The 57,166-nt window shown below is 66.7% G+C and carries 50 protein-coding genes (2 of these 50 running past the window's edge); 30 read left to right on the top strand and 20 right to left on the bottom strand.

Annotated elements, in window-relative coordinates; genetic code table 11:
* Positions 1-255 carry the 5' portion of an outer membrane protein gene (locus EV560_RS08535; RefSeq protein WP_131855305.1) on the bottom strand. The gene continues 456 nt to the left of window position 1, outside the view, so 255 of the gene's 711 nt are visible here — the first part of the coding sequence; it begins with the start codon at positions 253-255; its stop codon lies beyond the left edge, outside the window.
* Between the two features lie 238 nt (positions 256-493).
* Here EV560_RS08535 and EV560_RS08530 point away from each other — a divergent pair, with 238 nt between their 5' ends.
* The 3 genes from EV560_RS08530 to EV560_RS08520 all read left to right on the top strand — a co-directional run bounded on the left by EV560_RS08530 (position 494) and on the right by EV560_RS08520 (position 3,764).
* Positions 494-1,546, top strand: a complete 1,053-nt coding sequence (locus tag EV560_RS08530) for a YihY/virulence factor BrkB family protein (protein WP_131855304.1) — start codon at positions 494-496, stop codon at positions 1,544-1,546.
* Positions 1,547-1,548: 2 nt separating this feature from the next.
* Positions 1,549-2,790 (top strand): NAD(P)/FAD-dependent oxidoreductase, encoded by a 1,242-nt coding sequence (locus EV560_RS08525; protein WP_131855303.1) that lies wholly within the window; start codon positions 1,549-1,551, stop codon positions 2,788-2,790.
* 110 nt (positions 2,791-2,900) lie between these two features.
* Positions 2,901-3,764, top strand: coding sequence for a VOC family protein (locus EV560_RS08520; protein WP_248311943.1), 864 nt, complete (start codon positions 2,901-2,903; stop codon positions 3,762-3,764).
* A 30-nt stretch (positions 3,765-3,794) separates the two neighbouring features.
* Here EV560_RS08520 and EV560_RS08515 read toward each other — a convergent pair whose 3' ends face one another.
* The 6 genes from EV560_RS08515 to EV560_RS08490 all read right to left on the bottom strand — a co-directional run bounded on the left by EV560_RS08515 (position 3,795) and on the right by EV560_RS08490 (position 9,142).
* A complete protein-coding gene (locus EV560_RS08515; RefSeq protein ID WP_131855301.1) occupies positions 3,795-4,247 on the bottom strand; it encodes a GNAT family N-acetyltransferase in 453 nt (150 codons plus the stop codon).
* Positions 4,244-5,230 (bottom strand): cysteine synthase A, encoded by a 987-nt coding sequence (gene cysK, locus EV560_RS08510; RefSeq protein ID WP_131855300.1) that lies wholly within the window; start codon positions 5,228-5,230, stop codon positions 4,244-4,246. The genes EV560_RS08515 and cysK overlap by 4 nt, the downstream gene beginning before the upstream one ends.
* A gap of 79 nt (positions 5,231-5,309) precedes the next feature.
* Entirely contained in the window at positions 5,310-5,759 is a 450-nt protein-coding gene (locus tag EV560_RS08505) for an RrF2 family transcriptional regulator (protein WP_131855299.1), read from the bottom strand.
* The gene (gene dut, locus EV560_RS08500) at positions 5,756-6,241 is read right to left on the bottom strand and encodes a dUTP diphosphatase (RefSeq protein ID WP_131855298.1); all 486 of its coding nucleotides are present in this window, start codon (positions 6,239-6,241) and stop codon (positions 5,756-5,758) included. Before dut ends, EV560_RS08505 begins: the two co-directional genes overlap by 4 nt.
* Positions 6,242-6,244: 3 nt before the next feature.
* Positions 6,245-7,519 carry a phosphopantothenoylcysteine decarboxylase domain-containing protein gene (locus EV560_RS08495; protein WP_131855297.1) on the bottom strand — a complete coding sequence of 425 codons (1,275 nt, stop codon included), beginning with the start codon at positions 7,517-7,519 and terminating at the stop codon, positions 6,245-6,247.
* Positions 7,520-7,684: 165 nt separating this feature from the next.
* Positions 7,685-9,142 carry an AMP nucleosidase gene (locus EV560_RS08490; protein WP_131855296.1) on the bottom strand — a complete coding sequence of 486 codons (1,458 nt, stop codon included), beginning with the start codon at positions 9,140-9,142 and terminating at the stop codon, positions 7,685-7,687.
* Positions 9,143-9,300: 158 nt separating this feature from the next.
* Here EV560_RS08490 and EV560_RS08485 point away from each other — a divergent pair, with 158 nt between their 5' ends.
* The 5 genes from EV560_RS08485 (at position 9,301) to EV560_RS08465 (ending at position 12,609) form a co-directional block, all read left to right on the top strand.
* Positions 9,301-9,645, top strand: a complete 345-nt coding sequence (locus tag EV560_RS08485; RefSeq protein ID WP_131855295.1) for an ArsR/SmtB family transcription factor — start codon at positions 9,301-9,303, stop codon at positions 9,643-9,645.
* A 40-nt stretch (positions 9,646-9,685) separates the two neighbouring features.
* Positions 9,686-10,225: an SRPBCC family protein gene (locus EV560_RS08480; protein WP_131855294.1), complete on the top strand. Its 540-nt coding sequence runs from the start codon at positions 9,686-9,688 to the stop codon at positions 10,223-10,225.
* Between the two features lie 154 nt (positions 10,226-10,379).
* A complete protein-coding gene (locus EV560_RS08475) occupies positions 10,380-10,862 on the top strand; it encodes a DUF1579 domain-containing protein (RefSeq protein ID WP_131855293.1) in 483 nt (160 codons plus the stop codon).
* Between the two features lie 107 nt (positions 10,863-10,969).
* Positions 10,970-11,422 (top strand): VOC family protein, encoded by a 453-nt coding sequence (locus tag EV560_RS08470; RefSeq protein WP_131855292.1) that lies wholly within the window; start codon positions 10,970-10,972, stop codon positions 11,420-11,422.
* Entirely contained in the window at positions 11,419-12,609 is a 1,191-nt protein-coding gene (locus tag EV560_RS08465; RefSeq protein WP_131855291.1) for a serine hydrolase domain-containing protein, read from the top strand. The genes EV560_RS08470 and EV560_RS08465 overlap by 4 nt, the downstream gene beginning before the upstream one ends.
* Before the next feature lie 105 nt (positions 12,610-12,714).
* Here EV560_RS08465 and ubiB read toward each other — a convergent pair whose 3' ends face one another.
* On the bottom strand, positions 12,715-14,271 hold the full coding sequence (gene ubiB / locus EV560_RS08460; protein ID WP_131855290.1) for a 2-polyprenylphenol 6-hydroxylase: 1,557 nt from the start codon (positions 14,269-14,271) through the stop codon (positions 12,715-12,717).
* Between the two features lie 10 nt (positions 14,272-14,281).
* A complete protein-coding gene (gene ubiE, locus EV560_RS08455) occupies positions 14,282-15,043 on the bottom strand; it encodes a bifunctional demethylmenaquinone methyltransferase/2-methoxy-6-polyprenyl-1,4-benzoquinol methylase UbiE (protein ID WP_131855289.1) in 762 nt (253 codons plus the stop codon).
* A gap of 110 nt (positions 15,044-15,153) precedes the next feature.
* Here ubiE and mutM point away from each other — a divergent pair, with 110 nt between their 5' ends.
* A complete protein-coding gene (gene mutM / locus EV560_RS08450; RefSeq protein WP_131855288.1) occupies positions 15,154-16,044 on the top strand; it encodes a bifunctional DNA-formamidopyrimidine glycosylase/DNA-(apurinic or apyrimidinic site) lyase in 891 nt (296 codons plus the stop codon).
* 60 nt (positions 16,045-16,104) lie between these two features.
* Here the strand turns inward: mutM and EV560_RS08445 are convergent, their stop codons facing one another.
* On the bottom strand, positions 16,105-16,572 hold the full coding sequence (locus EV560_RS08445; protein ID WP_131855287.1) for an SRPBCC family protein: 468 nt from the start codon (positions 16,570-16,572) through the stop codon (positions 16,105-16,107).
* A 222-nt stretch (positions 16,573-16,794) separates the two neighbouring features.
* On the opposite strand from EV560_RS08445, the gene EV560_RS08440 reads away from it, so the two are divergent.
* The 11 genes from EV560_RS08440 (at position 16,795) to gyrB (ending at position 31,124) form a co-directional block, all read left to right on the top strand.
* The gene (locus EV560_RS08440; RefSeq protein ID WP_131855286.1) at positions 16,795-17,568 is read left to right on the top strand and encodes an enoyl-CoA hydratase; all 774 of its coding nucleotides are present in this window, start codon (positions 16,795-16,797) and stop codon (positions 17,566-17,568) included.
* Positions 17,569-17,760: 192 nt separating this feature from the next.
* Positions 17,761-18,759, top strand: coding sequence for a threo-3-hydroxy-L-aspartate ammonia-lyase (locus tag EV560_RS08435; RefSeq protein ID WP_131855285.1), 999 nt, complete (start codon positions 17,761-17,763; stop codon positions 18,757-18,759).
* Positions 18,756-19,148, top strand: a complete 393-nt coding sequence (locus EV560_RS08430) for a RidA family protein (RefSeq protein ID WP_131855284.1) — start codon at positions 18,756-18,758, stop codon at positions 19,146-19,148. The genes EV560_RS08435 and EV560_RS08430 overlap by 4 nt, the downstream gene beginning before the upstream one ends.
* Positions 19,149-19,331: 183 nt before the next feature.
* Positions 19,332-19,598 carry a 30S ribosomal protein S20 gene (gene rpsT, locus EV560_RS08425; protein WP_131855283.1) on the top strand — a complete coding sequence of 89 codons (267 nt, stop codon included), beginning with the start codon at positions 19,332-19,334 and terminating at the stop codon, positions 19,596-19,598.
* 850 nt (positions 19,599-20,448) lie between these two features.
* Positions 20,449-21,888, top strand: coding sequence for a chromosomal replication initiator protein DnaA (gene dnaA, locus EV560_RS08420; RefSeq protein WP_131855507.1), 1,440 nt, complete (start codon positions 20,449-20,451; stop codon positions 21,886-21,888).
* Between the two features lie 261 nt (positions 21,889-22,149).
* On the top strand, positions 22,150-23,265 hold the full coding sequence (gene dnaN / locus EV560_RS08415; protein ID WP_131855282.1) for a DNA polymerase III subunit beta: 1,116 nt from the start codon (positions 22,150-22,152) through the stop codon (positions 23,263-23,265).
* Between the two features lie 120 nt (positions 23,266-23,385).
* On the top strand, positions 23,386-24,519 hold the full coding sequence (gene recF, locus EV560_RS08410; RefSeq protein ID WP_131855281.1) for a DNA replication/repair protein RecF: 1,134 nt from the start codon (positions 23,386-23,388) through the stop codon (positions 24,517-24,519).
* Positions 24,520-24,587: 68 nt separating this feature from the next.
* Positions 24,588-25,910 carry a methyl-accepting chemotaxis protein gene (locus tag EV560_RS36670; RefSeq protein WP_131855280.1) on the top strand — a complete coding sequence of 441 codons (1,323 nt, stop codon included), beginning with the start codon at positions 24,588-24,590 and terminating at the stop codon, positions 25,908-25,910.
* 94 nt (positions 25,911-26,004) lie between these two features.
* The gene (locus EV560_RS08400) at positions 26,005-26,619 is read left to right on the top strand and encodes a LysE family translocator (RefSeq protein WP_131855279.1); all 615 of its coding nucleotides are present in this window, start codon (positions 26,005-26,007) and stop codon (positions 26,617-26,619) included.
* 135 nt (positions 26,620-26,754) lie between these two features.
* Positions 26,755-28,590 (top strand): DNA helicase RecQ, encoded by a 1,836-nt coding sequence (gene recQ / locus EV560_RS08395; RefSeq protein ID WP_131855278.1) that lies wholly within the window; start codon positions 26,755-26,757, stop codon positions 28,588-28,590.
* Positions 28,591-28,706: 116 nt separating this feature from the next.
* Complete coding sequence (gyrB, locus tag EV560_RS08390) at positions 28,707-31,124, top strand: DNA topoisomerase (ATP-hydrolyzing) subunit B (RefSeq protein ID WP_131855277.1); 2,418 nt, start codon at positions 28,707-28,709, stop codon at positions 31,122-31,124.
* Positions 31,125-31,162: 38 nt separating this feature from the next.
* On the opposite strand, the gene EV560_RS08385 is transcribed toward gyrB, so the two are convergent.
* From EV560_RS08385 to EV560_RS08370, 4 genes are all read right to left on the bottom strand, one after another.
* Complete coding sequence (locus EV560_RS08385) at positions 31,163-34,036, bottom strand: ATP-binding protein (RefSeq protein WP_131855276.1); 2,874 nt, start codon at positions 34,034-34,036, stop codon at positions 31,163-31,165.
* Between the two features lie 259 nt (positions 34,037-34,295).
* The gene (locus EV560_RS08380) at positions 34,296-34,967 is read right to left on the bottom strand and encodes an Isoquinoline 1-oxidoreductase subunit (RefSeq protein WP_165923383.1); all 672 of its coding nucleotides are present in this window, start codon (positions 34,965-34,967) and stop codon (positions 34,296-34,298) included.
* The gene (locus tag EV560_RS08375; protein ID WP_131855275.1) at positions 34,964-37,129 is read right to left on the bottom strand and encodes a xanthine dehydrogenase family protein molybdopterin-binding subunit; all 2,166 of its coding nucleotides are present in this window, start codon (positions 37,127-37,129) and stop codon (positions 34,964-34,966) included. The genes EV560_RS08380 and EV560_RS08375 overlap by 4 nt, the downstream gene beginning before the upstream one ends.
* 1 nt (position 37,130) lies before the next feature.
* Positions 37,131-37,601: a (2Fe-2S)-binding protein gene (locus EV560_RS08370; protein ID WP_131855274.1), complete on the bottom strand. Its 471-nt coding sequence runs from the start codon at positions 37,599-37,601 to the stop codon at positions 37,131-37,133.
* 278 nt (positions 37,602-37,879) lie between these two features.
* Here EV560_RS08370 and chvE point away from each other — a divergent pair, with 278 nt between their 5' ends.
* From chvE to EV560_RS08350, 4 genes are all read left to right on the top strand, one after another.
* A complete protein-coding gene (gene chvE, locus EV560_RS08365; protein ID WP_131855273.1) occupies positions 37,880-38,941 on the top strand; it encodes a multiple monosaccharide ABC transporter substrate-binding protein in 1,062 nt (353 codons plus the stop codon).
* A 103-nt stretch (positions 38,942-39,044) separates the two neighbouring features.
* The gene (mmsA, locus tag EV560_RS08360) at positions 39,045-40,574 is read left to right on the top strand and encodes a multiple monosaccharide ABC transporter ATP-binding protein (RefSeq protein WP_131855272.1); all 1,530 of its coding nucleotides are present in this window, start codon (positions 39,045-39,047) and stop codon (positions 40,572-40,574) included.
* A gap of 11 nt (positions 40,575-40,585) precedes the next feature.
* A complete protein-coding gene (gene mmsB / locus EV560_RS08355) occupies positions 40,586-41,770 on the top strand; it encodes a multiple monosaccharide ABC transporter permease (protein ID WP_282568846.1) in 1,185 nt (394 codons plus the stop codon).
* Positions 41,771-41,858: 88 nt separating this feature from the next.
* Entirely contained in the window at positions 41,859-42,632 is a 774-nt protein-coding gene (locus tag EV560_RS08350) for a FadR/GntR family transcriptional regulator (protein ID WP_131855270.1), read from the top strand.
* A gap of 38 nt (positions 42,633-42,670) precedes the next feature.
* Here the strand turns inward: EV560_RS08350 and EV560_RS08345 are convergent, their stop codons facing one another.
* The 4 genes from EV560_RS08345 to EV560_RS08330 form a co-directional block, all read right to left on the bottom strand.
* Positions 42,671-43,033 (bottom strand): response regulator transcription factor, encoded by a 363-nt coding sequence (locus EV560_RS08345; protein ID WP_131855269.1) that lies wholly within the window; start codon positions 43,031-43,033, stop codon positions 42,671-42,673.
* 107 nt (positions 43,034-43,140) lie between these two features.
* Positions 43,141-43,764, bottom strand: coding sequence for a response regulator transcription factor (locus EV560_RS08340; protein WP_131855268.1), 624 nt, complete (start codon positions 43,762-43,764; stop codon positions 43,141-43,143).
* Positions 43,764-45,275, bottom strand: coding sequence for a sensor histidine kinase (locus tag EV560_RS08335; protein ID WP_131855267.1), 1,512 nt, complete (start codon positions 45,273-45,275; stop codon positions 43,764-43,766). The genes EV560_RS08340 and EV560_RS08335 overlap by 1 nt, the downstream gene beginning before the upstream one ends.
* A gap of 65 nt (positions 45,276-45,340) precedes the next feature.
* The gene (locus tag EV560_RS08330; protein ID WP_131855266.1) at positions 45,341-46,069 is read right to left on the bottom strand and encodes a YoaK family protein; all 729 of its coding nucleotides are present in this window, start codon (positions 46,067-46,069) and stop codon (positions 45,341-45,343) included.
* Between the two features lie 180 nt (positions 46,070-46,249).
* Between EV560_RS08330 and EV560_RS08325 the strand changes: the two genes are divergently transcribed.
* From EV560_RS08325 to EV560_RS08315, 3 genes are all read left to right on the top strand, one after another.
* Positions 46,250-47,302, top strand: a complete 1,053-nt coding sequence (locus EV560_RS08325; protein ID WP_131855265.1) for a cupin domain-containing protein — start codon at positions 46,250-46,252, stop codon at positions 47,300-47,302.
* A gap of 26 nt (positions 47,303-47,328) precedes the next feature.
* Positions 47,329-47,847: a Dps family protein gene (locus EV560_RS08320; protein ID WP_131855264.1), complete on the top strand. Its 519-nt coding sequence runs from the start codon at positions 47,329-47,331 to the stop codon at positions 47,845-47,847.
* Positions 47,848-47,966: 119 nt separating this feature from the next.
* On the top strand, positions 47,967-48,749 hold the full coding sequence (locus EV560_RS08315) for an alpha/beta fold hydrolase (RefSeq protein WP_248311941.1): 783 nt from the start codon (positions 47,967-47,969) through the stop codon (positions 48,747-48,749).
* A gap of 113 nt (positions 48,750-48,862) precedes the next feature.
* Here the strand turns inward: EV560_RS08315 and EV560_RS08310 are convergent, their stop codons facing one another.
* Entirely contained in the window at positions 48,863-49,510 is a 648-nt protein-coding gene (locus EV560_RS08310; protein ID WP_131855263.1) for a TetR/AcrR family transcriptional regulator, read from the bottom strand.
* 110 nt (positions 49,511-49,620) lie between these two features.
* Between EV560_RS08310 and EV560_RS08305 the strand changes: the two genes are divergently transcribed.
* Complete coding sequence (locus EV560_RS08305) at positions 49,621-50,805, top strand: HlyD family secretion protein (protein WP_131855262.1); 1,185 nt, start codon at positions 49,621-49,623, stop codon at positions 50,803-50,805.
* Positions 50,806-50,836: 31 nt separating this feature from the next.
* Entirely contained in the window at positions 50,837-52,429 is a 1,593-nt protein-coding gene (locus EV560_RS08300) for an MDR family MFS transporter (RefSeq protein ID WP_131855261.1), read from the top strand.
* Between the two features lie 55 nt (positions 52,430-52,484).
* Here EV560_RS08300 and EV560_RS08295 read toward each other — a convergent pair whose 3' ends face one another.
* A complete protein-coding gene (locus EV560_RS08295) occupies positions 52,485-53,393 on the bottom strand; it encodes a LysR family transcriptional regulator (protein WP_131855260.1) in 909 nt (302 codons plus the stop codon).
* A gap of 411 nt (positions 53,394-53,804) precedes the next feature.
* Here EV560_RS08295 and EV560_RS08290 point away from each other — a divergent pair, with 411 nt between their 5' ends.
* Positions 53,805-57,166: the 5' portion of a 3-keto-alpha-glucoside-1,2-lyase-like domain-containing protein gene (locus tag EV560_RS08290; protein WP_131855259.1), read on the top strand. It continues 2,869 nt past the right edge of the window; the window shows 3,362 of its 6,231 coding nt (coding positions 1-3,362); its start codon is at positions 53,805-53,807; its stop codon lies off the right edge, out of view.

The following is a 57,166-nucleotide window of genomic DNA, read 5'->3' as shown; positions in this document are numbered from 1 at the left end:
GCCAACGACACCATCGGTATTGTAATCGAAGGCGACACCGGCGAGCGCGCCGTTGAGCGCGACGAAGCTCGTCTTGTCGGACGCCCAGGAATAGCCGATCTGGCCGCCGACATAGAAACCCGTCCAGGAGTAGAGTTCGGGCAGCACCGGTGCCGGCGGCAGCGCACCCTTGCGCATCGGCAGGTCGCCGGCCATGGCCGCCCCGCTCGCCAGCAGGACAAGGCTTGCAATACCGGCGTTCAGGAACTTGCTCATCGCTCTCGCTCGCTGCCCGAAGAACAGGCTGCGCCGCGATGCGTCGCCTTGCCTGGCTCGGCTGGGCGCCCTCCCGGCGCCGATCCATCGCGTAGTTAGAAAGCGTTAAGGTTAACAAACGGATAAGCCGGCCGCTCTCGCGCGGCGGGCACGGAACAAAGTCCGCCTCGTCGCGGTTAGCGAGACGCCGTGCTTGGCGCGACTCCGGCCTCGCGATCGCGGCGGCGGAGACGAGTTCATGGCCCTGCTCAAACGCATCGCGGGCATGGCCGGCGCGGGATTGGCGCTGGGCTATATGTGGGATGCCGCTTCGCGCCGGCTGCTGCGCCCGCTCAGGGAGGCCGCCCGCGGCCGGCTCGCCTGTTCGCCGTTCGACATGACTTGGCTCGGCTGGAAGGACGTGCTGCTGCGCTTTGCCGCCAATGTCGCCGATAACCGGCTGAGCTCGCTGGCCGGCGCCGTCGCCTTCTTCACCTTGCTCTCGCTGGTGCCGGCGCTCTCGCTCTTCGTCACGCTCTACCGCTACTTCACCGACCCGCTGACGATCGCCAACCAGCTCGACGACTTCACCACGATGTTTCCGCTCGCCGCTCGCGACCTGATCCATGAACAGGCGATGCGGCTGGCGACGCAGAATACGACCACGTTGTCCGTGACCTTCCTGATCAGCTTTGCCGTCGCCGCCTGGAGCGCCAATGCCGCGGTGAAGGCGGTCTTCGATGCGCTGAACATCATCTATCACGAGCGCGAGAAGCGCAGTTTCCTCAGGCTGAACCTGATCTCGCTGCTGACCACGCTGAGCGGCGTCGTGCTGCTGACCCTGGCCCTGATCGTGATCGCCATCGTGCCGCTGGTCGCGGCGCTCTTCCCGTTCCAGCAGGAACTGCAGCGCCTTCTGCAGGCGATCCGCTGGCCGGCCTTTTTCCTCGTCGCGGTCCTCTCGATCGCCTGCCTCTACTGGATCGGCCCGAGTCGTCGCCCGGCGCGCTTCTCCTGGGTCCTGCCGGGCGCGCTGGCCGCCGCGCTGCTCTGGGCCGCGGCCTCCTTCGCCTTCTCTTGGTATGTCGGCACGCTCGGCAATTACACCGCGACCTATGGCTCGCTCGCGACGATCGTCGTCTTCATGACTTGGCTTTGGCTGTCGGCCTGGATCGTGCTCGCCGGCGCCGAGCTCAACGCCGAGCTCGAGCATCAGACGGCCCGCGACAGCACGATCGGCAGGCCGAAGCCGCTGGGCCGGCGCGGTGCCACCATGGCCGATACGGTCGGCCCGGCCATGGCGGAAGAATAGCGATGCTGGATGCGCTGGAGACGGAACAGGCCGATCTGCGCAGCGGCGTGACGCCCTGGAAGGCGGGGTTGGCGAGGCCGTCGGGCGAGAGTCTCGGCGCCGACCTGCGCTGCGAGGTCGCGATCATCGGCGCCGGCATCACCGGCGCGATGCTCGCCGAGCATCTCGCTGCGCGCGGCCATGGCGTCGTGCTGGTCGATCGCGAGCGGCCGGGCTTCGGCAGCACGCTCGCCAGCACCGCGATGCTGCTCTGGGAGATCGACAAGCCGCTGCGCGAACTCGCCTTCCATTACGGCTTCGAGCGCGCGGCCGATATCTACCGCCGCAGCTTCAAGGCTGTCGAAGGTCTGCGGGACCTGATCATAGGGCTTGCGCTCCCTTGCGCCTTCTACACGCGCGACAGCCTCTACCTGGCGGCTGCGGAGGTCGGTCCGGCCGAGCTGGGTGAAGAGCATGAGCTGCGCCGGCGGGCCGGCCTGCCCGGCGCCTATCTTGGCCATGACCTGCTGCTGAAAACGTTCGGCTTCGATCGTGCGGCGGCGCTCGTCTCGACCGGGGCGGCCGAGGCCGATCCCCTGAGCCTCTGCCACGCCCTCCTTGCCCGGGCGGCGCAGCAGGGCGTGCGGCTCGTTCGCGACGAGGCCGTCGCCTTCGACGGCACGAGCAACAGCGCGATGGTCCAGCTCGCCGGCGGGCGCGTCATCGAGGCTGGTCATGTCGTGCTCGCGACCGGCTATGTCATGCCCGATCTCGTGAAGAGCGACCTGCACAGCGTCTTTTCCAGCTGGGCCCTCGCGACCTTGCCGCAGCGGCCGCAAGCACTCTGGCCCGGCCGGGCGCTGGTCTGGGAAGCTTCCGAAACCTATGCCTATTGCCGCACGACGAGCGACGGCTGCATCGTGCTTGGCGGCGAGGACGAGGCGATCGCCGACCCCGACCAGCGGGAGGGCCTCGAAGCGCAGAAGACGGAGGCGCTCCGGCGCAAGCTCGCGGCGCTGCTGCCGGCGGCGGTGGCCGATGTCGGCCATGCCTGGTCCGGCGCCTTCGGCCAGACCGTCGACGGCCTGCCCTTGATCGGCCGGGTGCCGGGCCAGCCACGCATGCTGGCGGCCTATGGCTATGGCGGCAACGGCATCACCTTCAGCTACCTGGCCTCGCGGGTCATCGGTTCGCTGATCGGCGGCCAGGAAATGCCTTGGTTCGCCCATTTCGCCATCGACCGGCCGAACCCGCAACGGCCCTGAGATTGCAGCGCTGCAATCGCAGACTTGCCGGCGACCCGGGCGACAAATGCCGCGATTAGGCTCATCTATTCATGAAAGCGGCCGGTCGCCGCGACATCTCGGAGGTCGCCATGCTCGCGACGGACAACGCCCCTTCACAGGTTCACCTCGAGGCGCATGACGCGCCCTATCACATCGGTGCGGTCTCGCTGCGGGTTCGCGACGTCGCCAGGCTGACCGCCTTCTATCGCGACGCGATCGGCCTCAAAGTGCTCTCGCTGCGACCGGACAAGGCTGTGCTCGGCATCGATCGCGAGCCGCTGGTCACGCTCGAAGCCGGCGCGCAGCCGCCGAGCTCGAAGGCCGGGCTTTTCCACATCGCCATCCTGCTGCCCTCGCGCCATGACCTCGCCAACTGGCTCGCCCATGCGGCACAGAGCGGCGTGCGGCTGGAGGGCGCCTCCGACCATCTCGTCAGCGAGGCGATCTATCTCTCCGATCCGGAAGGCAACGGCATCGAGATCTATCGTGATCGCAGGCGCCCGGAATGGCCGCGCCGCGACGGCGCCGTCGCCATGGCGACCGAGCGGCTCGATCTCGACGCGCTGCTTTCCGAGGCGGACGGCAAGCCCTATCCGGGCATGCCCGCCGGCACGCGTATGGGCCATATCCACCTGCGCGTCGGCGATACCGATCAGGCAGACGCCTTCTATCGCGACGTCCTCGGCTTCGACCTCATGGTGCGTTATCCCGGCGCGAGCTTCCTCGCCAGCGGCGGCTACCACCACCATATCGGCGCGAATATCTGGCAGAGCCGCGGCGCAGCGCGGCGCCAGGACGGCGAGGCGGGGCTCGCCTCGTTCGAGCTCGTCGCCCGTGACGACGAGGCCTTCGCGGCGATGCGCCAGCGCTTCCTGGCCGCGGGGGGCAGCAATGACGGCGAGACGGCGGAGGTCGCCGACCCGTGGAATAACCGGCTGGTCCTGAGGCGCTGATTCCTCCTCCCTGCGGAAGCGAGAAACCTCTCAACGCTTCAGCAGATGGCTCCGCCGCGTGCCGCCGCTATCGGGCTGGAAGCCAAAACCTTCCCAGAAGGCGGCCGCGCCTGAATCGGCGGCGTTCAGCGACAGCCGCGGCACGATGGCCAGCCCCTGCTGGACCAAGGCCGCGCCGAGTTGCCGCCCGACGCCGTCGCGCCGGCAGAGCGGGCGGACATAGACATGGCGGATGCGCAAGAGATCATCCGCGGGATCGTAGGGGTCCGGCGTCACCGCGCCGACCGCGGCCAGTTCGCCGTCGCGATAGGCGGCGAAGAGCGCAAAGCGCTCATCCCCGTCATGGTAGCGGCCGGTTCGCCATTCCTCTCGCAGGGTCTCGACGAAGCGGTAGCCTTCTGCGGCCGCCTCGTTCTGCAGGTCGTCGAACTCGTCCGGCAGCGTCTCGCTGATCCGGACGAGCTGGACGGTGCCTGCCGTCACAAACCCTCGAACAGGGCGCTCGAAATATAGCGCTCGGCGAAGGAGGGGATGATCACGACGATCGTCTTGCCGGCATTCTCCGGCCGCGCGCCGACTTCCAGCGCCGCCGCGATCGCCGCGCCCGAGGAGATGCCGGCCGGGATACCCTCGAATTTCGCCAGTGCGCGGGCCGTGTCGAAGGCGGTCTGGTTGCCGACGGTGACGACCTCGTCGATCACCGAGCGGTCGAGCACGCCCGGCACGAAGCCGGCGCCAATGCCCTGGATCTTGTGCGGGCCGGGCTGGCCGCCGGAGAGCACCGGCGAATCCTCGGGCTCGACAGCGACGATCTTGAGATCGGGCTTGCGCGGCTTAAGCACCTGGCCGACGCCGGTGATGGTGCCGCCGGTGCCGACGCCGGAGACGAAGATGTCGACCTTGCCGTCGGTGTCGTTCCAGATCTCCTCGGCGGTGGTCGCGCGGTGGATCGCCGGGTTGGCCGGATTCTCGAATTGCTGCGGGATGATCGAGCCCGGAATCTCGCTCTTGAGCTCCTCGGCCTTGGCGACGGCACCGCGCATGCCGCCGGGGCCGGGGGTCAGCACCAGTTCGGCGCCGAGCAGCGCCAGCATCTTGCGCCGCTCCAGCGACATCGTCTCGGGCATGACCAGGATCAGGCGATAGCCGCGTGCGGCCGCTACGAAGGCGAGCGCGATGCCGGTATTGCCCGAAGTCGGCTCGATCAGCGTTCCGCCCGGCTTCAGCGCGCCGGAGGCTTCGAGCGCGTCGATCATGCTGACGCCGATGCGGTCCTTGACGCTCGAGATCGGGTTGAAGAATTCGAGCTTGGCCAGGATCGTCGCCTTGACGCCACGCTCGGCCGGCAGCCGGTTGAGCTTGACCAGCGGCGTATCGCCGATCGTGTCGGTGATGGAATCGTAGACCCTGCCGCGGCCGGGAGCCTTCGACGGGGCGGAGGTGAGCTTATGTGCTGCGTCGGCCATCAGGCCCTCCTTGCTCAAAGTTGTATCAGGGTTAGCTCAATTCACAGTTGCTGTCGATGAATGTGGTTTAATCACGGCCTTATATTGTGAAATCGGCTTTGGCGCCGATCGTATCGAAGACGTTCTTGCGCTCGGCCTCCCGGCACAGCTCCTCGACCGTGATGCGGTCGAGCTCGCCGAGATAGGCATCCGTCGCGGTCTTCAGGGCGGGGCCGACGACATCGTCGATCAGCCGCGATTGCGGCAGCGGCACCGAGTCGTCGCCGACCGCCTGCATCGCGGCCCGCGCGATCTCGCCGGCGGTGATGCGGCGGCGCTCGCGTGCCAGCTCGTAGCCGCCGCGCGGCCCGCGCACGCCCTTGAGGATGCCGGCCTTGACCAGCGCCTGCAGCATCGTCTCGAGATGGCGCGGCGGCAGGTCGTGCCGCGCTGCGAGGAATTTCGCCGCGACCGGGGCCGGGCGCGCATGCAGCGCGATATCGACCACCGCGGCGATGGCGAGCAGGCTGCGGCGCGACAGCATCATCATCGCCCGTCTCCATTCGCCAGCGCCCTGCCGCCGGCGATGCCGGTCGAGCCGAAGCCGCCGGCGCCGCGCGGGGTGTCATCGAGCGTCTCGGCTTCGACCAGCGCGGCCCGCGTCACCGGCGCGATCACGAGCTGCGCGATCCGATCGCCATGGCGGATGGTGAAATCCTCCTGGCCGAGATTGACCAGGATCACCTTGATCTCGCCGCGATAGTCGCTGTCGATCGTGCCGGGCGCGTTCAGCACGGTGACGCCATGCTTCGCCGCCAGCCCCGAACGCGGCCGTACCTGCGCCTCGAAACCGACAGGCAATTGCAGCGCGAGCCCCGTCGGAACGAGCCCCCGTCCTCGGGCAGCCAGCACGACCGGCTCATCCGCCGGCAAGGCGGCGCGCAGGTCCATCCCGGCCGCGCCCTCCGTCTCATAGGCGGGCAGCGGCAGATCGGCGCCATGCGGCAGGCGGCGGACGGAAACCGCGACCATGCGTCAGCCCCCCGCCTTCGACATATCCGCCAGATGCGCGATCAACCGCGTGGCGACCTCGGCCTTGGGCAGAGTCGGCCAGGTCTCGACGGCGTCGGCCGTGACGAGATGCACGGTATTGGCATCGCCGCCCATCACGCCGGTGCCGCCGACATCATTCGCGACGATCAGGTCGCAGCCCTTCTTGGCGAGCTTGGCGCGAGCATAGTCGATGACATTGTCGGTCTCGGCGGCGAAGCCGACGACGAGTGGCGGCCGGTCGATCTCGCGCGCCGCGACGGTGGCGAGGATGTCGGGGTTCTCGACCAGGGCGAGCGCCGGCGCTTCGGCCCCGGGCTGCTTCTTCAGCTTGCCCGGCGCCTCCTCCGCCACGCGCCAATCGGCGACGGCGGCGGCGAAGATCGCGATATCCGCCGGCAAGGCCGCTTCGACGGCGGCCAGCATCTCGCGGGCCGATTCGACATGGACGGTCTCGACGCCGGCGGGATCGGCGATCGTCACAGGCCCGGAGACCAGCGTCACGCTGGCGCCAGCTGCCGCGGCGGCGGCGGCGATGGCGTGACCCTGCTTGCCGGAGGAGCGATTGGCGATATAGCGCACCGGGTCGATCGGCTCATGGGTCGGGCCGGAGGTGATCAGCACGCGCTTGCCGGCGAGCGGCTTCTGCCCGCTCGACACGGCTCCGCCGGGGCTGCGGCCGAGAAAGCCGATGGTCGGCGAAACCCGGGTCTCGCCGGCCAGCGCCTGTTCGATCGCGGCCAGGATCTCGTGTGGCTCGGCCATGCGGCCAGGGCCGTTCTCGCCACGCTCGGCCATGGCGCCGGAATTCGGGCCGACGACGAGCACGCCGTCCTTCTCGAGCTGCGCCATGTTCCGGCGCGTCGCCGGATGCTCCCACATGCGCGGGTTCATCGCCGGCGCGATCAGGATGCGCTTGTCGGTGGCAAGCAGCGCGGTCGAGGCGAGATCATTGGCGAGGCCGGTCGCCATCTTGGCGATCAGATCGGCGGTGGCGGGCGCGACCACCAGGAGGTCGGTCGAACGCGACAGCGCGATATGGCCGATATCGGCCTCGTCGGTCAGCGAGAACAGGTCGGTGAAGCAGCGTTCGCCAGCAAGCGAGGAGACGGCGAGCGGCGTCACGAACTCCTCGCCCGCCTTGGTCAGGATGCAGCGTGAGGCGATGCCGCGATCCTTCAGCCGCCGGATCAGCTCCAGGCACTTATAGGCGGCGATGCCGCCGCCGATGATCAGCAGGATGGAGCGGGAGGCGGACAAGGGCAGGCTCCTCGGGCGTGTAGGCAGTTTCCTAGCATCGGGCGGGCGCGGCTGTCATGGGGCGCGCTTCCCTTCTCCCCTCGCGGGAGAACGTGGCGCGAAGCGCCGGATGAGGGGACGCGCTGCCCTGCATCGTCGGTGTCTATGCGAGAGGCTGAGCTGCAATCACCGGAATGGCGGTTCATCGAAGCTGCGCAGCTTGCGCGAATGGATCGCGCTGCCGGCTTCCTTCAGCTTCTCCAGCGCCGCGAGCCCGATCTTGAGATGCTCGCTCACCGCCCGCTCGTAGAAGGCGTTGGCGGCGCCGGGCAGCTTGATCTCGCCATGGAGCGGCTTGTCGGAGACGCAGAGCAGGGTGCCGTAGGGCACGCGCAGCCGGTAGCCCTGCGCCGCGATCGTTCCCGATTCCATGTCGACCGCGATCGCGCGCGACAGGTTGATGCGGCGGCGCTCCTTGCTCCAGCGCAGCTCCCAGTTGCGGTCGTCCTGGGTCACTACGGTACCGGTGCGCAGCCTGGCCTTCAGCCGGTCGCCCTTCTCGCCGGTGACCTCGGCGGCGGCGTCCTGCAGTGCGACCTGGACCTCGGCCAGCGCCGGGATCGGGATATCCGGCGGGACATGGTCGTCGAGGATGCCGTCCTGCCGGAGATAGGCATGGGCGAGCACGTAATCGCCGATGATCTGCGTCTGGCGCAGCCCGCCGCAATGGCCGACCATCAGCCAGCAATTCGGCCTGAGCACCGCGAGATGGTCGGTGATGTTCTTCGCATTGGAGGGGCCGACGCCGATATTGACCAGCGTCACGCCCTCCTGCCCCTGCGGACGGATCAGGTGATAGGCCGGCATCTGGAACCGGTGCCAGGGCGCTGCCATCACCCGCTCGGCCGCGCTGACATCGATGCCCTCGCGGTCGATCCGCACCCCGCCCGGCGTTACCAGCGCCTCGGCGGTGCCCGCCTCGATCTCGGCGATCGCGAGCCGGACGAACTGGTCGACATAGCGGTGGTAATTGGTCAGCAGCACCCAGGGCTGCACGGCCCGCCAATCGGTGCCGGTATAGTGCACCAGCCGGCGCAGCGAGTAGTCGACCCTGACGGCGTCGAACAGCGCGAGCGGCCGCGGCTCGCCCTCGACGATGTCGAAGGTGCCGTCGGCGATCTCGTCTCCCACCAGCGCGAGGAGCGGCGTCGGGAAGTAGCGGGCAAGCTCGGCCGGCGAGACCTTGCCGCGGCCAAGCTCGTCGCCGCCGTCGAGCGCGTAGGGATAAGGGATTTCCTGGTGGCTGATGCCGGTCTCGATCGTCGCGCCATATTCCTCGACCAGCGGCTGCAACTGGTCGAGCAGATAGCCGCGGAACTCGGCCGGCTGCGTCACCGTGGTCGAATAGATGCCGGGCGTCGCGAATTTCGCATAGCCGCGCCGTGTCGCCGCCGGCAGTTTCGAAGGCTCGTAGGTGACGCGCAGCATCGGATAGCGGTAGCGCGCCCGTTCGTCCGATGTCGGCGGCTGTTGTGTCGAAAAGAAGCGCTGGAGGTCGTTGCGGAGCGCGTCCTTGGCCTCTTCATAGAGCGCTTCCAGCCGGTCGACGGCGTCCTGCGGCGTGGCGGCGGTCTCGAAGCTCATCGCATCCTCCCCCTCGCTTCTAGCTGGCGTCGAGCGCTCCTGACAACAAGCGGCAGCGCTGCAGGTCAATCTGCGTGCCATCGTCGAAGCCGCTGCTTGACAGGTATGGAGGACCGCTTTATTAAACCAGTAAGTTAATTAATGCCCTGGTTAAGCCAATGCACACCGATCATCTCAGCGTCACGCTGTCAGCCCTCGCGGATCCGACCCGGCGCGCGATCCTGGCGCGGCTTGCGCGAGGCGAGACTTCGGTGACGGAACTGGCCGAGCCTTTCGCGATGAGCCTGCCGGCGGTCTCGAAGCATCTGAAGGTGCTGGAGAAGGCCGGGCTGATCACACGTGGACGGGAAGCGCAGTGGCGGCCCTGCCGGCTCGATCCGGCGCCGCTGCGCGAGGTCTCGGAATGGCTGGAGCATTACAGCCGCTTCTGGACCCAGAGCTTCGACCGCCTGGAGGAGGTCCTCCGCGAGATCAAGACGGCGGATCCGGACAAGCCTGCCTGAAGACGTTCCCCGCCCATACGACGCCAAGGGAAGCCGCCCGATGCTCAAGACCGTTCTCCTCACCGTCGCAGCAATCCTGGCCACCGGCATCGTCGTGGTGTTGATCCTGGCCGCAATGAAGCCCGATACCTTCTCGCTTCAGCGCTCGCTCGCGATGAATGCGCCGCCCGAGCGCGTCTTCCCCTTGATCAACGATTTCAAGAACTGGGCCCGATGGTCGCCCTGGGAGAAGCTCGATCCCAACCTGAGGCGCAACTATGACGGCGCGCCGGCGGGTGTCGGTTCTGTCTATGCCTGGGAAGGCGACAAGAAGGTCGGCCAGGGCCGCATGGAGATCGTCGAGGCGGTTCCTGCCAGCAAGGTCGCCCTCAAGCTCGACTTCATCAAGCCGTTCGAAGCTCATAACCTCGTCACATTCGCGCTTGAGCCTGCTGGCAGCGCCACGAACGTGACCTGGACGATGGCCGGGCCGACGCCGTTCATCGGCAAGATCTTCCATGTCTTCGTCAATATGGATCGCATGGTCGGTGGCGAGTTCGAGAAGGGCCTCGCCGACATGAAGGCCGCTGCCGAAGGCTAGAGCATCGGACCGAGGCATGCACACCGATCGATAGGGAGATCTGCCGCTTTAACAAAGGGTTAGATTGCGATCTGCGCCCGGAAGGACGCACGGCGCTCCAGGCCGTCCGTAGTCCCACTAGAACCACCAACCCCACGTCAGAAGGAGGAAGACCGTGTTTCCAGCCCAACCTACGGAAGACCATCGCTGGCTCCAGCAACTCATCGGCGATTGGAGCTATGAGAGCGAATGCGTGATGGGCCCCGACCAGCCCGGTGAGAAGTCGCTCGGCACCGAGACTGTGAAGGCGGTCGGCGATCTCTGGGTCGTCGGCGAGAGCCAGGGCGAGATGCCCGGCGGCGGCCCGGCGACGATGCGGATCACGCTCGGCTTCGATCCGGCGAAGGGCCGGTTCGTCGGCACCTGGGTCGGCTCGATGATGCCGATGCTCTGGACCTATGACGGTTTCCTCGACGAGGGCCGCAAGATCCTGACGCTCGAATCCGAGGGCCCGAGCTTCTCCGGTGACGGCACGACCTCGAAATATCGCGACATCCTCGAGATCGTCAGCCCGAGCGAGCGCTTGTTCTATTCGAAGGTCCTCGGTGCCGACGGCAATTGGACCCAATTCATGACCGCTCGTTACAGCAAGCGCTGAGCGGCCAAGCCCGGCCGGCTCGCTGGCGCGCTTTCCGTTCAACTTAAATCAGCTGAACGATCCGAATTCGCGCCAGTGCCGGCCACCTCTCTCACAGGAGAACAGCCATGAAGCTCTCGACCTATTTGTTGTTCGACGGCAATTGCGAGCAGGCCTTCACGCATTACCAGAAGGTACTCGGCGGCAAGATCACCGCGATGATGACGCATGAGGGCACGCCCGCCGAAGAGCATACCGCGCCGGAATGGCGCAAGAAGATCCTCCATGCCTGCCTCGAGATCGAGGGCCAGCTGCTGATGGCCTCCGACGCCCCGCCGGACCGCAGCGAAGGCCCGATGCAATCAGTCTCGGTCAGCGTCAACGTCCCGACGGTGGACGAGGCCCAGCGCATCTTCGACGGGCTGTCCGAGGGTGCCACGATCAAGATGCCGATGATGGAGACCTTCTGGTCGCCGCGCTTCGGCATGCTGACCGACCGGTTCGGCACGCATTGGATGGTCGGCACCGACATGCCGGTCGATCTGGCCGATTGCGGCGCCAAGACAGCGGAAATGGCGTGAGCGATACGCTGTCACGCAGCTGCCTCTCGGACATGGCCGTCGCGATGCGCGGCCATGTCGCCCGAGGCGCCGTCGCCGGCATGGTGACGCTGGTGGCCCAGGGCGAGGATGTCCGGGCCGAGGCTTTCGGCCTCGCCGATCTCGACAGCGGCGCGCAGATGCGCCGCGACAGCATCATCCGCATCGCCTCGATGACCAAGCCGATGCTGGCCGTCGTGGCGCTGACCATGGTCGAGGACGGGCTGATCGGCCTCGACGAATCCGTCGAGCGCTGGCTGCCGGAGCTTGCCGATCGCAGGGTCCTGCGAAGCATCGAATACCCGCTCGACGATACCGAACCCGCCCGTCGCGCGATCACGCTGCGCGATCTGCTGACGCTGCGGCTCGGCATCGGCGCGATCATGCAGCCACCCGGCCGCTATCCGATCCAGCAGGCGATGCAGGAGGCCGGCGTCGCGCCGGGGCCGCTCAACCCGACGGTGCCGCCGGACGAATGGATTGCCCAGCTCGCCTCGCTGCCGCTTGTCCATCAACCCGGTGAAGGCTGGATGTATCACACCGGCTTTGACGTGCTCGCCGTGCTGCTGGCGCGTATTGCCGGCCAGCCGCTCGACGATGTCATGCAGGAGCGCCTGTTCGGGCCGCTCGGCATGGTCGATACCGGCTTCCACGCGCCGCCAGAGAAGCTCGGCCGGCTCGCCAGCACCTATGTCCGCGATGCTGAAACCGGCCGGCTCTCACTGTTCGATCCCGCTGCCGGCGGCGCCTATGCCGGCCGGCAGGCCTTCCCCTGCGAGGTGGTCTCGACTGCGGATGATGTGCTCGTCTTCGCGCGCATGCTGCTGGCCTGCGGCCGTCATGGCGGGCGCCGCATCCTGTCGCGGCCGCTGGTCGAGGAGATGACGCGCGACCAGATCGCGCCGGCGCAGAAAGCTGTCTCGCCCTTCTTCCCGGGCTTCTGGGAGACGACCGGCTGGGGCTTCGGCCTGGGCATCGTGATCAGGCCGGACGATCTCTCGCCCGAGCCGGGGAGCTATGGCTGGGAGGGCGGGCTCGGCACCAGCCTGAGCATCGACCCCAGGCGCGATCTCGTTACCATCTTCCTCAGCCAGCGCCTGATGCAGAGCCCGGATGATGTCGATATCGCCCGCGAGTTCCAGCGGTTGGCCTATCGGGCGATCGCCTGACGGCGATCCCCGGTCATTGCGCGGAGCGTAGCGACGAGGCAATCCGGGGCCGGCAGAGCAAGACCCCTGGATTGCTTCGCTTATGCTCGCGATGACGGCACCTGTTCAGCTGAAGATCGCGTAGGCCAGCAGCGCGGCGATCAGCCAGAGCGCCCAGTTGCCCCAGCGGTTGCGACGCGCCTCGGCCCGGCCGATCGCCTCGACGCTGCGCTCGTCGAGCGAGAAGCCCTGGCGCGAGGCATCCTCGAGCTGGCCGAGCACGCGCTCGGCCCGCGCCGCCGTCTCCGGCAGGCTGGCAAGACTGAAGGCGAGCGAGCGCGCCCCGCGCCCGGCCTCCTCGATCCGCCCGAGCGGGCCGAGATTGCGGGTGATCCAGGCGCGGACGACCGGCTCGGCCGTGGTCCACATGTCCAGATGCGGATCGAGCGAGCGCGCCACGCCCTCGACCACGACCATGGTCTTCTGCAGCATCACGAGCTCGGTCCGCGTCGCCATGTCGAACAGGCCGGTGATCTCGAAGAGCAGCGTCAGCACCTTCGCCATCGAGATCTCGTCGGCGCGCTTGTCGTGGATCGGCTCGCCGACCGCCCGGATCGCCTGGGCGAAATCCGCGACCGCATGATGGCCAGGTACATAGCCGGCTTCAAAATGCACTTCGGCTACGCGCCGATAGTCGCGGGTGATGAAGCCGAGCAGGATCTCGGCGAGGAAGCGCCGTTCCTTGTGGCCGAGCCGCCCCATGATACCGCCATCAACAGCGACGAGCCGGCCCTGAGCATCGACGAACAGGTTTCCCGGATGCATGTCGGCATGGAAGAAGCCGTCGCGGATCGCATGGGTCAGGAAGGACTGGATGACGTTGCGTCCCAGCGCCGGCAGGTCATGGCCGGCCGCGCGCAGCCCCTCGATGTCGGAGAGGCGGATGCCATCGATCCACTCGTCGACCAGCACCTCGCGGGCCGTGAGCTGCCAGTCCGGGACCGGGACGCGGAAATCGGCATCTTCCCTGGTATTCTCGGCGAATTCGGAAAGGGCGGCAGCCTCAAGCCGCAAATCCATCTCCATCGTCACCGAGCGCGCCAGGGTCTCGACCACGCCGGAGAAGCGCAGGCGCCTTGCCTCGGCAGAGCGGCTCTCGGCGAGCTGCGCGCCGAAGCGCATCGAGGCGAGGTCACGGTTGAAGCGGTCGCGAATGCCCGGCCTGAGGATCTTGACCGCGACCTCCGTACCGTCCTTTCGGCGGGCCCGGTGGACCTGCGCGATCGAGGCGGCGGCGACGGGTTCGCCGAACTCGACGAAGAGCGCATCGACCGAAACGCCATGGGCGGCCTCGATCGTGGCGCGCGCCTGCGCCATCGGGAAGGCCGGCATTCGGTCCTGTAGGGCGGAAAGGTCCTCGGCGATCTTCATGCCGACCACGTCGGGCCGCGTCGCCAGGAACTGGCCGAACTTGACATAGGACGGGCCGAGCCGGGTCATCGCCGCCGCGAGCCGGGTGGCGGAGGATCCGGCGCCCTTGCGCTCGATCAGCCGGCCCAGCCGGATCAGGCCGCGTGCGGCCGGCGGCAGCACTGATGGGTCGACCAGCGCAAGCGCACCCTCGCGCGCCAGCACGAAGCCGACCCGCGCCATGCGGGCGAAATGGGCGAGGGCGGAGATCATGCTCCGGCCGTCACAGCTTCCAGCCGGAATGCAGCGCCACGACCCCGCCGGTCATCGGCGTGAAGGAGGCGCGGCGGAAGCCGGCATCCTCGATCATGTTGGCGAAGACCTGCGGCTTGGGGAATTTGCGGATCGACTCGACCAGGTACTGGTAGGGCTCGGCCTCGCCGGTGACCATCCGACCCATCGGCGGGATGATATTGAACGAATAGGCCTCGTAGACCTTGTCGAGCAACGGCACGTCGACATGGCTGAACTCGAGACAGAGGAAGCGCCCGCCGCGCTTCAGCACGCGATAGGCCTCGGCCAGTGCCTTGTCGATGCGCGGCACGTTCCTGATGCCGAAGGCGATCGTATAGGCGTCGAAGCTGTCGGCGGGCAGGGCCAGCTCCTCGGCATTGCCCTGGACGAAATTGATGCGATCGTCGCCCGGAAAGCGCTTCTGCGCCCGTTCGCGGCCGACGGCGAGCATCTCGCCGTTGATGTCGAGCACGGTGACATTCGTCTCCGGCCCGCCGGCCTCTAGGATCTTGAAGGCGACATCGCCCGTGCCGCCGGCGACATCGAGATGGCGGAAGGGCCGGGTCCGCGGCGGTCGCAGCGCCGAGATCAGCGCATCCTTCCAGACCCGGTGCAGCCCGGCCGACATCAGGTCGTTCATCAGGTCGTAACGGCCTGCGACCTTGTGGAAGACATCGTCGACCTTGGCCTGCTTCTCGGCCAGCTTCACGGTCTCGAAGCCGAAATGGGTGGTGTCGGAGGCTGCTGTCACGGCTTGTCCCGGACCTTGTATTCTGTTGAGGCGATATCTATTCGCGATGAATAGCGAAACGGGGCGGGCTTGTCACAGGCCCTCTCGACGCATCCCTAAGAGCTGAACGAATGCCCGAGCTTCCCGAAGTCGAGACCGTCCGCCGCGGGCTGGAGCCCGCCATGCTCGGCCAGCGCTTCGAACGCATAGAGCAGCGCCGGCCCGATCTGCGCTTCCCGCTGCCGGAGCGCTTCGCCGAGCGCCTGACCGGCCGCAGGGTCGAGAGCCTGTCGCGCCGCGCCAAATACCTGATCGCCGATCTCGACGATGGCGAAGCGCTGGTCATGCATCTCGGCATGAGCGGGCGTTTCGTGGTGGAGGCTCCCGGCACGCCGCCGACCGAGCCAGGCGCCTATTACAACGAAATCGGCCGGCATCTGCAGCACGACCACGTCGTCTTCCATCTCGGCTCGGGCGCCCGCATCACCTATAATGACGTGCGCCGCTTCGGCTTCATGGACCTCGTGCCGCGCGCCGGGCTGGAATCGTCGAAGCATTTCGCCGGAATGGGTATCGAGCCGCTCGGCAACGAGCTGTCCGGCGAGACGCTCGCCAGGCTCTTCGCCGGAAAGATCGCGCCGCTGAAGGCCGCGCTGCTCGATCAGCGGCTCGTGGCGGGTCTCGGCAATATCTATGTCTGCGAGGCGCTGTTCCGCGCCGGGCTGCATCCCGAGGCCGAAGCCGGCATCATCGCGACGCCGACCGGCAAGCCCCGTCCGGCCGCCCATGCGCTGGCGCAGATCATCCGCGAGGTGCTGGAGGAGGCGGTCGCCGCCGGCGGCTCGACCCTGCGCGACTTCGCCCATGCCGATGGCTCGCTCGGCTATTTCCAGCATCGCTTCAAGGTCTATGACCGCGAGGGCGAGGCCTGTGTCACTGATGGCTGCGGGGGCCTGGTGAAACGGCTGGTCCAGTCCGGCCGCTCGACCTTCTATTGCGAGAGCTGCCAGCCGAAGCGCTAGCGCATCGGCCCGAGACGTGGCTTGCAGTTTTCGCAAAAAAGCCGATGCGAGAACAGGCAGCTAGTTTTCGGTGAAGGCGGCGAGGTTCGCCAGGGTCGAGCGCAGACCGGTGTCGTGATCCTCCTTGCGGATGCCCGAGGGCACGTTGTCGCAACGGATGATCACCTCGGTTCCATCAGCCACGGTGACGAACTGCCAGGTCATCGTCATCACGCCCGCAACGGCGGGATCGTCCGACTCGAACTCGACCTGCTGAACGATGCGCTCGTTCGGCCTGATCTCGGTGAAGCGGACCTCGACGATATCGGAATCGTCGCTCGCCTTGCCCCGCGCGCTCCGGTTCTCATAGGTGAGGACCATCCGGAAGCCGCCGCCCACGCGCAGGTCGAAGCTTTCGAGCCGTGCCCTCATCCCCTTCGGTGGCAGCCAGAGAACGAGCGCCGCCGGGTCGGCGAAAGCCCGGTAGAGCGCCTGCCGCGTCGCGCGGATCACCCGCGAAGCCAGATCCGTTCTTGTTATGCCGGGCATGGGCCATCTCCGTTCCAAATGCAGCAACGCGCCGGAGGCGGTTTTGTCCCAAGGACGCGGCCTTCGAGGCCGCGAAGCGCTATCACGCCATGGCGTCGGGCTTGCTCGGTATAGCGGAGACGTCGAGCGAAGAGCGCCATCCCATCTTGCGCTGGCTGGCATGGACTTTTCGTTGGCCGCCTCGCTAATGCTGCGTCCGCAAGCAGCATCCGGGAGGCCGCCATGGCTTATGAGACCATTCTCGTCGAGGTGAAGGGCAAGGTCGGCCTCATCACGCTCAACCGTCCGCAAGCGCTCAACGCGCTGAACAGCCAGCTCATCGGCGAGGTCAACGCGGTGATCGACGGCTTCGAGACCGATCCCGGCATCGGCTGCATCGTGATCACCGGCTCGGAAAAAGCCTTCGCCGCCGGAGCCGACATCAAGGAGATGCAGAGCCGCTCCTTCCCGCAGACATTTCTCGACGACAAGTTCGCGACCTGGGACCGCATCGGCCAGCGCCGCAAGCCGATCATCGCCGCGGTCGCGGGCTTTGCGCTGGGCGGCGGCTGCGAGCTCGCCATGATGTGCGACTTCATCATCGCCGCCGACAATGCGAAATTCGGCCAGCCCGAGATCAATCTCGGCGTCATTCCCGGCGCCGGCGGTACGCAGCGCCTGACCAAGGCGATCGGCAAGGCCAAGGCGATGGACCTTTGTCTCACCGGCCGGATGATGGACGTGAACGAGGCCGAGCGCGCGGGTCTCGTCGCCCGCATCGTGCCGCTCGCCGAGCTGATGACCGAGGCGCTGAAGGCGGCCGATGCGATTGCGGCGAAGTCGCTGCCGTCGGTGCTGATGGCGAAGGAATCGGTCAATCGCGCCTTCGAGCTCACGCTGCATGAGGGCCTGCGCTTCGAGCGCCGCCTGTTCTCCTCGCTCTTCGGCACGGACGACCAGAAGGAAGGCATGGCTGCCTTCGTCGAGAAGCGGAAGCCGGAGTTCAGGAACAGCTGACGCGCGGCCTTCGCCCGTCGTCATGGCCGCACCAGCGGCAACCGGCCTTCGCTGATCAGGGGGGCTGTTCAAGGCGCGCATGGTCGCGACAAGCCCGGGCATGACGACGGGAGCATGCCTGGGTCGCCGCTTCCTCGCTTGCCGCCGGTCGCGCCTTGCTGAAATGTGCGCCGTCCAAGCAAGGAATCACGCATGACCGCCGCTACTGCCCAAGCCGCCCCCGAGCTCGTCCTGCCGACCTATGACGACGTCGTCGCCGCGGCCGGTCGCATCGCGGGCGCGGCCCATCGTACTCCGGTCCTGACCTCCCGCACGGCCGATGAGCGCGTCGGCGCCAGCCTGTTCTTCAAGGCCGAAAACCTGCAGCGCATGGGCGCCTTCAAGTTCCGCGGCGGCTATAATGCGATCGCGGCTCTCTCGCCCGAGCAGAAGCGCGCCGGCGTCGTCACCTTCTCCTCCGGCAACCATGCCCAGGCGATCGCCTATGCCGGCAAGCTGCTCGGCGTTCCCACGGTCATCCTGATGCCGCTCGATGCGCCCGCCGCCAAGGTCGCGGCGACGCGTGGCTACGGCGCCGAGATCGTCCAGTTCGACCGCTATACCCAGGATCGCGACGCGCTCGGCCGCGAACTGGCGCAGACCCGCGGGCTGACCCTGATCCCGCCCTATGATCATCCGCAGGTCATCGCCGGCCAGGGCACCGCGACCAAGGAACTGATCGAGGAGGCCGGTCCGTTCGATATCCTGCTCGTCCCGCTCGGCGGCGGCGGCCTGCTCGGCGGCGCTACGCTCGCGGCCAAGGCGCTCAACCCCGATTGCCGCATCTTCGGCGTCGAGCCCGAGGCCGGGAATGATGGCCAGCAGTCGCTGCGCTCCGGTCGGATCGTGACGATCTCGGTGCCCAAGACCATCGCGGACGGCGCCCAGACCGCCTTCCTCGGCAATTACACCTTCCCGCTGATCCAGCGGGCCGTCGAGGACATCGTCACCGTGCCGGATGCGGCGCTGGTCGAGGCGATGCGCTTCTTCGCCGAGCGCATGAAGATCGTGGTCGAGCCGACCGGCTGCCTTGCGGCGGCGGCCGCCTTCACCGGCGCCGTGCCGGTCGCCGGCAAGCGCGTCGGCATCGTCATCAGCGGCGGCAATGTCGATCTCGCGAGCTTCGCCCGTTTCGTTGGAGAGGCAGCATGAGCACGATCGAGACCATTCTTTCACCGGAGGTGCCGGTCCCGGCCGGACACTATTCCCAGGCCCTTGCCTACAAGGACCTCGTCTTCGTCTCCGGCCAGCTCGCGCCGCGTCCCGATGGCAGCCACACGGCCAGTGAGCCTTTCGCGATCCAGGCGCGCCAGGCGCTCGACAATCTCCTCGCCATCGTCAAGGCGGCGGGCTCGACACCGCGGGACGTGGTCAAGGTCACGGTCTATCTGGTCGGCGCCGGCAACTGGCCGGAATTCAACCGGATCTATGCCGAGGTCTTCGGCGATCACAGGCCCGCGCGCTCGGTCGTGCCGGTGCCCGAGCTGCATTACGGCTACCTCGTCGAGATCGAGGCGATCGCCGTTCGGCGCGACGCCTGACACGGAAGCGTCACGCTAGCCGGATTCGCCGTTGACGCCGCGGGCCTGAGAGACTATAGGCCTGCGTCTCGCGACGGCTCGCGCAAGCGTAGCTGCCGCAAAGCATTTCCATCAAGGTAGCGGTCCGGACCCGCCAGGCTAGATATGCCAGGCGGCCGGTGCCGATGAACACGAGGAACATCGATGGCCAATACGACGTCGGCCAAGAAGGCCACGCGCAAGATCGCTCGCCGCACCGAGGTCAACAAGGCGCGCCGCAGCCGGATGCGCACCTTCCTGCGCAAGGTCGAGGAGGCGATCGCCGCCGGTGACAAGGGCGCCGCCTCCGAGGCTCTGAAGGCCGCCCAGCCCGAGATCATGCGCGCCGCTCAGAAGGGCGTGGTTCATAAGAACACTGCCTCGCGCAAGGTTTCGCGACTGGCTCATCGGATCGGTGCGCTCGCCTCTTGAGTGCAACCACCGCGACATCATTCTGATGTGATTGAACCCGGCTTCACCGCCGGGTTTTTTCTTGTCCGGCGTTAACTTTAAGGCGGCGCGAACGGGTGCGCCGCGATGCCGAAAAAATTGCGCGTGCCAAGCCGATTCCGCAATCTTTCCACGGCTTTGCGGGGTTGACTCCGGGATTGAATTCAGGGTCCGAAATCAGCCCTTCCCGAGCTTTTGACCGCGCAAATAAAGCCCATATTTTTCATGATCTTAGCGGGCAAAGGATTCGCCCGTCGAGAATCATCCGAGCGCCCGGGGGCGCTGTCGGGGGGCGCCAAAAAAAAGATTCGCGCGTTTCCCGAAAGCCCCTCGGTAAAGAAAACGTTAAGTTCCCCAACCTATTGGCCGGTCCTTACCGAGAGGTCAGATTAGCTCGGATGGGCCTTGCTCTCCGAAGCCGGCTGAAAGGGATATTGCTCCCGTCCGAGAGCGCCCTGTAAGGTCCTTTCATCGCCGGCCGGACAGCAATGACCGCCGGGGATTTCCGAAGATTATCGGCGTTTTGGCTCGCGCCCAAAGGGGGAGAGGATGCGGCTCTTTGTCTTTTTGTGTTGAGATGAAGTGCGGCTCCGCTCTTCAGCGAGCCTCCCAAGCGTAATCGATCAGATGTAAGGCAGGCCATCCGCGCAGCGTGAGGCGCAGCGCGGAAACCCTGCCCTATTGTCCGGACAACAGCGCCGGCGAGGGCGACCCCAGGAGGGGCCGCCGCCCGCCGCGCGCGTCAGAATATTTGAAATGGGGCAGACGAATGTTTGAGCGACAGGACAGGAGCGAAATCATTGAAGCAGTGGTGGTGTCCGCGCCCGTGGTCATGGGCGTGACGGCCGAGGGTGCCGGCGAGGTCTCGCTGGCTGATGCCTGGGACAGAGTGCGTCGGCGCCTGCGCGCCGAACTGGGCGAAGACGTCTTCTCGAGCTGGTTCGCCCGCGTCGAGATCGGCGGCCTCGTCGATGGCGTCGCTTATCTCACTGTGCCGACCCGCTTCCTGAAGAGCTGGCTCGAAGCCCATTACGCCGAGCGCTTGCGGGCTCATTGCGTTGCCGAGCTTGCTGCTCCCAACGGCATCGTTCTCTCCGTCCGTCAGGTGGCGCGCGATCCGGCTCCGGCCGTCATCCGCGAGACTGTCGCGGCCCGGCCCCGGCCGGCCGCGGCACCTGCAACTCCCGCCCCGGCCGAGCCCGCCCAGCCCTGCGAGCGCGATCTCGTCGATGCCTGCGGCACGGTTCTGGACCGGCGCCTGAACTTCCAGAGCTTCATCATCGGCAAGTCGAACCAGCTCGCCTTCGCCGCGGCGGAGCGCATCGCGGCGGCGCCTGCCGGCGCCTCGCCCTATAACCCGCTCTACCTCCATGCCGGGGTCGGGCTCGGAAAGACGCATCTGCTGCAGGCGATCGCGCAGGATGCGCGCAACCATGGCAAGCGCGTCGCCTATTTCACGGCGGATCGCTTCATGTACGGCTTCGTCGCCGCGCTGAAATCGCAGACCGCGCTCGCCTTCAAGGAGAAGCTGCGCGGCATCGACCTTCTCATCGTCGACGACGTCCAGTTCATCCAGGGCCGCTCGATCCAGCAGGAGTTCGGCCATACGATCAATGCGCTGATCGATGCCGGCAAGCAGATCGTCGTTGCGGCCGACCGGCTCGCCAATGACCTCGAGGCGCTCGACGAGCGCATCCGCTCGCGGCTCGGCGGCGGGCTCGTCGTCGAGATCGGCGAGCTCGACGAGGCCTTGCGTGGAAAGATCCTGTCGAGCCGGCTCGAGGCGCTGCAGGGCGCGCATCCGAACTTCCATGTCAGTCCTGATGTGGTGGCTTATGTCGCCCGCGTCGTCGCCACCAATGGCCGCGATCTTGACGGCGCTGCCAACCGGCTGCTCGCTCACGCGACGCTGTCGGGCCAGGCGGTGACGATGGAGACGGCGGAGGCCGCGATCCGTGATCTGGTCCGTACCCGCGAGCCGCGCCGGGTCAAGATCGAGGATATCCAGAAGCTGGTCGCGACCCGCTACAATGTCAGCCGCGCCGACATCCTGTCGGAGCGCCGGACGGCGGCGGTGGTCAAGCCGCGCCAGATCGCGATGTATCTGTCGAAGGCATTGACGCCGCGCTCGTTGCCTGAGATCGGCCGGCGCTTCGGCGGCCGCGATCACACCACGGTGCTCCACGCCGTGCGCAAGATCGAGAAGGCGATCGCCGAGGATCGCCTCCTCCATGACGAGGTCGATCTCCTGAAGCGCATGCTCCAGGAGTGACACTCCTGCGGTCTCCGCAAGGCGCGTAGCGACGTAGCAATCCGGGAGCCGTCGAGCGAGGCGTCCCTGGATTGTTTCGCTTGCACTCGCAATGACGGCACCGAGCCTGGCTTCGGCCGGGCTCATTCGCCCGTTCTCACCTTTGGTTGTGGCTGGACCAGATGTCGCCCTTGCGCGGCGCTGCGGTGTCCTGCAATGTCGCGGGCCATTCCGCCGCCCGGCGCATTCGCTGCCGGGCGCCAGCACGCCAGAAGACGAACGATGAAGGTCACGGTCGAACGTTCCACCCTCCTGAAGTCGCTCGGCCATGTCCACCGTGTGGTGGAACGCCGTAATACGATTCCGATCCTGTCGAATCTTCTGCTGAGCGGTGACGGCGCCGGCCTGAAGCTGAAGGCGACCGATCTCGATATCGAGGTGGTCGAGACGCTGGCGGCGGATGTCCCCGAGCCGGGCGCGACCACGGTCCCGGCCCACACGCTCTACGATATCGTGCGCAAGCTGCCCGACGGCGCCCAGGTCTCGCTCGAGACGACCGGCGAGACCGGGCTCGTGCTGCGCTCCGGCCGCTCGCGCTTCCAGCTCCAGACACTGCCGGAGAGCGACTTCCCCGACATCACCGCGGGCGAGATGGCGCATCGCTTCACCCTGCCGGCCGGCGAGTTCAAGCGCCTGATCGACAAGACCCAGTTCGCGATCTCCACCGAGGAGACGCGCTATTACCTGAACGGCATCTACCTGCACACGATCGATGTCGAGGGCAACACGCTGCTGCGTGCGGTCGCGACCGATGGTCATAGGCTCGCCCGCGTCGATACGGCGGCTCCGGCCGGCGCCTCCGGCATGCCGGGCGTGATCGTGCCGCGCAAGGCCGTCTCCGAGATCCAGAAGCTGCTGGAGGATGGCGACACCGAGGTCTCGGTCGAGCTCTCGGCCACGAAGATCCGCGTCGCCACTGCCGATGTCGTGCTGACCTCGAAGCTGATCGACGGCACCTTCCCCGACTATCAGCGCGTCATCCCGAGCGGCAACGACAAGCGGCTGACCGTCGACAAGGGCGATTTTGCCGCCTCCGTAGACCGCGTCTCGACGATCTCCTCCGAGCGCGGCCGCGCCGTGAAGCTCTCCATGGCCGATGGCCGCATGACGCTCTCGGTCACCAATCCGGATTCCGGCTCGGCCACCGAGGAGGTCGAGGTCGATTACGATGCGAGCCCGCTCGATATCGGCTTCAATGCCCGCTACCTGATGGATATCGCGGCGCAGCTCGACGGCGACACCGCGCTGCTCAAGCTCGCCGATCCCGGCTCTCCCACTGTCATTCAGGATCGCGAAGGCGCTTCCGCGCTCTATGTGCTGATGCCGATGCGCGTCTAGAGCAGGATGCGGAAAAGTGGGAACCGGTTTTCCGCACAGTTTCTGCTCTAACTTTGTTGAGAGGCGGATTCAGATCTCGAATGAAGTCGCTCGGCGACTTCATTCGAGATCATCCGGCTCATGCACTTGTCTGCCGTCTCACGCCTGATCCTTCAGGATTTCCGCTCCTACGAGGCCCTCGATCTGACGATCGGGGGCCAACTCGTTGCGCTGGTCGGTGAGAACGGGGCGGGCAAGACCAACCTGCTCGAAGCGCTCTCGCTCTTCGCGCCCGGCCGCGGGCTGCGCCGCGCCGATCTCGCCGAGATGGCACGGCAGGACGGCCCGGGCTCCTTCGCCGTCTCCATCGCGCTTGCGGAGGACGGGTCGCGGCTCGGCATCGGGCTTGGGCTTCCGGACCCGGAGGGAAAGCGCGCCAGGATCGCCCGCATCGACGGTAGCCCGGCAGGATCGGCGGTCGCCTTCAGCGAGTATATCCGGCTGGTCTGGCTGACGCCGGATCTCGACGGGCTGTTCCGCGGCTCCGCCGGCGACAGGCGTCGCTTCCTCGACCGGCTGGTGCTCGCCGTCGATCCGAGCCATGCCAGCCGCTCCAATGCGCTCGAACGCGCCCTGCGCTCGCGCAACCGCATTCTCGAAGAGAGCCCGCACGAGGCGAGCTGGCTCGACGCCGTCGAGCGCGAGATCGCCGAGCTCGGCGTGGCCGTCGCTGCTGCCCGGGCCGAGACGGTCGGTCGGCTCACCGCGATCATCGCCGCGGGCGGCGACGAGTCCTCGCCCTTTCCGCGCGCCATGATCGGTCTCGATGGTGAGATCGACCGTCTGGTCGAGGGACTGCCTGCCCTCGACGCCGAGGACCAGTATCGCGCTCTGCTGCGCCAGGGGCGGCAGCGCGACCGCGCCGCCGGCCGCACGCTTCTCGGCCCGCAGGCTTCCGACCTGCTGGTGCGCCACGCCGCCAAGGGCATTCCGGCCGAGCAGGGCTCGACGGGCGAGCAGAAGGCGCTGCTGATCGGCCTCGTGCTCGCCCATGCCAAGCTGGTTCGCGCCATGAGCGGCCTGCCGCCGCTGGTGCTGCTCGACGAGGTCGCCGCCCATCTTGATCCGCGTCGGCGCGGCGCGCTCTATGCCGGGCTGGCCGAGCTCGGCTGCCAGGTCTGGATGACCGGGGCCGATCCCGCGCTTTTCGTCGATCTGCCGGCAGGTGCGCAGCGCTTCACCGTGACGGCAGGACAAGTCGTCGCGATAGATTAGCGAAATAAATTGCCGTGCCGTCTCAACTTGATGGATGGTTAACCATTCGACGGAAATAGTGGCGCTCTATGCAGCCGTCGGTTCCCTCCTTTACACCCCAGGAAACCGAGATCGCCAGCCGCCTGCTCGCGATCCTCGAGCCGCATTTCGATGCCTCGGTCCAGCGGCTCTACAAGATGACCTATGGCCGCGACGAGTTGCAGCGCGATCGCGGGCTCCATGGCGACGAAACCGCCAAATATCGGCGCCTCTTCTCGCTGAGCTTCGATGACGATTATCTTGCCGCCAAGACGCGGATCGTGACCCGGGCCAACGGGAATGGCATCGCGCTCGCCGACTATCCGATGTTCTTCCTCGAGGATTTCTCGAATTTCCTGCCGGTCGTGGTCTCCAGCTGGAAGCGGCGCTGGGGCCCACTCGACAAGGCGCTTGCTGTCTTCTGCAAGCTGATGCTGACCGACATCTCCTATTCGCTGGCCTGCTTCGACAGAGCCATCCAGAACGACACGAGCGAGCGTTTCGCTGCGCTCGAAAGCGCGTTCCGCAGCGGTATCGCCGAGCGCATTTCGGGGATCGAGGCCAGCATGACGGCCGTCAGCGGCTTCTCCGGCCAGCTCTCGGCCAAGGCGGGCGAGACGCTGTCGGCGATCTCCGAAAGCCAGAACCGGCCGGAGCAGGTCTCGGCTTCGGTCTCCGAGATCGTGGCGGCGACCCGCGATTTCGGCGTGCTGACGGAGCGGATCATGCAGGAGACGACGACATCGAGCCGCGCCAGCGACGATGCGAGCACCGAATGTCGCGGCATTGCTGAGAATGTCGCGATGCTCCAGCAGGCCAATAACAGGATCGGCAATCTCGTCGACCTGATCCGCAATCTCGCATCGCAGACCAATCTCCTGGCGCTCAATGCCACGATCGAGGCTGCCCGCGCCGGTGAGGCCGGGCGCGGCTTCGCGGTGGTCGCGGCCGAGGTGAAATCGCTGGCGACCGCGACCAACAGCGCGACCGAGACCATTCGCGACGGCGTCGGCGAGGTCCTCAGCGCCGGCCGGGCCATCGAGAACGCCGTCCAGGAGCTCGGTCAGACCATGCAGGCGCTGCAGGAGAGCGCCCGTGTCGTCGCCGGCTCGGTTGCCGAGCAGGGCCAGCGAATCCGCTCGATCGCCGAGCAGGCGGCGAGTTCGTCCAGCGGCGTCGACGTCATCGCCCATAACGCCACGCTGGTCGAAGGCCTTGCGGGCGAGGCGGCGGCGCTCGCCCGGCAGAGTGACGAGCGCATCAAGGCGACCTCGGTGCTGATGCAGGAACTCGAGCGCTCGATCGGCGATTTCCTCGGCCAGGTCGGGCGCTCGCATGTCGAGCGTCAGCACACGCTGATACGCCAGGGCTGATCGATCGCATCACCAGCTGCGATGTGACGCCGTCCGGCCGCGCTGCTAGGCTCACCGCCAGGCCCGAGGATCGGACGAGCAGGGACAAGGCGGCATGGAACTCACGGGCCTTCTGGTTTTCGCCGGTGTCTATTTCGTCGCCGTCGCTTCGCCCGGCCCGGGCATCGCCGCCCTGGTCGCGCGTGCCCTGTCGAGCGGCTTGCGGCGCTCGCTGCCCTTCATCGCCGGCATTGCGGCTGGAGACCTGGTCTGGTTCAGCGCCTCGGCGCTCGGTCTCTCCGTGCTGATGGAGCATTTCCACGGCCTCTTCCTGGCGATCAAATATGCCGGCTGCCTCTATTTGCTCTGGCTTGCGCTCAAGCTCTGGACCGCGCCGGCCGAGCCGCCACGCGAGTCGCCGGCGGCGCGCGGCGAGGGGCTCAGGCTGTTCCTCGGCGGGCTGGCCCTGACGCTGGGCAATCCCAAGGTCATGGTCTTCTTCCTCTCGATCCTGCCGCTCGTGGTCGATCTGCGGAACGTCACCCCGCTCGTCTTCGTCGAGATCATCACGCTGACCACGATCATCATTTGCTCGACGCTGCTGGCCTATGCCTATGCGGCCGACCGTGCCCGGCGGCTGGTGGCGAGCCCGCGCGTCATGCGGATCGTCAACCGCGTCACCGGCGGCGTCATGGCGGGCGCCGCGGCGGCGATCGCGGCGCGCGGGTAGCTCGCTCTTCGTCATTGCGAGCGCAGCGAAGCAATCCAGGGGCCTCGCGCAGCCCCCTGGATTGCTTCGTCGCTACGCTCCTCGCAATGACGGATGAGGCTGGCCATTTCGGCTGCTCTCAGGCACATGGGAGCCATGCCGCATGCCAGCGAATCACAAGCGCGCGCGACGCTGAAATCCGTCTTCGGCTATGACGATTTCCGCCCCGGCCAATGGGAGGTGATCGAAGCCGCGCTCGACGGCCGCGACGTCTTCGCGGTGATGCCGACCGGCTCCGGCAAATCGATGTGCTACCAGCTGCCGGCTCTCGTCTCCGGCGGGCTGACGCTCGTCGTCTCGCCGCTCATCGCCCTGATGCGCGACCAGGTCGGCCAGCTCACCCGCGCTGGCGTCGCCGCCGCCTCGCTGAATTCGATGAACAGCGAGAGCGAGGCTGCCGAGGCCTGGGACCGGCTGAATTCCGGCGAGCTGCGCCTGCTCTTCGTCTCGCCGGAGCGCCTGGCCGGCGAGGGCCTGGTCGGCCGCTTGCGCCGCATCGGCGTCAGCAGGCTCGCCATCGATGAGGCGCATTGCGTCTCGCAATGGGGCCATGATTTCCGCCCGGAATACCGCCTGCTCGCCAAGGTGCGCGAGGCGCTCGGCGGCGTGCCCGTGACGGCGCTGACCGCGACGGCCGATCGCCAGACGCGCGAGGATATCGCCCAGCAGCTTTTCCCGAAGCCGCCGCATCTCGTGGTGCATTCCTTCGACCGGCCGAACCTGAAGCTCGCCTTCGCGCCGAAGGACCAGCCGCGCCGCCAGATCGCCGATTTCCTGAAGCGCCATCGCGGCGGCTCGGGCATCGTCTATTGCTCGTCGCGTGGACGCACCGAGCGCCTCGCCGAGGGCCTGCGCGAGAAGGGCTACAAGGCCTATGCCTACCACGCTGGCATGGAGCAGGCCGAGCGCAACCGCAACCAGGACATCTTCCTGCAGGAGGACGGCGTCGTCGTCTGCGCAACCATCGCCTTCGGCATGGGCATCAACAAGCCCGATGTCCGCTTCGTCGTCCATGCCGATATGCCCGGCTCGATCGAGAGCTATTACCAGGAGATCGGCCGTGCCGGCCGCGACGGGCTGCCGGCCGATACGCTGACTCTCTACGGCGTCGACGACATGGCGCTCCGTCGTCGCCAGATCGACGAGAAGCAGATCGACGACGAGCGCCGCCGCATCGAGCACAAGCGCCTCAACGCGATGATCGACCTGTGTGAATCCGCGCTCTGCCGCCGCTCTTCGCTGCTGGCCTATTTTGGCGAGCAGACGCTGCCCTGCCGCCATGGCCAGGCGCAGTTCCGCTGCGACCTCTGCGGCGGCGAGGCGATGCTGTCGGATGCCACGCTCGATGCCCGCAAGCTGCTCTCGGCCGTGGCGCGCTCGGGCCAGCGCTTCGGGGCCGCCCATCTCGCCGATATCCTCACGGGCACGATGAGCGAGGCCATTCGCCGCCAGAACCATGACGGGTTGAAGACCTTCGGCGTCGGCAACGACAAGCCGAAAGCCGCCTGGCAGGCGCTGACGCGAAAGCTCTTCGCCGCCGGCGCGCTCGCCGAGGCCAGCGTCGAGCATGGCGGCTTCTGCCTGACGGAGAAAGGCGAGGACATCCTGTTTGGCCGCGAGCCGATCGCCGTCAGGGCCGATGCCTTGCCTGATCGCCGTGCTCGCGCGGCCGACCGTGCCGTCGCTCGCGCCGACGGGCTCGACGAGGGCACCGCCGGGCTGTTCGAGCACCTCCGGCAACTGCGCCTCTCGATCGCCCGCGAGGAAGGCGTAGCGGCCTATATCATCTTCACCGACCGCACCCTGATCGCCATGGCGCGCGAGCGGCCGCTCGGCCTTGACCAGATGCGTCGGATCGAAGGCGTCGGCGAGCGCAAGCTCGCGCAATATGGCGACGTCTTCCTCGAGGCGATCGCCACATTCGCGAGTTGAAAACCGCTCTGCTCGCGCACGCACGCGTACGCGCGTGAAAAAGCCATCGTTAGTGGTTATATTGCCGTCACGAATCGAATCAGCGGGCAGGATCCCGCCCGCTCAAGGACCCCTTCATGACTGACGTCACTAACGGCGCCGAAGAGTATGGCGCCGATTCCATCAAAGTGCTCAAAGGTCTCGACGCGGTGCGCAAGCGCCCGGGCATGTATATCGGCGATACCGATGATGGTTCGGGCCTGCACCATATGGTCTACGAGGTCGTCGACAACGCCATCGACGAGGCGCTCGCCGGCCATGCCGACCTCGTCACGGTGACGTTGAACGCCGATGGCTCGGTCACGGTGTCCGACAATGGCCGCGGCATCCCGACCGATATCCATTCCGAGGAGGGCATCTCGGCGGCCGAGGTCATCATGACCCAGCTCCATGCCGGCGGTAAGTTCGACCAGAATTCCTACAAGGTCTCGGGCGGCCTGCACGGCGTCGGCGTCTCCGTCGTCAACGCGCTCTCGGTCTCGCTCAAGCTGCGCATCTGGCGTGGCGGCAACGAGCATTTCATGGAGTTCCACCATGGCGACGCGGTGGCGCCGCTCGCGGTGGTCGGCCCGGCCGGCGACAAGCGTGGCACGGAGGTGACCTTCACCCCCTCGGTCGAGACCTTCACGATGGTCGAGTTCGACTACAAGACGCTGGAGCATCGCCTGCGTGAGCTCGCCTTCCTCAACTCGGGCGTTCGCATCGTCCTGACCGACGCCCGCCATGCCGAGGTGGTGCGCGAGGAGTTGATGTATGAGGGCGGCGTCGAGGCTTTCGTGCGCTATCTCGACCGCGCCAAGGCTGCGATCGTCGACAAGCCGATCATGCTGACTTCGGAGAAGGACGGCATCACCGTCGATGTCGCGCTCTGGTGGAATGACAGCTACCACGAGAACGTGCTCTGCTTCACCAACAACATCCCGCAGCGTGATGGCGGCACTCACTTAGCCGGCTTCAGGGCGGCCCTCACCCGGCAGATCACCGGCTATGCCGAGAGCTCCGGCATCTCCAAGAAGGAGAAGGTCTCGCTCACCGGCGACGATTGCCGCGAGGGCCTGACCGCGATCGTCTCGGTCAAGGTGCCCGATCCGAAATTCTCCTCGCAGACCAAGGACAAGCTGGTTTCTTCGGAAGTTCGTCCGGTCGTCGAGAACGTCGTCAACCAGGCGCTCTCGACCTGGCTGGAAGAGCACCCGAACGAGGCCAAGACCATCGTCGGCAAGGTCGCCGAGGCCGCTGCCGCGCGCGAGGCCGCCCGTAAGGCGCGCGATCTCACCCGCCGCAAGGGCGCGCTCGACATCGCCTCGCTGCCGGGCAAACTGGCGGACTGTCAGGAAAGGGATCCGGCCAAGTCCGAGCTCTTCATCGTCGAGGGTGACTCGGCCGGCGGCTCCGCGAAGCAGGGCCGCGCCCGTGAATACCAGGCCGTGCTGCCGCTGCGCGGCAAGATCCTCAATGTCGAGCGGGCCCGCTTCGACAAGATGCTCTCCTCCGACCAGGTCGGCACGCTGATCACGGCGCTCGGCGCCGGCATCGGCCGCGAGGAGTTCAACATCGCGAAGCTGCGCTACCACAAGATCATCATCATGACCGACGCGGACGTGGACGGCGCCCATATCCGCACCCTGCTGCTGACCTTCTTCTTCCGGCAGATGCCGGAGGTGATCGAGCGCGGCCACCTCTTCATCGCCCAGCCGCCGCTCTACAAGGCGGCCCGTGGCAAGTCGCAGACCTATCTCAAGGACGAGCGTGCGCTCGAGGATTACCTCGTCGACAGCACGCTCGACGGCGCGGTCTTCCGCACCGGCGACGGCGCCGAGCGTGGTGGTGCCGACCTGCGCGCCCTGATCGAGGAAGCGCGCAGCGTCCGCAACACGCTCGCGCAGCTGCATTCGCGCTATGACCGGCGCGTGGTCGAGCAGGTCGCGATCGCAGGGGCTCTGCGCCCGCTCGGCGACCAGAGCGACGAGCAGGCCAATGAAGCCGCAGCCTATGTGGCGCGCCGGCTCGACGCGATCTCGGACGAGATCGAGCGGGGCTGGGAAGGCCGGGCCGCTGATGGCGGCTTCATCTTCTCGCGGCTGGTACGCGGCGTGAAACAGGTCGCGGCGCTCGATGCCGGCCTGCTCGCCAGCGCGGAAGCCCGCAAGCTCGATGCCTCCGCCGTCTCGCTGCAGGAGGCCTATGCCAAGCCCGGCACGCTCAGCCGCAAGGGCGACGACCATGTCGTCAACGGCCCGAGCGACCTGTTCGACGCGGTCAACGCCATCGGCAAGAAGGGCGTCTCGCTGCAGCGCTATAAAGGGCTGGGCGAGATGAACCCCGACCAGCTCTGGGAGACGACGCTCGATCGCGACGTCCGCTCGCTGCTGCGCGTCAAGAACGACCAGAATGACGAGGCCGACGATCTCTTCGTCAAGCTGATGGGCGATGTCGTCGAGCCGCGCCGCGAGTTCATCCAGAGCAATGCGCTGAACGCCACCGTCGATACGTGATCCCTGGACGGCGGTGGGATCGCTATCTCACCGTTGCTTCAGCGGTTTCTGTTCGCACCCACGGCGCGCGCCTCGTGGCCGCTCGCATCGGCGAGCAGCGAGCTCGCAAGCTGCAAATCCGCCGTCTGGTGACCTTCGCTGAAGCGATCGAGGATCGGTTGCAGCAGCGCCCGTGCCTTGTCGAGGCGCCCGCGCTGGATCCAGGTGCCGGCCAGCGTGGTCGCGGCGCGTAGTTCCCAGGACAGTGCCTCCTGCTCCCGCGCGGTCGTCAGGGCCCTACGCAGCAGCGGCTCGACTTCGGCCTGACGTGCTGGTTCCGTGGCGAGGATCACCGCCCGGACGCGCAGCAATTCGGGCAGGTACATCGCATCGCCGCCAGGCTCGACATTGGACTGGCAGGCCTGGATCTCGTCGAGGGCCCGCTCGCCTTGTCCGAGCTGCGCCAGGCCCTGGGCCAGGGCCATCCGCAGCGGCGTCGAGAACAGCCGGTAATTCGAGGCGTGCAGCAGGACGAGCGCCTCGTCGAGCAGTTCCACGCCGAGCTCGGCCCGGCCGGTATGGATCGCGACCTCGCCGCGCCGTCCGATCACCAGCGCCCTGTAGGGCAGCAGCGAATTCTGCTCCGCCAGCGTCCAATGCCGGTCGAGCAGGCGCTCGGCCTCGTCCCAGTCCTGCCGCCAGATGAAGACCGGCGGCACGCCGCTCAGTGCGATCGCGAGACTTAACGTATGGTCGAGCGAGCCCGCCTCGGCGATCGACTGATGCGCCACGGCGGCGGCCTGGTCCGGGAAGCCGCGCAGCCAAAGGCTCTGGGCGACGATGACGCGGGCCCGGTTCGGATGGGTCGAATAGGAGGCGATGCGGTCGATCCCGGCATTGCGCTCGCCGAGCTCGATCGCTTCGTCGAGATGGATGCTCGCTTCGGCATGGCGCCCGACATGATGCAGGGCGATGCCGAGCGAGATATGCCCGAGCGCGACAATCGCTGGATCGGACTGCGCCTGGGCGATGCCATGGCCGCGCTCGGCCACGGCCAGCCCCTGCGCGAAACTGGCGCTGCGATTATGATAGACATGCAGCGCGCTGCTGATGGCGAGCTGGCGCTCGGTCTCGCCGAAGCGGGCGGCGAGTTCCATGGCGCGCTCGAACGCGGCGAGCGCTTTTGGCGTGTGCCCGCTCGTGTACATCAGCGCCTGGGCGAGGCAGGTTTGCAGCTCCATCTCATTGCGGGAGCCGATCTCCGCCGCCGGTAACGCGGCGATGGCGGTTTCGCAGACGCTCTGGCATTCCGAGAGCAGCGACAGCCTCTGGTAGAGGACCGCCGCTCCGGCGGCGAGGGGAGTTCCGCCGCGGTCCTCCCCGGGCGCGGCATAGCACCAGGTCAGGGCGGCGCGGATATTCGGGATGTCCTCGATGCCGGCAACCAGTCCGAAGCCATCGCCGGCCGCTTGCGGGGCGCTCCGCTGCAACAGCTCGCGGTAGTATCGCGCATGGCGCCTGGCGATTGCCGGCCACGCTTCCGGCACGACTTTCCCGCGCAGATAGGCCCGCATCGTGTCCAGCAGGCGAAAACGCGTCGCTGAGCCCGCGCGCCGCACCGAGACGAGCGATTTCGCGACAAGGTCGGCCAGGATCCGCGCTGTCTCGGTGGAGCTGATGTCGTCATCGCCCGCCACGGCGCAGGCCGCTTCCAGGCTGAACGGGCCGACGAAGGCGGTCAGTCGCCACAGGATCGTGCAGGCGCGCCTATCGAGGAGGTCATAGCTCCAGGCCAGCGTGTCGCCGAGCGAGCGGTGTCGCGGCGCTGCAGTGCGCTTGCCGCCATAGAGATGGTCGAGCCCGCCGCCGAGCAGCGCGGACGTGCCCTCCAGGCCATGGGTGGGCACGCGCCCGGCCGCCAGCTCGAGGGCGAGGGCAACGCCGTCGAGTTGCCGGCAGATCGACGCGATGATCGGCGCATCACCATCCACAAAGGAGAGGCGGCTATCGGCGGCGAGCGCCCGCTCGACCAGAAGCTCGGCCGCGGGATTCTCGAGAAGCCCGTCGAGCGAGGCTGATTGCTCGACCGATGGGGGATCGAAAGGCTCGAGTGGATAGACGTGCTCGCCCTCGACGCGCAGCGCCTCGCGGCTGGTCACCAGGAGGCGAAGCTGGGGCGCCTCTGCGAACAGGCGCTCCGCCAGGCTGGCGACGGCATCGAGCAGGTGCTCGACGCTGTCGAGAACGAGCAACGTCTTGCGGGACCTGAGACGCAGGACGATGTCCGGCGTCGGGTCGGGCGATTGCACGGGCAACCCGAGCGGCGCCGCGATCGCACTCGCGACCAGAGCGGAATCCTGGACCGCGCCGAGATCGACGAAGATCACCTCGCCCGCGCAGCCGCAGAGCTGATCGTGAGCGGCAGAGATGGCCAGCGCCGTCTTGCCGACGCCGCCCGCTCCGACGATGCTCACGAAGCGCTGATCCGCCAGCAGCCGGCCGAGCGCCGAGAGCGCATCGTCGCGCCCGACCATCCGCTTCAGGCGCGGCGGCAGGCGCACGGTCGAGGGCGGCAATCGCTCCGGCAGGATATCGAGATCGGAGCGCCGCAGCGGTCCGACGAAGCAATAGCCGCGTCCCGGCACCGAGGAGATGCAGCTGGAGGCGCTGTCCTCGTCGAGCCGGCGGCGCAGCTCGACCAGCTGAAAGCGCAGGCTGCCCTCGCCGACATGGATGCCCGGCCAGACTCGTTCCCAGATCGCCTGTTTGGAGACGGTAGCGCCGGCATTCTCGACGAGCAGGAGCAGGAGATCGAAGGCGCGTGCGCCGATCCGCACCGGCTCGCCGTCCTCTTCGAGCCGTCGCTGGGCCGGAAACAGCCGGAAACGGCCAAAGGCATAGATCGGTTGTGATGCTCCGGAAGGCGGTTGCATCTGGTGTCTTCGCCTGCCCGAAACTGCACCCGGCTGCCCTGTATGCAGTGTACGTGCCGTTGCGAAATTTGGAGAGCAAGTCACGATCCTGCGACCGCCATGCCGTGCCTGGCAAGCTCGCCATGGAAGGGATGATTCAGGTCCGGCTCGCGCCTAGGCACAGCCGGCGCTAGCGCATAGAAGCGCTCTGCCGCCCGGAACGAAGCGTCCGTGCGGGAGAAGAGCGCCTAACGATGCGAGGCTCGGCGAAGGCCGCTGCTCAATTCGCAGGGCAATGCGCGCCCGTTGCGATCCAGGCTTCGATCAGGCCGCCGAAGCCGGCTTGCGTGCCTGGCGCCGGTTCGCGCCCCTCGCCGGGATGCCAGGCCCAGCCGACGAGATGGTCCTCGGCGAGATGGGTGCGGATCTGGGCCAGCGAGCGTCCACCATTGCGGGCGGGATCCTTGATCTGCTCGCAGATCTCCTTGAGCGACTTGCCCTGCCAGGCCATCGAGATCGGCGCGAGGCTCCAATGCTCGGCGCCGGGCACGCTGGTGACGCCGGCGCTCAGCGTCGGCGTATTGCTGGTGCGATGGCAGGTGGCGCAGGGCATGCCCGGCACTCCCGCTCCCGCGCCCTCGCCTCCACCCGCGAAAATCGGCGGCATGTGAGTGCGCAGCGTCTCGCCCTGTGTCGGCCGGCGCGTCGGTGGGTGGCAGTTCAGGCAGCGCGGATGCTGCAGGACCTTGCCGGCCTCGCTGAACAGCGCTGCCGAGCGCCGGCTGGCATCGCCGATCGCGGCGAAGCTGCCGGCATCCTGCAAGGGCTTGCCGACCGGATGGGTGCGGTCGGTCTGCGATTGCGCGGCGCCGAACAGCGCGGCGCTGCCCATGACGGCGAGCAGCGCCAGGCCGGCGCGGGGGAGGAGGCGGGATTGTGTCACGGCGCTCAAGCCCTCTGTTCGATGGCGAGGTCGATCGGAAGCGAGCGCAGGCGGCGCCCCGTGGCGGTGAAGATGGCGTTGGTGATCGCCGGAGCGAGGACCGCCGTGCCCGGCTCGCCGACGCCACCCGGCTCCTCCGCGCTTTCGACGAGGATCACTTCGATCTGCGGCATCTCGTTCATGCGCAGCACCGGGTAATCGTGGAAGTTCGACTGCTCCACCCGGCCGTCGCGCACGGTGATGCGGCCATAAAGGACGGCGCTCAGGCCGAAGACGATGCCGCCCTCGATCTGCTGCTTGACGATGTTGGGATTGACCGCCCGGCCGCAGTCGACGACGCAGGTGATCCGCGGGATGCGGAGGCGGTCGCTGCCGATGACCTCGACCTCGGCGACGAGGCCGATATGGCTGCCGAAGCCGGAGAGAAGCGAGATGCCACGAGCATGGCCGGCCGGCAACGGCTTGCCCCAGCCGGATTCGGCCGCGACCCGGTCGAGCACCACGCGGATGCGCGAGTTCGGCTCGAGCAGCGCCCGCCGGTAGTCCACCGGATCGCGCTTGGCGCGGGCGGCGAGCTCGTCGATGACGCTCTCGACGACGAAGCAATTGCGGGTGTCGCCGACACCACGCCAATTACCCGCGAGCAGCCCGGCCGGCGGATCGTTGCGGACATAGTCGACGAGGAAGTTGGGGAAGCTGTACGGGCCATAGGCGCCGCCGGTGACGTCGAGATCGACCCCGTCCCTGAAATAGGGCGGCAGGAACCAGGCCATCACGGCCGGGCCGACGACCCGATGCTGCCAGCTCACCGGCATGCCCTGCGCATCCGTGCCGACGCGCACCCGGCTATGGTTGTGGAAACGGTACGAGCCCTGCCGCATGTCCTCTTCGCGACTCCAGATCACCTGCACCGGCTCCTGGACCTGGCGCGCGATCAGCGCCGCCTGGGTCACCCATTCCGACTGCAGCCGGCGGCCAAAGCCGCCGCCGATGAGGTGATTGTTGACGCGCACCGCCTCGACCGGCAGTCCGAGCGCGGCCGCGACCTCCTTGCGAGCCCGGCCCGGCACCTGGCTGCCGACCCAGATCTCGCACGCACCGGGGCGGACATGAGCGGTGCAGTTGAGCGGCTCCATGGCGGCATGCGCCAGCATCGGCATGCGATAATCGGCCGCGAAACTCGCCTGCGCCGCCGACATCGCGCCGGTCGGATCGCCCTTGGTCTCGGCAGTCAGGCCCGGGCGTCCGAGCGCGGCATCGCATTGCGCGACCAGCGCCGCGGTGTCGAGCCCGGCATGCGCGCCGCCATTCCAGCGCGGCGACAGTGCCGCGAGGCCCTTACGGGCGGCGCCGGTATGGTCGGCGATGACGGCGACCGCGCTCGGCAATTCGACGATCTTGCGCACGCCGCGGACGGCGAGCGCCGGGGCATGGTCGACCCCGGCCAGGCTGCCGCCGATGACCGGGCAGGCCATGACCGCGGCATAGCGCATGCCGGGCAGGCGGCGGTCCATGCCGAACAGCGCCGAACCATCGATCTTCGCGGGCGCGTCGAGCCGCGTCAGGCCCTTGCCGATCACGCGCAGTTCTTGCGTCCGCAGCGGTGGATCCTGCGGAACAGGCAGCGCGCGGGCTGCGTCGACCAGCGCGCCATAGGCGAGGCGCCGGCCACTCGGCGGATGGACGACGAAGCCGGCATCCGTGCGACAGCTCGCGGCTTCGACCGACCAGGAGCGGGCGGCGGCCTCGGTCAGCATCATCCGTGCGGCGGCACCTGCCTGGCGCATCTGCTTCCAGGCGCCGCGCACACCGAGCGAGCCGCCGGTGATCTGGTCGCCGAGCAGCGGATGGCCGTAGATCGCATCGTCGCCGGGCGCATGCTCGAGCCGGATGATCTGCGGAGCGACCTCGAGTTCCTCCGCGACGAGCATGGCGACCGCGGTGAGCGCGCCCTGACCCATCTCGGCATAGGGCACCGTCACGGTGATCGCGCCGCTCCGGTCGATCCGGATGAAACGGCCCGGCTGGAAGGGCGCATCGCTGGCGCTCACGCTTTGCGCCAGCGCTTCGGCTCCCGGCGAGAAGCCGATGACGAGTTCGCCGGCAAGCGCCGCGCCGGCAACGAGGAAGCCGCGCCGCGTCGATGCGAGGGTGGAAGCGGGGACGGCCATCTCAGAGCCTCCTCGTCGGCGACAGCTCGCCCGCCGCCTGCTTGATGGCGGTGCGGATGCGGCCATAGGTGCCGCAGCGGCAGATATTCCCCGCCATCACCGCATCGATCGCCGCATCATCCGGCGCCGGATTGGCATCGAGCAGCGCGGCCGCCTGCATCAGCTGGCCGGACTGGCAATAGCCGCATTGAACGACATCGACCGCGAGCCAGGCCTTTTGCAGCGCCTTGCCGGCAGGGCTCGCGGCCAGCGTCTCGATGGTCGTGACCGGCTGATCGCCGACATCGCCGACAGGCAGCACGCAGGAGCGCTTCGCCACTCCGCCGACATGGACGGTGCAGGCCCCGCACATCGCGGCGCCGCAGCCGAATTTCGTGCCGGTCAGGCCGAAGACATCGCGCAGGACCCAGAGCAGCGGCGTGTCGGGCTCGACATCCGCCTCGCGCACAGTTCCGTTGACCAGGACCCGCATCTCTCGCTTCCATCTTCACCGCGCGGACGCGCTCACTGAAGGGGAGGATGCAGGCTGAGCGCGGTCGCGTCAGGTTAGGAGTTGTTAGATTCCACTAAGCTGAACCTTGCCGAGTTGGCGCGGAGACCGTGGGTCTCTGCGATGGTCGGTCGACCTTCGCCTGATTGACAAGGCCTCTCGCCTCTGCCCTAAAATGCCTCCGCTGAATGTCATATTATATGACTAATTCGCGTTATCGGCCGCAGAGCTGACTCGTAATCCGACCCGGGAGAAGACGCATGAAGGCACTCAGATGGATGATGGCGCTCGCCCTTGGCGCGTTTGTCTTGGCGCCGCTGGCCCATGCCCAGCAGAAGGGCACGATCGGCGTCTCGATGCCGACCAAATCCTCCGCGCGCTGGATCGCGGATGGCGACAACATGGTGAAGTCGCTCAAGGAGAAGGGTTACGCCGTCGATCTGCAATATGCGGAAGACGACATTCCCAACCAGCTCGCCCAGATCGAGAACATGATCACCAAGGGCGTCAAGGTGCTGGTCATCGCCGCGATCGACGGCACCACCCTGTCGGACGCGCTGCAGCAGGCGGCGAGCAAGGGCATCAAGGTCATCGCCTATGACCGCCTGATCCGCAATTCCAAGAATGTCGACTACTACGCGACCTTCGACAATTTCCAGGTCGGCGTGTTGCAGGCGAGCTATATCGAGAAGGCGCTCGGCCTGAAGGAGGGCAAGGGCCCGTTCAATATCGAGCTGTTCGGCGGCTCGCCGGACGATAACAACGCCTATTTCTTCTATAATGGCGCGATGTCGGTGCTCGAGCCCTATATCAAGAGCGGCAAGCTCGTGGTGCGCAGCGGCCAGCTCGGCATGGACAAGGTCTCGACCCTGCGTTGGGACGGCGCGGTCGCCCAGGCCCGCATGGATAACCTGCTCAGCGCCTATTACGCCGACAAGCGCGTCGACGCCGTGCTCTCGCCCTATGACGGCCTGAGCATCGGCATCATCTCCTCGCTCAAGGGCGTCGGCTATGGCAGCGGCGGCCAGCCCATGCCGGTAATCACCGGCCAGGATGCCGAGGTGCAGTCGGTCAAGTCGATCCTCAACAAGGAGCAGACCTCGACCGTGTTCAAGGATACCCGCGAGCTCGCCAAGGTGGCGGCGAACATGGTCGACGCCTCGCTCTCGGGCAAGGAGGTCGAGGTCAACGACACCAAGACCTACGAGAACGGCGTCAAGACCGTGCCTTCCTACCTGCTGAAGCCGGTCAGCGTCGATGCCAACAACTGGAAAGAGACGCTGATCACCAGCGGCTACTACACCGAGAACCAGGTGAAGTGAGCGGCAGGCCCCGGCGGCCTGGCGCCTTCGCGGCGCCGGGCTCGCCTGCCGTCACCTCTGTGCGGGCTCCTGCCTGCCCGCGCCCCTCGCTGTGGGATGGAGCATGCAAGCGATCCTCGAAATGCGCGGGATTACCAAGACGTTTCCTGGCGTCAACGCGCTCGACAATGTCAACCTGACCGTCAAGTCCGGCGAGATCCACGCCCTGGTCGGCGAGAACGGTGCCGGTAAATCGACCCTGATGAAGGTGCTGAGCGGGGTCTATCCGCACGGCTCCTATTCCGGAACGGTCCATTACGACGGCGAGGAGCGGCAGTTCCGCGGCATCGCCGATAGCGAGAAGCTCGGCATCATCATCATCCACCAGGAACTCGCCCTGGTGCCGCTGCTCTCGATCGCCGAGAACATCTTCCTGGGCAACGAGCAGGCGAAATACGGTGTCATCGACTGGTCGGCCGCCTCGGCTCGCGCCAAGGACCTGCTCGCCACGGTCGGCCTGAAGGAGAAGCCGGAGACGTTGGTCACCACTCTCGGCGTCGGCAAGCAGCAGCTGGTCGAGATCGCCAAGGCCCTGTCGAAGAAGGTCCGGCTCCTCATCCTCGACGAGCCGACGGCGAGCCTGAACGAGAGCGACAGCGACGCCCTGCTCGAGCTCCTGCTCGCCTTCAAGAAGCAAGGCATTTCCTCGATCCTGATCTCGCATAAGCTCAACGAGATCGCCAAGGTCGCCGATTCCATCACGGTGCTGCGCGACGGCGCCACCGTGGAGACCCTCGATTGCCAGGAGCAGGCGATCAGCGAGGATCGCATCATCAAGGGCATGGTCGGGCGCGAGATGGCCGATCGCTATCCCAGTCGTGACGGACATCCCGGCGAGGTGCTGTTCGAGGTCGAGAACTGGACGGCCCATCACCCGATCCATGCCGAGCGGCAGGTGGTGAAGCGCGTCAATCTCAGCATCCGGCGTGGCGAGATCGTCGGCATTGCCGGGCTGATGGGCGCTGGCCGCACCGAATTCGCCATGAGCCTGTTCGGCCGCTCCTATGGCCAGAAGATCAGCGGGACTGCGAGGCTCGCCGGCAAGGTGATCGATGTCGGCACTGTCGAGCGCGCCATCGCCAGCGGCCTCGCCTACGCGACCGAGGACCGCAAGTCCCTCGGCCTCGTGCTCGAGGAGGATATCCGCAAGAACGTCACGCTCGCCAATCTGCCGGGGGTCGCCGAGCGCGGCATCATCGACGATATCCGCGAGCTCGCCGTCGCCAACGAGTATCGCGCCAAGCTCAGGATCCGCAGCCCCAGCGTCTATCAGCAGACGGTCAATCTCTCGGGTGGCAACCAGCAGAAGGTCGTGCTGAGCAAATGGCTCTTCGCCGATCCGCAGGTGCTGATCCTCGACGAGCCGACGCGCGGCATCGATGTCGGCGCAAAATACGAGATCTACACGATCATCAATCGGCTGGCCGAGACCGGCAAGGCGGTGCTGATGATCTCCTCCGAGATGCCGGAACTGCTCGGCATGTGCGACCGCATCTACGTGATGAATGAAGGGGCGCTCGTCGCCGAGCTCGACGCGGCCGAGGCATCCCAGGAGAAGATCATGCACGCCATCATGAAATCGGGGAGACGCTGATGGACACGAGCCTGACCGACGATGTGCGCGGCTCGCGGGCGCCGTCCTCGCTGAGCTTCATCAAGTCGCATTTCCGCGACTATGGCATGCTGCTCTCGCTGCTGGCGATCATGCTGTTCTTCCAGCTGGTCACCGACGGCACGCTGCTGAAGCCGCTCAACCTGACCAACCTGATCCTGCAGAACAGCTATATCGTCATCATGGCGCTCGGCATGCTGCTGGTCATCGTCGCCGGGCATATCGATCTGTCCGTCGGCTCGGTGGTCGGCTTCGTCGGTGGCCTCGCCGCGGTGCTGATGGTGCGCTACGGCGTCCATTTCGTGCCCACCATCATCATTTGCCTGGTCGTCGGCGGCCTCATCGGCGCGGCGCAAGGCTATTGGGTGGCCTATTTCAACGTGCCGTCCTTCATCGTCACGCTCGCCGGCATGCTGGTCTTCAAGGGGCTGACCCTGGCCCTGCTCGGGGGCATGTCGGTCGGCCCGTTTCCGCCCACCTTCCAGAAGCTCTCCTCCGGCTTCATCCCCGATCTCTTCGGCGTGGAAGGCTTCAATCTCACCGCGCTCTTCCTCGGCGTCGCCTGTGTCGTGGTGATGATCTATTTCAGCCTGCGCAGCCGGGCCAACCAGATGCGCCACAGCGTCGAGACCACGCCCTTCCCGCTCTTCGCCGTCAAGAATCTGCTGCTCGCGCTGCTGGTCGTCGCCTTCTGCTATCAGCTCGCCACCTATCGCGGCCTGCCGAATGTCCTGGTGATCATGTTCCTGCTGATCGCCCTCTATGCCTTCGTCACCAACCGCACCACGATCGGCCGGCGCATCTATGCGCTCGGCGGCAACGAGAAGGCGGCCCGGCTGTCGGGCATCAAGACCGAGCGCCTCACCTTTCTGACCTTCGTCAATATGGGCGTGCTGGCGGGGCTCGCCGGGCTGATTTTCGCCGCACGCCTCAACACCGCGACGCCCAAGGCCGGGCTCGGCTTCGAGCTCGACGTCATCGCCGCCTGCTTCATCGGTGGCGCCTCGGCCTCCGGCGGCGTCGGCAAGGTCACCGGTGCGGTGATCGGTGCCATGGTCATGGGCGTGATGAACAACGGCATGTCGATCCTCGGCATCGGCATCGACTATCAGCAGGTCATCAAGGGCCTCGTCCTGCTCGCCGCCGTGTCGATCGATGTCTACAACAAGAAGAAATGAGCTTGTGGCCGGGCTTCCGTTGCGGCATCCCGGTCATGCCCGGCCCGGCAGCCACATGACCTGCGGGGAGGGAGAGGCCTGACCGATCATGAATTCGCCGCAGCGCGCCCTGGCCCTGTCGATGCCCTCCCGCTCCGCGCATGAGCTCGTCGTGCACGGCATCGGCCGCCGGATCGTCGCCGGCCAGTATCCGATCGGCAGCACCTTGCCGGGCGATGCGGAACTGATGGAGCGTTTCGGCGTCTCGCGCTCGGTTCTGCGTGAGGCGCTGAAGACCCTCGCCGCCAAGGGGCTGATCGAGCCCAAGACCCGGGTCGGCACGCGCATTCTCGAAGAGAAGCGCTGGAACATGTTCGACGCCGATATCCTGAGTTGGCGGCTTCAGCGGGGCGCCGATGCGCCCTTCTTCGAGAATCTGTTCGACATCCGCCAGGCGCTGGAGCCGCTGGCCGCGGCCTCGGCCGCCCTGCGCCGCAGCGACGAGGATATCGGCCGGATCGAGGCGGCCTGGCACAGCATGGGGGCGCTGGACCAGACGCGCGAGGGCTTCACCGCTGCCGATCTCGCCTTCCATCGCGCCATCCTCGACGCCTCCGGCAATCCCTTCCTGCATTCGATCGGCTCTGTGATCGAGACGGCGCTGGCGGCGGCCTTCGCGCTGAGCGCGCCGGTCGACGACCCCGAGCGCTTCGCGCTGGCGCTGAGCCAGCACCGCGCCATCCTCGATGCCATCGTCGCGGGAGATGCCTGCGCCGCCAGTGAAACCATGACGGTGGTCATTGCCGAGGGCACGCGCTGGACCAGCATGGAATGGCGGGTGGCGCCCAGCGTCGCGATCTCGCTCAAGCTCTACGGCCGCTGATTGCGTTCTCTATCAATCGATGAGAGGCGGATCCGGCTCTAGCGCTGCAAGGCCGTCTCGATCAGCCCGATCAGGGCCTGGCTCTCGAAAGGCTTGGCGAGGAAGCCGATTCCGCCGGCGTTCATCGCCCGCGCGCGGACACGCTCATCGGGAAAAGCGGTGATGAAAATCACCGGGATGCCATGCCCGCCGCTGCGCAGGGCATGTGCAAGCTCGACGCCCCCTAGCCCTTCCATCTGGACGTCCGTGATGACGCAATCGACCGGAGAGGCCTGCACGACCGCGAGGAGATCCTCGGCCGAGGAGAAGGTCTGCGTCGCCAGGCCCAGTGACCGCACCAGGTTCTGCGTGGCGACGCGGACGGATGCATCGTCATCGACGATGGCGACGGTTTTGGTCATGGAGCTGTATTCCGTTGGGCCGGCAGGTTGCAGCGGCCCTTTTGCTTCCTCTCAGATGCGCCTTCGGGGGCGAAACGGGAATCATACAGAGGTTTAGGGTGGTGCTTTCACCCCTGAGGTGGCTGGATTGCCTGGAACATCTTGACCAGCTCGGCGAGCGAGCGCGCTCCCATCTTCTCCATCACATGGCCGCGGTGGATCTTCACGGTGATCTCGCTGATGCCGAGCTTGCCTGCGACCTGCTTGTTCATCAGCCCTGTCGTGACCAGTGCCATGACCTCGCGTTCCCGAGCTGTGAGCGTGTCGTAGGCGGCTTTCAGCTTGGCCGTCTGGCCCTGGGCGGCACGGCGTATCCGGTCACGCTCCAGCGCCTGCGAGACCGCGTCGAGCATGTCCTGGTCTCGGAACGGCTTGATCAGGAAATCGAGGGCTCCCGCCTTCATCGCCCGCACGGACATCGGCACGTCGCCATGGCCGGTCATGAAGACGATCGGGATGGTATTGCCCGCCTTGGCCAGCTGCCCCTGGAAGTCAAGACCGCTGACGCCCGGCAGCCTGACATCGAGCACGAGACAGCTATCGGCATCGGCCGCCGGCCGCGCCAGGAACTCGGTCGAGGACGAGAACAGCTCGACACGCATGCCGACCGACCTGAACAGGTTGCGCAGCGCCTCGCGCATGGACGGGTCGTCATCGACGACGAAGACGGTGGGTGCCTGCGGATCGGCCATCACGCGGCGTCCTTATGGCTCGGGAGCGAGACGGTGAAGGTCGCGCCTCCCTCGGGCTGCGCGCTGGCGCGGATGCGCCCGCCATGCGCTTCGAGGATCGAGCGGCAGATCGACAATCCCATCCCCATGCCGTTGGCCTTGGTGGTGTAGAAGGCGTTGAACAGGTTCGATGCCGTTTCCGGATCGAAGCCGGGACCCGAATCCGTCACGGTCATTTCAAGCGTACCATCGACGAGGCTGCAACCGATACGCAGCTCGCGCGCCCGCCCTTGGACCGCATCCATCGCCTGGCACGCATTGACGAGGAGATTGATCAGGACCTGCTGGATCTGCACGCGATCCCCGACGACCGCCGGCAGCGCCTCGTCCAGCTCGACACTCAACCGGGCCTGATGCCGTTCGAGCTCGCGGCGCATCAGCGTCGCCGTTTCCGTGATCAGCTCATCGAGTCCGAAGCTGGCCTGCTGCGGTGCCGACTTGCTCGACAGGGCGCGCAATCGCCGGATCACCGCGCTGGCGCGCTTGGCATCGTCGATCATGCTTTGCAGCGAGGTCAGGCCCTCGGTGAGTTCCGGCTGGGGGCGGCCGAGCCAGCGCAGCCCCGCCTCGCCATTGGTGACGATCGCTGCGAGCGGCTGGTTGACCTCATGTGCGATCGAGGCCGTCAGCTCGCCGAGCGTGGCGACGCGCGTGACATGCGCCAGCTCCGCCTGCGCGTGATGCAGGGCGTCCTCCGCCTTTCGCCGGGCGGTGACGTCCATGATCGTGACCAGCACCTGGTCGAGGCCCGGGCGCTCAGGCGGGATCGCCATGGTGAAAAGGATATCGAGCCGCCGGCCGTCGAGCGTTTCCATCAGGCTCTCGGCCTCGTAGGACATGCTGCCGCTCCAGAGCGAGGCCAGCATCCTCCAGAGCGAAGCGTCCATGTCCCTCGGCACCAGCCGCGGCAGCGCCCGCCGGAAGTCCTCGACGCTCGCCGCGCCGAACATCTTGAGCGTCGTGTCGTTGGCGTCGACGACGCGGATCAGGCCGAGCATGCGCCGGGCGAAACCCGGCTCCTCGGCCCTGAGCGCATCGACATCGTCGCGCCCCGCCGCCTTGAGGGCCGCGATCGCCGCGGCGACGATCGAAAAATCCATTTCGAGGATCGCGACGCCCGTGCCTCGGAAGATGTGGCGATAGCGCCGTTCGCTCTCGCCGAGAATCGAGATCGCCGACTTCACCTTTACCGCCAGCAGCGTCGTGATGCAGATCGCCGCCAGGCTGACCAGGCACCTCGCCACCGGGCCCGACTCGAAGCCTGTGCCGTGCGAGAGCAGGAAGCTGAGCAAGGTCAGCGCCATGCACCCGGCTCCGACCAGCAGCAGGGCGCGCCTGTCGGCGAAGTTGAGCGAGAGCAGGACGACGACGACGTAGAGCACTGCGATGGCGACGTCGAAGGGAGTCAGCGTGTCGATGGCGAAGATGATCAGCGCCAGCGACAGGGCCGCGATCGGTGAAAATACGGACATCCACTCTCCCTGAAGGCCGAGTGGCGTCTGCGCATGCGCGCAGGTTCCCGATGGCCCCCGCTCCGTCATAGCGCATGTCCGGTCCCGGCGTATCCTCCGCTATCGCCCTCGACACGAGTGGCCGACCAGACGGCCATCGCGGCAAGGAGGAGGATCGGCGCCAGCAGGCAGGTGAAGCCGAGCTTCGAAAAGAGAAGCGCACCGCCGCAGACCCCGCCGAGGAAGCCCAGCATGACGCTGCCGATCGTGACGACGCCGGGCTCGAGCCGGCGCTTGAGCAGGCTGTCGGCGAGGGCGATCGAGAACTGCACGGTGTTCGTCGTCATGACATTGGTGGAGGCGTGCTCGCCGAGCAGCAGGCGGCAGAGCGCGCTGTGCACGCCCATGGCCGCGAGCCCGAACAGGCAGGCCCAGGTCGCGGCGGCGCCGGTCTCGCCGCGCGCGCCGAGGATCATCATGCCGGCGACGAGCGCAGCCTCGAGGCCGAGCGTCAGGCGAAGCGCGATGCTCTTCGACCCAGACAGGACGCGAATGAGGAGGGTCGTCGCGAACGCCGTCGCCATGAAGACCGGTATCGCAGCGACCTTGATCACGGCGAAGCTTGCAGGCGCCCACAGGCTGGCCCCGGCCAGGACGTAGCTGCCCGTCGCCTGCGCGACGAAGAAGCCGTTGAAAGCCAGGAAGGAGCAGGAATCGACAAAGCCGGCGACGATGGCCAGCAGGCTCGGAACGGCCGGGATGGCGAGCGCCGTCGGGCGGCTGCGCGGGAGATCCGCTTGTGTGGCAAGGGTCATGGGGTTTCTCGCTCGAAATGGCGCCGAAACCTAACCGCCTGCCGACGCCGGCTGAATCGTCAGCCAGTGCTAGCCCCCTCATACGCGAGTATGAGGGGGCGATACGAGCGTCCGATTACGGCACGTGGCCGGGCCGCCTAGCCTCCCTCCCATCGCAACCAGATGAGACGAGGCAGCGCCATGGTCGCCGTTCCGCACCGATCCAAGCACGTGTTTCAGCTCGGCGCCCAGGAGCCCCGCTTCAAGGGGCCGAAAGGCAGCATCGCCCATATGGATGCCGGCGAGCTGCCGCTCCTGAAGGGCCTTTCGCTGCGCCGCCTGAGGCTGGCGCCACAGGGCGTGCGTGAGCCGCATTGGCACGCCAATGCTCATGAGCTCGGCTATTGCCTGGGCGGCGAGGCGCTGGTCACCATTGCCGGCAACCACAGCAGCCGCGAGAGCTTCACCATTGGTCGCGGCGAGATGTTCTTCGTGCCCTCCGGGGCGATGCACAGCATCGAGAACATCGCCGATGGCGAGACCGATTTCGTCCTCGCCTTCAGCCACGAGCAACCTGAGGATTTCGGCATCGCCGCCTCCTTCGCGGCGATGACCGACGCCGTGCTCGGCAACACCTACGGGCTCGCCACCTCGGCCTTCCGCGGCCTCGACCGAAAGGCTCTACGCAACGAGGTCTACGATCTATCCTCGCTGGTCGTGGCCGAGGGCCAGGCGCTCCATGCCAACGCGCTGCGCTATCCGGTCGAGGCTACGCCGCCGCAGATCGATTTCCCGGCCGGCACCGCGCATCTCGCCAAGGTCGAGCTCTGGCCGGCGCTGCGGGACATCTCGATGTTCTCGGTCAGGATCAGCGATCAGGGCATGCGCGAGCCGCACTGGCATCCTGAGACGGCCGAGATGGGCTATGTCGCCCAGGGCCAGGGTCGCATGACGATCCTCGACCCCGACGGCAGCACCGACACCTATCTGCTTGGTCCGGGCGATGCCTATTTCATCCAGCGCGCCTATCCGCACCACATCGAGAATATCGGCGAGGAAACCTTCCACGCCCTGATCTTCTTCGACCGGCCCTCGCCGGGCGACATTGGCTACAAGTCGCTCGCGAGTTGCTTCCCCCGCGACGTCCTGGCCGGTGCCTTCGGGATGAACGAGGCCGACCTGCCGCGCTTCCCCTTCACCGCGCTCGACCCGCTGCTGGTCCCGCGCGTGAACCCGATCGATCCGATCGCCTGACCCTCCCCACAGAAAGGACGAAGACCATGACCCGTTCCACGGCTGAAAGCCTGCGCACCGCCCCGCTCCAGACGCCGACCGACCTCGGCACGAATGCCACCAAGGACATCGCGCCGGCCCTGACCGCGCTGCTGGCGGATACGTTTGCGCTCTACCTCAAGACCAAGAATTTCCACTGGCACATGTCGGGCCCGCATTTCCGCGACTACCACCTCCTGCTCGACGAGCAGGGCGAGCAGATCTTCGCCATGACCGATGCGATTGCCGAGCGTGCCCGCAAGATCGGCGGCACCACCCTGCGCTCGATCGGCCATATCGCCCGGCTGCAGCGCCTGGCGGACAACGACGCCGAATACGTCACGCCCTCCGACATGCTGGCCGAACTGGCGAGCGACAACCGCCAGCTCGCCGCCTTCCTGCGCGCGACCCATGCCGTCGCCGAGGAGCATAACGACGTCGCGACGACCAGCCTGATCGAGGTCTGGATCGACGAGACCGAGCGTCGCGCCTGGTTCCTGTTCGAGACCGGCCGCACCGCGTCCTGAGACCGATGGCGCCGGCCGTTCCGGCCAAGGCACGGACGCGCCCTCGCATTCGACTGTTCCCACGCGACCAACCGTAACCGCTGACCCGCAGGCGGGCAGCTCATTCAGGAGGAAATGAGATGTCGATCAATGCGATTTCAATGACGGCGCTTGGCGCGGCGCTGGCCGCTGCCATCACGCTTGCCGCTCCCATGGCGCAGGCCGAGACGAGCGCTCCGGTCAAGGCCAGGAACGTCGTGCTGGTCCATGGCGCCTGGGCCGACGGCTCGAGCTGGGGCGAGGTCATCCCGCTGCTCCAGGCCGCCGGCCTGCACGTGACGGCAGTCCAGAATCCGCTCAGCTCGCTGGAGGATTCGGTCGCGGCGACCAGGCGCGCGCTCGCCCTGCAGGACGGACCGACGGTGATCGTCGCCCATTCCTGGGGCGGCACCGTGATCAGCCAGGTCGGCACCGATCCGAAAGTCTCGGCGCTGGTCTATGTCGCGGCGCGGGCGCCCGATGCTGGCGAGGATTTCGTCGCGCTATCCGCCAAATTCCCGACCGGCCCGGTCCGCGCCGGCATCCAGGTCAATGACGGCTATACGCAGCTCTCCGAGGACGCCTTCCTGAAGTATTTCGCCAATGGCGTTCCCCACAAGCAGGCCGAGGAACTCTATGCCGTGCAGGGCTCGACCGCGGCCTCGATCTTCGCCGGCCGCACGACGGAAGCCGCCTGGCGCAGCAAGCCGTCCTGGTACGCCGTCTCGAAGCTCGATTACACGATCAATCCCGATCTCGAGCGCTTCCTCGCCAAGCGCATGAATGCCACCACCGTGGAACTGGATGCGGGGCACCTGTCCCTGGTCTCGCATCCCAAGGAGGTCGCAGACCTCATCCTGCAGGCGGCGGGATACGGGAAGTGACGACGCCCGCGGCCGGCGGCCAAAGCGCCGCCGAGCTCGGCAAGGCCGGCGCGATGCCAGCCGCTCTTGCCGGGGATCACCGCCCCGATCAGGCCGGAGGAGCGCGCCGCCCTTCACATCTTGCAGCCATTGTAGAACACCTCCGCGCATTGCTTGGCGCGCAGCGCGATCTCGTCGCGATGTGGCGCGGCACGCTGGCCCATCATCGCCGTCCGCTGCGGTTCCATGATCATCATGCCCCGCAGCATGCCGGACGCGATATGGACATCGTCGATGCGGAGCGTGCCCTTGTCCTTCTGCCTGGTCAGCCAACCCTCGATCACGCCGTTCACCGGAACGATGGCCGATTGGTAGAAGGCGCGCGCGACCTCGGGGAAGCGCTCGCTTTCGCTGATGACGAGCCGGTTGATGGCGATCGTGTCCGGGGTCAGGGTCAGCATGCCGAAGGCGAGCAGCAGGCGCTCCAGCGCCTCCCGCGGATCGAGATCGTCGCTGATCTCGTCGTCGACATCGAGCAGGAAGCGGCCGATCCGGCGTCGGATCACGGCCTCGAACAGCTCGGCCTTGGTCGGCACGAGCTTGTAGAGCGTCTTGGTCGAGATCCCCGCCCGCTCGGATACCGACTTGATGTTCGTGCCCGCATAGCCATTCGCCTGGAACTCGTGATCGGCGGCGTCGACGACGAGACACATCGTGTCCTCGCCGGAGCGGATCTGCGGGCGTCCGCGGGAGCGTCTCACACTCTCGTGAATTTGTCGCATCATCGTTTTCCAAATTCTCGTTGACAAAACCAAACTAGGGACTAATTAGGAAAATATCAAGTTTCCAAATTCGGGGAAACGTCGATATCCACGCCGCTGGAGCTGAGCCGATGAGCAAGCATCAGGATCGCATCACTGCCGAGCGCGCCGTTCCGCCCACGGAGGCCGTGCCGGAGATCGTCGCCGAGAAGCTGGCCGAAGCGAGCGCCGCCGTCGCGGAGCCCCCCCGGCCGAAGCACACGCTGCGCCGCGTCGCGCTGGCCGGCGTTGCCGTCGCCGCGCTGATGGGCGCCGGCTATTGGGGCCATGATTACTGGACCGTCGGGCGCTTTCAGGTCTCGACCGACGACGCCTATGTCAAGGCCGACAGCACCACGATCGCCCCCAAGATCTCCGGCTATATCGCCGAGGTGCTGGTGCGCGACAACGAGCCGGTCAAGGCCGGCCAGGTCCTCGCCCGGATCGATGATCGCGACTTCCGCGTCGCGCTCGACCAGGCCAGGGCCGATGTCGCCGCCGCCCGCGCCGCCGTCGTGAGCAAGCAGGCCCAGCTCGAGGCCCAGCACTCGGTGATCGACACCGCCAAGGCGACGATCGAGGTCGACAAGGCCAATCAGACCTTCGCCGAGCAGGATAGCGAGCGCTATACGAACCTCGCCAAGACCGGCTACGGCTCGGTGCAGAACCAGCAATCGGCGCAGGCCAGGATCGACGCCGCCCGTGCCGCCACCATGCGCGACACGGCCGCGCTCGCAGCGGCGCAGAAGCAGGTCGACCTGATCAAGGCCGATCTCGCCCAGGCGCAGGCCACCGTCGCGCATGACGAAGCCGTCCAGAAGCAGGCCGAGCTCAACCTCTCCTATGCGTCGATCGTCGCCCCGGTCGACGGCACCGTCGGCAACCGCACGCTCCGCGTCGGCCAGTTCGTCCAGGCGGGCACGCAGCTCATGGCGGTCGTCCCGCTCGCGGCCACCTATATCGTCGCGAATTTCAAGGAGACGCAGCTCACCGATGTGAAGCCCCGCCAGAAGGTCGAGGTCGAGGTCGACATGTTCCCGGGCGCCAAGGTGGCCGGCCATGTCGACAGCCTCGCGCCGGCCAGCGGCCAGGAATTCGCCCTGCTGCCGCCCGACAACGCGACCGGCAACTTCACCAAGGTCGTCCAGCGCGTCCCGGTCAAGATCGTGCTCGAGCCCGACCACAATCTCGCCGGCGCGCTGCGCCCGGGCATGTCGGTCGTCCCGACCATCAACACCAAGGTTTCAAGCCAAACCACTGTGGCGGACGCGCGCTAGAGCACGCGCCCGGCTTGCAAGGAGCTGGGTCATGTCGAACCAATCAGCGACCGCCGCCCCGCAGAACCCGTCTGCGCCGGAGAAGGCCAGCCTCTCCACCTGGGTCGCCATCATGGCAGGCGCCATCGGCGCCTTCATGGCGATCCTCAACATCCAGATCACCAATGCCTCGCTGCTCGACATCGAGGGCGGCATCGGCACCGGCGTCGACAACGGCGCCTGGATCTCGACCTCCTACCTGATCGGCGAGATCATCGTCATTCCGCTGACGAGCTATCTGAGCCGCGTCTTCTCGTTCAAGAACTACATGATCTGGAGCACGATCGCCTTCGCGTTCTTCTCCATGGCCTGTGCCTTCGCCAGCTCGCTCGGCGAGATGATCGCGCTACGCGGCCTGCAGGGTTTCGCCGGTGGCGTTCTCATCCCGATGGCCTTCACCATGGTCGTGACGCGCCTGCCCAAGGGCCAGCAGCCGATGGGCCTTGCCATGTTCGCGCTTGCCGTCACCTTCGCGCCGGCGATCGGCCCGACCATCGGCGGCTATCTCACCGAGAATTACGGCTGGCAGACGATCTTCTTCATCAACACCATCCCCAGCATCGCGATGGTCGTCGCGCTCTTCCTCACGCTGGAGAAGCAGCCGATGCAGCTCGGCCTGCTCAGGGAGGGCGACTGGGCCGGCATCGTCACCATGGCGATCGGCCTCTCCGCCCTGCAGACCCTGCTCGAGGAAGGCAACAAGGACGATTGGTTCCAGTCGGACTTCATCGTCAAGCTCGCCCTGATCGCGGCCGTGTTCCTGACGGCCTTCATCTGGATCGAGCTCAGGGTGAAGAAGCCGCTGGTCGATCTCTCGCTGCTGAAGAACCGCAATTTCAGCGTCGGCACGATCGCCAACGTCCTCGTCGGCTTCGGCCTGTTCGGCTCGGTCTATGTGCTGCCGCAATATCTCGGCCAGGTGCAAGGCTATAATGCCGAGCAGATCGGCATGGTGCTGGCCTGGACCGGCCTGCCGCAGCTCCTGCTCATCCCGCTCGTGCCGATGCTGATGAAGCGCTTCGACGTGCGCTACATCACCTTCTTCGGCATCGCGCTCTTCGCAGCTTCCTGCTTCATGAACACGCATATGTCGCTGAACTATGCCGGCGACCAGCTGTTCTGGCCCAATATCGTGCGCGCCATCGGCCAGTCCATGGTGATCACGCCGCTGACCGCCATCGCGATGATGAGCATCCAGCCCAAGGACGCCGCCAACGCGTCGGGCCTGTTCAACATGCTGCGCAATCTCGGCGGCGCGGTCGGCACCGCCGCGCTGGGCACGATCATCACCAAGCGCGAGCAGTTCCATTCGAACATCATCGGCCAGTCGGTCACGCCCTTCCGCGAAGAGGTCCGTGCCCGCATCGACCAGATGACGAACTATTTCCTGGCGCATGGCGTCTCGGATGTCGCGACCGCAAAGAGCCAGGCGATCATCGCGCTCGGCAAGACGGTGAAGCGCCAGGCCCTGGTGCTGGGCTTCAGCGATACTTTTGCGGTCATCGGCATCATGCTGGCGATCGCGGCGGTCGCGGTCCTCTTCGCCAGGAAGGGCCAAAGCGGCGGTTCTGCCGCGGCGCACTGACCGCGAATGATCAAGCGCTGGCCTCGGCGACCGGGGCCAGCGTCAGCCCTGCAAACTAGACCGGGTCGGACGGCGAGGGTGCATCCGCGCCGCCCTGGGCCTCTCCCCAAAGATCGGCTTGCGCAAAAAACTCGCGTACCAGCGGCAGATGGCGGCGCTCCGCCAGACAGACCGCATATTCTCGGATGACCTGCCGCGCGTCGCGAATGGGCACGAATTTGAGCCGGGTGTCATGGCCGAATTCGTGGCGGGTGACGGCGCTGATCCCGAATCCCAGCGCCACCGCCTCGCGCACGCCCTCGCGGGTCGAGATCTCCAGCATCGGGCCGAGCGAGACATCGTGCTCGGCGAGGTTCCGCTCGAACATCTCGCGCGTCAGCGAGCCACGCTCGCGCATGACCAGGGGCAAGCCCGCCAGATCCTGCATCGCGACGGAGGATGCGCGCGCCAGCTCATGCTCGTTCGGCACGCATAGGCCAAGGCTCATATTCGCGAAATGGCGCGCATAGAGCCGCGGATCGCCCGGCAGCCGCGCCGTGATCCCGACATCGGCGCGATAGCTCACGATCAGCTCGACCACCCGGTCTGAATTGTCGATGGCGAGCGAGAAGCCGAGGCGCGGCCTCGCATTCCTGAGTTGCGCCAGGATCGGCAGGGAGAGGAAGGCGCCATCGGCCGCGACGCGCAGATGCCCGCCGGTGCGTCCGGCCTCGTCGCGCAGGAAGGCCCGGGCCTCGGCTTCGGCCGCGAACAGGCGCGAGGTCAACTCGAACAGCGCCTGCCCTTCCGGAGTCAGCACGACGCCGCGGGGCTTGCGCTCGAAGAAGTTGATGCCGGAGCTCGCCTCGAGCTGGCGCACCTGCGCCGACAGGGTCGATTGGCCGGTCGCCATCTCACGCGCCGCCTGGGAAAAGCCTCCCGCCAGCGCAACGAAGTGAAAGGCGCGCAGCTGCGTCGTGGACATGAGGCCCTATCCGGCGCGGGCGCGACAGCCTGATGACAGGGCCGTCCCGCCCGCCGAAAACGTCCTTCCCATCGATTGGAGCGAACGCAGGCTCTCGCCGCCGCTGTTCGCAAAGCCGCTCTTCGCAGCGGGCAGGCGAGACCGCCATCGCCTCTCTAGCCGGGAAAACATCATCCGGAATGGTGTGCTCGGGCCGTGACCGGGCACGGCCATCCGGCCCGGTTCCATTGGTTCGAGGGATACCCGGTATCGATAATTTGAATGGTTACCGAAACCTGAATTTCACCGCCCTGTCATCTCCGCCGCCCAGTTCTTCGCCCCGAACGCAGGAGCCATGCCCCGGGCTTCTGCCCCCGCGACGTCGGCCATTAGCCGGCACGGTATCTGCGTGAACGAGCGAGGACGAGCACCATGACCAGCATCATCAAGTCGATCCAGGATATGATGGTTACGCCGGACGCGCAGAACGCGACGATCGACCTCTCGTCGGTCTTTTCCGGCCAGAACCTCACCTACACGGTCCAGGTCGCCGAGGAGACCGTGGTCGATCCGACCATCGTCGACGGCAAGCTCGTCCTCGATTTCGGCGAGCTCGGCTTCTCCGACATCAAGATCACCGCGACAGACGCCCTCGGCCAGTCGGTCAACGACGTCTTCCGCGTCCGCGTCGCCGGCGAGAACGCCTATACGATCGCCGTCTTCCCGGACACGCAGGACTACACCAGCAATCCCTCGCTGAACCACATCTTCGGCGACATGACCCAGTGGCTCGTCGACAACAAGGACAGCCACAACATCCAGTTCATGCTCCATGTCGGCGACATCACGCAGAACAACCTGTCCTATCAGTGGGACATCGCCGAGGCGGCGCTGCGCAAGCTCGACGGCAAGATCCCCTACTCGCTGCTGCCGGGCAACCATGACCAGGCCAGCGGCGGCTCGGCCGCCGACCACAGCTCGGTCTATCTCGACGAGCGTTTCTCGCCGGACAAGCAGGCCGGGACCAACCCCGACAATTTCGGCGGCGCCTACGATCAGGAGAGCGGCAGCGCCCGCAACACCTACAACACCTTCATCGCGCCGGACGGCACCAAATGGCTGGTGCTCTCGATGGAGTTCGGACCGCGCGACGACGTGATCCGCTGGGCCGGCGACGTGATCGAGAGCCATCTCGACTACCGCGTCATCGTCGCCTCGCACTCGCTGACCAGCTTCGCCGGCCGCCAGGACCCGCTCGCCGCCCCGCTCTACGACGAGGGCGCGGGCTATGATTACGGCATGGGCCGGGATCCGCAGGGCGCCAATGACGGCGAGACGATCTATCGCGAGTTGCTCGCCAAGTACCCGAATATCAGCATGACCTTCTCGGGTCACATCTTCGGCGATGGCGCCGAGACCGATGTCAGCTATTCGCAATACGGCAATCCGGTCTACCAGTTCCTGGTCAACTACCAGAACGGCATCTCGCGCGAGATCACCGGCAATGGCGATCCCTCGCAGGGCAATAATGGCGGCAATGGCGCGATCCGCCTCGTCGTCATCGACCCCGACAACAACACCGTCTCGACCGAGACCTATTTCACCGAATTCGACGACTATCTCGACGGCTACCGGGTCAAGCCCGAGCTCGACCGCGACGGCCTGACCGGCCCCTATCGCGGCCATCAGGAGACCTTCACTGACGTCGATTTCGGCACGCCCGAGCTCTACGCCATGGCCAAGGCCGGCGATGACCTGCAGGCGACGGCCGCTACCGGCGAGGACAAGGCGGGCATCCAGCTCGACGCCTCGAAGTCGCTCAACCCGAAGGGTGAGGCCCTGACCTATACCTGGACCGACGAGAACGGCGACGTCATCGCGACCGGCGCCAATGCCAATGTCGATCTCGGCCTCGGCAAGCACGAGCTGACGCTGACCGTCACCGATCCGGCCGGCGTGAAGACGACCGACCAGGTCGTGGTCATCGTCAAGGGCGACGACACGCTGCTGGTCGAGACCTTCAACGACGGCAATGCCGATGGCTGGTCGCGTCCCGGCCCGGTCCTCGCCGCGACGACCGGCTCCACGACCGGATACGGCATTGTCGGCTTGCCTGCCGGCGATCCGGAGGCGCCCGCGCCGGTCGATGCTACCGTCACCGCGATCCCCAAACTGACCAAGGCGAATGGCGGCATCCTGCTCAAGATCGACGATGCCGCCGCCGGCACGGTCGTGAAGTCCTATTCGCTGGTCTATGACGTCTATCTGAAGTCGGGCGCCTGGTTCTCCTTCCTGCAGACCGACCTGACCAATGCGAGCGATGGCGAGCTCTTCCTCAAGGGCGGCGCCGGCATCGGCATCAACCAGGACTATGAGGGCTCCTTCGGCTTCAACGCCTGGCACCGCGTCGCCTTCACGATCACCGACCGCGGCAACAACGTCCTGATCACCAAATATATCGACGGCCTGAAGGTCGGCGACACCGTCCAGTCAGGCGCCAATTACGGCCGCTATGCCATCGATGTCAGCAAGGGCATGCTGCTCTTCGCCGACGAGAACGGCGACACCGCGCCGGCCTATGTCTCCAGCGTGCTGTTCACCGACAAGGTCTTCACCGACGCCGAGGTCGCAGCGCTCGGCGGCGTCAAGGCCGGCGGCATCGTCGACACCCTGCCCTCCGGCCTCTCCAAGGAAATCGACTTCTCCGACCCGGCCGTCGCCGCCGGCTTCGGCAATGGCGCGACCTCGGGCAAGGCCTCCGATTACGGCATCGGCCTGCTGCCCGGCGCCGATGCTCCGCCTCCCCAGCCGGAGGAGGCGCAGGTCTCCTTCATCCCGAAGCTCGCCACCAACCAGGCGCTGACACTGACCCCGTCGCAGCCGCTCCCGACCGGCGTCTATGTCGTCTCCAGCTACACCCTGGCCTTCGACATCCTCGTGCCGAAGGCGAGCGCGGGCAGCTACACCTCGCTGTTCCAGACCAATACCGGCAACGCCGACGACGCCGATTTCTTCATCCACAACAACAATAACGGCACCGGCGGCATCGGCATCAACCAGGACTATACCGGCGCCTTCCACTACGATCAGTGGCAGCGCGTGGTGATCCGCGTCACCGATACCGGCGACAGCGTGACCATCTCGAAATTCATCGACGGCGTGCTCGTCGGCAGCCAGTCCATGGATGACGATCGCTATACGATCGATCTCGCCAAGGGCCTGCTGCTGTTCTCGGATGAGGATGGCGAGACCTCGAACCTCTACATCTCCAGCTTCCTGTTCACCGACAAGCTCTACACGGACCAGGAGATCGCCGATCTCGGCGGGGTCAAGGCAGGCGGCATCGTCGACGAGCAGCCGACGCCCTATTCCGTGCAGATCGACTTCAGCCAGCCCGGCATGGTCGATGAGTGGGGCAATTCCTCGGTCGTCGCGGGCCAGGTCGGCTCCAGCGCCGGCAACTTCCTGGTGAAGGGCACCGTCGCCTCGCGTCCGGACCAGGTCGACAGCTTGCCGGCGCCGGAAGGCGCGCTCTACGACCAGTCCGACGCCGCCGGCAACATCCTGATCTGGGGCGCGTCCGAGGCGCGCAACTGGTCGGATTATGTCTACGAGATCGGCCTGACCGCGATGGATAATGACGGCATCGGCGTCGTCTTCTACTATCAGGACGAGAAGAACTATTACCGCTTCAGCATGAACGGCGAGACCAACCGCCGCGAGCTGGTCAAGGTCCAGGACGGCGTCCAGACCGTGCTGGCCTCCACCGCGGCGGGCCTGCAGTTCAATGCCGA

The organism is Allobosea sp. BK604, assembly GCF_004341515.1.
Taxonomy (GTDB): Bacteria; Pseudomonadota; Alphaproteobacteria; order Rhizobiales; family Beijerinckiaceae; genus Allobosea.
The sequence above is the reverse complement of the archived record's forward strand: the minus strand, read 5'-3'. Positions and strand labels throughout refer to the sequence as shown.

Coding starts and splice junctions, on each gene's coding strand:
- mutM (WP_131855288.1), top strand. CDS start 15,154: ATGCCCGAGCTTCCCGAAGTCGAGACCGTCCGCCGCGGGCTGGAGCCC.
- EV560_RS08485 (WP_131855295.1), top strand. CDS start 9,301: ATGCACACCGATCATCTCAGCGTCACGCTGTCAGCCCTCGCGGATCCG.
- EV560_RS08445 (WP_131855287.1), bottom strand. CDS start 16,572: ATGCCCGGCATAACAAGAACGGATCTGGCTTCGCGGGTGATCCGCGCG.
- cysK (WP_131855300.1), bottom strand. CDS start 5,230: ATGGCCGACGCAGCACATAAGCTCACCTCCGCCCCGTCGAAGGCTCCC.
- EV560_RS08530 (WP_131855304.1), top strand. CDS start 494: ATGGCCCTGCTCAAACGCATCGCGGGCATGGCCGGCGCGGGATTGGCG.
- EV560_RS08505 (WP_131855299.1), bottom strand. CDS start 5,759: ATGATGATGCTGTCGCGCCGCAGCCTGCTCGCCATCGCCGCGGTGGTC.
- dut (WP_131855298.1), bottom strand. CDS start 6,241: ATGGTCGCGGTTTCCGTCCGCCGCCTGCCGCATGGCGCCGATCTGCCG.
- EV560_RS08315 (WP_248311941.1), top strand. CDS start 47,967: ATGTCGATCAATGCGATTTCAATGACGGCGCTTGGCGCGGCGCTGGCC.
- EV560_RS08345 (WP_131855269.1), bottom strand. CDS start 43,033: ATGACCAAAACCGTCGCCATCGTCGATGACGATGCATCCGTCCGCGTC.
- EV560_RS36670 (WP_131855280.1), top strand. CDS start 24,588: ATGCAGCCGTCGGTTCCCTCCTTTACACCCCAGGAAACCGAGATCGCC.
- gyrB (WP_131855277.1), top strand. CDS start 28,707: ATGACTGACGTCACTAACGGCGCCGAAGAGTATGGCGCCGATTCCATC.
- EV560_RS08375 (WP_131855275.1), bottom strand. CDS start 37,129: ATGGCCGTCCCCGCTTCCACCCTCGCATCGACGCGGCGCGGCTTCCTC.
- mmsA (WP_131855272.1), top strand. CDS start 39,045: ATGCAAGCGATCCTCGAAATGCGCGGGATTACCAAGACGTTTCCTGGC.
- EV560_RS08430 (WP_131855284.1), top strand. CDS start 18,756: ATGAGCACGATCGAGACCATTCTTTCACCGGAGGTGCCGGTCCCGGCC.
- dnaA (WP_131855507.1), top strand. CDS start 20,449: ATGGGCGTGACGGCCGAGGGTGCCGGCGAGGTCTCGCTGGCTGATGCC.
- EV560_RS08325 (WP_131855265.1), top strand. CDS start 46,250: ATGGTCGCCGTTCCGCACCGATCCAAGCACGTGTTTCAGCTCGGCGCC.
- EV560_RS08440 (WP_131855286.1), top strand. CDS start 16,795: ATGGCTTATGAGACCATTCTCGTCGAGGTGAAGGGCAAGGTCGGCCTC.
- dnaN (WP_131855282.1), top strand. CDS start 22,150: ATGAAGGTCACGGTCGAACGTTCCACCCTCCTGAAGTCGCTCGGCCAT.
- EV560_RS08470 (WP_131855292.1), top strand. CDS start 10,970: ATGAAGCTCTCGACCTATTTGTTGTTCGACGGCAATTGCGAGCAGGCC.
- recF (WP_131855281.1), top strand. CDS start 23,386: ATGCACTTGTCTGCCGTCTCACGCCTGATCCTTCAGGATTTCCGCTCC.
- EV560_RS08295 (WP_131855260.1), bottom strand. CDS start 53,393: ATGTCCACGACGCAGCTGCGCGCCTTTCACTTCGTTGCGCTGGCGGGA.
- EV560_RS08320 (WP_131855264.1), top strand. CDS start 47,329: ATGACCCGTTCCACGGCTGAAAGCCTGCGCACCGCCCCGCTCCAGACG.
- ubiB (WP_131855290.1), bottom strand. CDS start 14,271: ATGATCTCCGCCCTCGCCCATTTCGCCCGCATGGCGCGGGTCGGCTTC.
- EV560_RS08370 (WP_131855274.1), bottom strand. CDS start 37,601: ATGCGGGTCCTGGTCAACGGAACTGTGCGCGAGGCGGATGTCGAGCCC.
- EV560_RS08525 (WP_131855303.1), top strand. CDS start 1,549: ATGCTGGATGCGCTGGAGACGGAACAGGCCGATCTGCGCAGCGGCGTG.
- EV560_RS08435 (WP_131855285.1), top strand. CDS start 17,761: ATGACCGCCGCTACTGCCCAAGCCGCCCCCGAGCTCGTCCTGCCGACC.
- EV560_RS08490 (WP_131855296.1), bottom strand. CDS start 9,142: ATGAGCTTCGAGACCGCCGCCACGCCGCAGGACGCCGTCGACCGGCTG.
- EV560_RS08400 (WP_131855279.1), top strand. CDS start 26,005: ATGGAACTCACGGGCCTTCTGGTTTTCGCCGGTGTCTATTTCGTCGCC.
- EV560_RS08310 (WP_131855263.1), bottom strand. CDS start 49,510: ATGCGACAAATTCACGAGAGTGTGAGACGCTCCCGCGGACGCCCGCAG.
- EV560_RS08330 (WP_131855266.1), bottom strand. CDS start 46,069: ATGACCCTTGCCACACAAGCGGATCTCCCGCGCAGCCGCCCGACGGCG.
- EV560_RS08520 (WP_248311943.1), top strand. CDS start 2,901: ATGCTCGCGACGGACAACGCCCCTTCACAGGTTCACCTCGAGGCGCAT.
- EV560_RS08340 (WP_131855268.1), bottom strand. CDS start 43,764: ATGGCCGATCCGCAGGCACCCACCGTCTTCGTCGTCGATGACGACCCG.
- EV560_RS08335 (WP_131855267.1), bottom strand. CDS start 45,275: ATGTCCGTATTTTCACCGATCGCGGCCCTGTCGCTGGCGCTGATCATC.
- EV560_RS08300 (WP_131855261.1), top strand. CDS start 50,837: ATGTCGAACCAATCAGCGACCGCCGCCCCGCAGAACCCGTCTGCGCCG.
- EV560_RS08305 (WP_131855262.1), top strand. CDS start 49,621: ATGAGCAAGCATCAGGATCGCATCACTGCCGAGCGCGCCGTTCCGCCC.
- chvE (WP_131855273.1), top strand. CDS start 37,880: ATGAAGGCACTCAGATGGATGATGGCGCTCGCCCTTGGCGCGTTTGTC.
- EV560_RS08350 (WP_131855270.1), top strand. CDS start 41,859: ATGAATTCGCCGCAGCGCGCCCTGGCCCTGTCGATGCCCTCCCGCTCC.
- EV560_RS08385 (WP_131855276.1), bottom strand. CDS start 34,036: ATGCAACCGCCTTCCGGAGCATCACAACCGATCTATGCCTTTGGCCGT.
- EV560_RS08480 (WP_131855294.1), top strand. CDS start 9,686: ATGCTCAAGACCGTTCTCCTCACCGTCGCAGCAATCCTGGCCACCGGC.
- rpsT (WP_131855283.1), top strand. CDS start 19,332: ATGGCCAATACGACGTCGGCCAAGAAGGCCACGCGCAAGATCGCTCGC.
- recQ (WP_131855278.1), top strand. CDS start 26,755: ATGCCGCATGCCAGCGAATCACAAGCGCGCGCGACGCTGAAATCCGTC.